A 56,063-nucleotide genomic window follows, 5' to 3' on the forward strand; every position below is an offset into this window, starting at 1 on the left:
TTTGATGACTATCTGGCCCAGGGAAATTTTCCGAAATACATGGCCCATATCATCCCCCTGATCATTTTCGAACAGCTAATACCGATCATCTTCAACGATTTTCCGGGGTGGATGAAATTTTGCCTGAAAGCTGTTGATGTGTACCTGATCGTACTGGTGGTATGGATACTCCGAAGTATTACCAAGTCGGTAAAAGGGTATCTTAAAACCAAACCATACTTTAAAGATAAACCTCTGGATTCCTACAGCCAGGTAGGTATCATTTTTCTTTGGGCTATTGGAGGCCTGGTTATTTTTTCAGAGCTTACCGATCAGGATATCCTGCAATTCTTAGCCACCTTGGGGGCTGCATCGGCTATTATCCTACTCATGTTCCGTGATACTATTTTAGGGTTTGTTGCCAGTATACAGGTATCCATAAATGATATGGTTCGTATAGGAGACTGGATCACCCTAGATAAATTCGGGGCAGATGGAGATGTGATCGAGATCAATCTCACAACAGTAAAGGTTCGAAATTTTGATAATACCATAACCACTATTCCCACCTATTCCCTTATTTCTGATTCTTTCAGAAACTGGAGAGGAATGACAGAGAGCGGTGGACGAAGAATAAAACGAGTACTTCAGATCAAGGCTTCCAGTGTTAAATTCCTTTCAGGAGAAGAAATAGAGGATTTGAAAAAAATTCAACTAATAGCCCCATATCTAGACCGCAGACAAAAGGATATAGATCGCTTTAATACTGAAAGATCGATCGATAAATCTGTAGCGGTAAACGGAAGAAACCAAACCAACCTTGGGGTGTTCAGGAAATATTGTGATGAGTATCTTGAGCATCATCCGGCTATCAACAAGGAGCTGTTAATGATGTCCAGGTTGCTGCCCCCAACCAATGAAGGGATCCCTTTGGAGATTTACGCCTTTTCCTCAGATAAGGTCTGGGAAAATTACGAAAGAATCCAGGCTGATATTATGGAACATCTGTACGCAGCCCTGCCTTATTTCCGACTGGAACTTCATGAGAAGCCAACGTCTCATGACATTTCTCGTCTAAAGAGTTGATTTTTAGCGTATTGTTAAGACAGGATTAAAGGTTGATTCACTACTTTGACAATAAAAAGTTATGAAATCAACTGCCATGGTCATGGTTATTCTCGTGACTCTATTCTTAGTTCTTTTAACCGCATTCTCTCAAATGGATATAAGACCGGATATCATTTTTTTTCTGATGATGTTGGGCCAACTATTGGTGATCTTCATGGTTTATATGGTACTCACTGATAATTATACCACTACCAAAACCTTTGAAGATTGGTATGAAGACCATCCTATTGACAAGGAATGATCAGATTTCTATAGAAAATTTTTGATATTCTTCACATTATGGAAGGCTAAATCTAAGCGTTTCGTTAATTCTTTGGTAAAATAAACTTAAGAGGACAAAAGCTGCACTAATTGCTTGATAACTTTAAGTAAACCAATAAATTACAACCGTCATGAAAACGCTCATTTACCTTTTGATCGTACTCATTTCTTCTGCCATAGGAAAGGAGTCTAGTGATAAAAAATCATCTGAATGTTCTTACAATGAGCCTGAATGTACTGGGGTAGAAAGTTGTTTCCTGCCAGTTATTGAACAAAAGAAGGTGTACACTCCATTTTCTTGTGAAGAGGGGCAACTTTCCTGATCTTCCCCTCATTGCTCAGCCTTTAATGTAAACCGTTTTTACGTTTACAAAACTACGTATGCCTTCCAGTCCTAATTCTCTGCCATATCCTGAATTCTTCACCCCTCCGAAGGGAAGTCTGGGATCAGACTTTACCAGCTCATTTACGAAAACAGCTCCCTCTTCAAATCTGGGGATATAACTTTTTATCCTCTCAATGTCTTGGGTAAAAATACTTACACCTAACCCGAAGTTGGTTTGATTAGACAGTTCTATAGCTTCCTCTATTCCATCAAAAACACAAACGCACATTAGCGGCCCGAACGTTTCTTCCTGCATGACAGCTACCGTAGGATCGTTAGTCTTCAAGACCGTTGGTTCAAAATATGCTCTCTTGCGGTCTCCCCCACACAAAATTGTTGCTCCGGCAGTAATTGACCTGTTCATCTGATCTTCCAGCTCTTCAGCAAGTTCTTCCCTGGCCAATACACCTATATAGGTTTCTTCATCCAAAGGATCGCCAGAACGAAGTTTCTTAACCTCCTCCAGAAAGCGGTCTATAAATTCATCCGCTATATGCTTATCAACCAGTAACCGCTTTGCGGCAATACAACTCTGACCGGTATTTTGATACCGGGCATTTATGACCGTATTGAGCGCTTCTTTAAGATCTGCATCTTTGAGAATGATCGTAGCATTGCTGCCTCCAAGTTCCAGAAGGGAGCTTTTTATATTTTTTCCCGCTATTGCGGCTACAGCTTTTCCTGCCGCCTCACTCCCGGTTAAACTTACCGCACGTACTTTCGGATGTTCTAACACCATCTCTACCTTATCGCTGCCAATTACAAGATTTTGAAAAGTACCTTCAGGAAAGCCACAATCGATAAAGATCTTTTGTATCTCCTCTGCGCAACCCATCACATTAGACGCGTGCTTGAGCAAACATGTATTACCGGCTAAAAGGGTCGGTACGGCAAAACGAAAAACCTGCCAAAAAGGATAATTCCACGGCATTACGGCCAAAACAACCCCCAAAGGCTCATAGGCTACATAACTCATTGCAGCATCGGTGATAACCTCTTTATCCTTCAGAAACCCGGGAGCGTTATCAGAATAATAGTCACACAGCCAGGCACATTTTTCAATCTCAGCGATGGCTTGTTTAACAGGTTTTCCCATTTCCAGGCTCATTAAACGGGCATAGGCGTCCTTTTTCTTTAAAAGATGATCTCCTACCCCTTTTATTAACTCACAACGTTCATGAACCCCGGTTTTACGCCATGCTAAAAAACTATTGCTTCCCTTTTCGATCATATGCATCACCGTGGTCTCATCATATGCCTCGTATTGCGCTATCAGCTTTCCCGTATATGGATTTATGCTTTTGATCATTTTTTCTTTTAAAGGTATGAATAACAAGAAGGATTCAGGGACAGAAATGTTTATAAGTACGTTGAAAACCTTAACAATAGGTTTAAAAAAACAAAAGTTGAAAAACCTACCTTTAGTAAAACTACTTCATTATGGCTTTAAGAAACGAGAATCTTCTCAACCTCAGACCCATCATCCCTAATGCTGTAATTTATGACTCCATGAGTAAGGATGAGCGTTTTCAGAACACCACCCTTCGGCCGGTAATAAAGTTACAGAGCGAGCTATTAGTAGAAGCTTTTAAGAACTATGCTAACAAGCATAAAGGGGTATTTTACAGTCTTTCACTGCCAAAGAAAATGGACTATATCGAAAATGTCGTTCAAAAGGATATGAAGTTCAGAAACTCCCTTAAAGGAATGATCATCGGGCAGTTTACCATTGAAGAATACCTGACCTATACCGATAATTCTTCTGCCCTGAATAAGCGGATGATGAAAATGGTGATAGAGCGGTTAAAAGATCAGCTGCAACTGTTAGAGCAAGGTCATGTGGCCTAAGGGGGGTAGCAGTTAGCAGTTAGCAGTTTGCGGTTTTCAGATTAAGTTTGCAGGTTACAGTTTGCGGTTAACAGTTTGCGGTTTACATGGTGACTTTTAACTCTTAACTCTTAACTCTTAGCTCTTAGCTCCTAGCTCTTAACTCACTCCCTTATCAGGGATACCCCATTAAGGTCGGTTGTGAGCACTTCACTCATATAATCGAACCAGGGTCTAACTGCCTTGAAACTCTTATTTACTTCCTCTGAAAAGTCGGGAGCAACTACTTGTTTATCGGTAAAATTCCGGGTAACGATGTATTGCTTTTTACGAATAAGATCAATGGCAGGGTGGTTTTTATCGAAACCTTTCGGAGCCGTTTTCAGATCCTCTCCCTTCAGTTCTTTAAAAGTCTCTGTAAAGGCTTCTGATCGAAGAATCTCTCGCATGGGTTGATCATCGAACTCAAACTCTTTCCTGATTCTAAAAAGATCATCTTTCTCAGGGTTCCAGAATCCGGCTGCCATAAAGGTGTTTCCCGGTTCAACATGAAGGTAATATCCTCCTCTATTACGCGGTTTCAGGCGATGAAAGGAAGCAGCCAGGTGATACTTGTATGGAGTTTTATTCTTTGAAAAGCGCACATCACGGTAAATTCTGAACATTTTAAAACTATCAACCTCGTCATGCGTATTGAGCTTTCTGAATAGCTGTTCAAAAAAGGATTTCATGGTTTGCTGTTCTTCTTTAAACTCAGGTTTATGCTCTTCAAACCAATCCCGGTTATTATTCGCTTTAAGTTCTTTTAAAAAATCCAAAACTGTTGGAGGAATTCTTATGATTTCCATTATATCTGGGTGCTTTTAATGAAAACCTAAAGTTAAGATAAATAGTCAACGATGCCGGGTAGAATATGTAAATTTGAATAGAAACATGGAGGCATGAGAGCAGAAGTCATCAAGAAAATTGAGCAAAACAAGATCACCCCTCACTTAAAATTACGTTTAAAAGAGAAAACCGAACAATTTACCCGTGAGTTGTTTTACACCCTGTTTGATATGGAGACCGACGTTGCCTCGCATATGGAGAGCTTACAGGACCTCTTTTCTGAACTGGTTAAAATGGCCTGTTGGGAAACGCACAAGCCCTGTTACGAGGTATGGGAGAATTACACCAATAAGCTCCCGGGAATCCTGGAACTTTTGAACCTTGATGCCAAGGCCATTTTCGAGTGTGACCCTGCTGCAAGAAGTGTTGAAGAAGTGTACCTTTCATATCCCGGATTTTATGCTATTGCCATTTATCGTTTGTCGCACGAATTACATCGGGTAGGATTCCCTCTTGTGCCCAGATTAATGACAGAGTACGCCCATAGGCAAACCGGGGTGGATATCCACCCAGGAGCCCGGATCGGGGCCTCTTTTTTTATAGACCATGCCACAGGAGTTGTTATCGGAGAAACCACAGTGATCGCCAATAATGTTCGAATTTATCAGGGGGTAACCCTGGGAGCATTATATGTGGCTAAAAACCTGGAAAACGTAAAACGTCATCCCACCATTGAAGAAGGAGTAACCATCTATGCCAACGCAACCATATTAGGAGGCGATACCGTTATTGGTGCGAACAGCGTCATAGGAGGTAACGTATGGCTAACCGCCTCTATTCCACCAAATTCCATTGTTTCTCATACGCCCGAAATTAAAATTAAGACCACTACCAATGAAAAGTAATTCAATACTTGAACAGATAGGCAATACTCCTCTCATTCGTTCAAGAGCCCTGGTTAACAAACCGGGAGTAGAACTCTGGTTTAAATTAGAAGGACATAATCCCGGAGGCAGTGTAAAAGACCGCCCTGCCTACAACATGATCAAAAGCGCCCTGGAACGCGGAGATATTAATGAAAATACCCCTCTCATAGAAGCAACAAGCGGGAATACAGGAATTGCCCTTGCCATGATCGCGGGGTTATTTAATCTGAACATGGAATTGGTCATGCCCGAGAACTCTACCGAAGAAAGGGTGTTAACCATGAGAGCCTATGGGGCTAAACTTACCCTGACGCCTGCAGATGACGGTATAGAAGGCGCAAGGGATTATGCTGAGGCCAAGGTCAAGAACGAAGGGTATAAAATGTTAAATCAGTTCGGAAACCCCGACAACTGGAAAGCTCATTATAAGACCACGGGGCCGGAGATCTGGAGAGATACCGAAGGAAAGGTTACCCATTTTGTATCATCCATGGGAACCACAGGGACCATTATGGGCACCTCTACCTATTTAAAAGAAAAGGACCACCGAATTCAGATCGTAGGGGTGCAACCCACAGACGATTCCCGCATTCCGGGCATCAGAAAATGGCCCAAAGAATACCTCCCTGCCATCTTTAATCCTGAAAAAGTAGACCGGATCATAGAGGTAAGCCAGGAGGAAGCCGCCCATATGGCAAGAAAACTGGCTTCAAAAGAGGGCGTATTTTCAGGAATGAGTAGCGGAGGAGCTGTGACTGCAGCTTTAAAACTTATAGACACCCTTGATAAGGGCGTTGTAGTAGTCATTATCTGTGATCGCGGCGATCGCTATCTTTCTTCAGACCTTTTCAGGATGACCGATTAAAGCCAGTCTTTTCTCTTAAAATAGATCAGCATGACAATAACCATTAGTGCCATAACTCCCAGTACCATAGGATAGGCATAGCGTTCATGGAGTTCCGGCATATACTGAAAATTCATGCCGTATATACCCGCTATGAAAGTAAGCGGAATGAAGATACTGGCCATGATGGTTAAAACCTTCATTACCTCGTTCATCTTGTTACTCATATTACTCATATAGATCTCCATAAGACTCACACTCATTTCCCTGTACAGGTCTATATTATCCTGGATCTCGTTGCAATGATCCAGAATGTCTCTTAAAAACGGTCTGGTATCTTCCGCAATAAGTGAATTCTCTATATGTATGAGCTGATTGACCAACTCCTTTACCGGGCGGATGTGTTTACGCAATTCCAGGACTTCCTTTTTTAGGGCCTGGATCTCATGGATCAGATCGGCATTGGGTTTTTCATATACCTTTTCTTCCAATTGCTCGATCTTGTTACCCATAAGTTCCATCACAATGAAATACTGGTCAACGATGGCATCGAGAAGGGCAAACAAAAGATAATCGGCCTTACGATTACGAATGCGGCCATATGAACTTCGGATACGCTCCCGCACCCCTTCAAATACATCCTCCTCTACTTCCTGAAACAAAAGCACAGTATCCCGGAGCAATACAATTGCGACATGTTCAATATGAAATTGATTAACATCGCCGGGATAGATCATTTTAACCACTACAAAAAGGTGGTCGTCAAGATGATCCATTTTAGGCCTTTGATCTGTGTTTACAATATCTTCAAGAGTCAGGGCACTCAACCCAAAGGATTTACCCAGGGTCTCTACTTCTTCTGTATTAGAAAGTCCTTTTATATTAAACCAATTAACACCCCGGGAGGTGGGTGATAACACAAAGGCCTCCACTTTTTCTAAGGGCTCTTCAGTGATCTCTGCCTCGTTATAATGCATGAGGGATACCCTGAATTTTTCTCCCCTTCGTTTCCCCAGGTAGATAACACTTCCCGGAGCCTTACCGATCTTGGGCTGTTTTTGAAAAGGCCTGCTAATGAGGTTATTGATGCTCCTTCTTTTAGATTTCATAAGACAAAGATTACAACTAATTTACGTAATCTTATAACAAAGAGAAGGATTTACGTTTTATGAATGCCTTTTTCGTAATACCCTGCTAATATCTTCCAGCTTAAATCCTTTGGCCTGCAATAGGATAAGGTAATGAAACAACAGGTCTGACGCCTCATTTAAAAACAATTCGTCATTGTTATCTTTTGCCTCAATAACGGTCTCTACAGCCTCCTCGCCCACTTTCTGGGCTATCTTGTTGATGCCCTTATCAAATAATGAGCTCACATAGCTGCCTTCAGGGCGTTCTTCTTTTCTTTCTTTGATCACCTCTTCAAGGGTACTTAAAAAGCCGTAGACCTCCTTATTATTTTCAGCCCAGCAGGTATCAGTACCTGTATGGCATACGGGACCAACAGGTTCTGCCTGTATCAGGAAGGTGTCATGATCACAGTCCAGTTTAAGAGACCGCAGGTGAAGGAAGTTTCCGCTTTCCTCACCTTTTACCCAAAGGCGTTGTTTGGACCTGCTGTAAAAGCATACTTTTTTGTGCTCCAGGGTATGTTCATAGGCTTCCCGGTTCATATACCCAAGCATGAGTACTTTGGCGGTATTGACATCCTGAATGATAGCCGGCAGCAGGCCATCCTTATTTTTTGAGAAATCAGGGTTCATAGTTATTTGCTGTTAAATTCTAATTGGTATTTGTTCATTTTTCAGGTAGGTCTTGAGTTCAGGAATAGGAATTTCTCCATAGTGAAAAACACTGGCTGCAAGAGCAGCATCTGCCTTACCTTCTTTAAAAGTATCTTTAAAATGCTCTTTGGTACCGGCTCCCCCTGAAGCTATAACAGGTATATGCAACATATCTGAGAGTTTTGAAAGGGCCTCATTGGCAAAGCCGTTTTTGGTACCATCATGATCCATAGAGGTAAACAAGATCTCTCCGGCACCTCGTTCCTGGACCTCAAGGGCCCATTCAAACAGATCCACCTCGGTGGCCACCTTTCCTCCTACCAGGTGAACCAGCCATTTTCCATCCACATTTTTAGCGTCAATGGCCACCACCACACATTGCGACCCAAACCTCGAAGCCAGCTCATTGATAAGTTCGGGCCGTTTAACTGCAGCAGAATTCACCGAGATCTTATCAGCTCCCGCTCTCAGCAGCATCCCCACGTCTTCCACACTGCTGATACCTCCTCCAACGGTAAAGGGAATATTAACCTTCTCTGCCACATGATATACCAGTTCTGCCAGGGTACGTCGTTTTTCCTCCGTTGCAGAAATATCCAGAAATACCAGTTCATCTGCCCCTTCCCTTGCATATCTTTCAGCAAGTTCTACCGGGTCTCCGGCATCAGCGAGGTCTTTAAAATTAATTCCTTTGACCGTTCGACCATCTTTTATATCAAGACAGGGTATAATTCTTTTTGTTAACATATTGTTTTTGTCAATACTTTCAATGCTGTTCACTAATAAAACGCTCCAGGTCCTTTAAAGAAATTTTTCCTTCATAAAAGGCTTTCCCAATGATAGCGCCTTCACACCCGATCTCTTTCAGGCGGTAAAGGTCATCCATTTGGGTAACCCCACCCGATGCGATAAGTCGGAGTTGCTCTTTAGGACATGCCTTGATGATCTCCGTGTAGAGTTCAAAAGAAGGGCCCTGCAGTAAACCGTCTTTAGATATGTCTGTACAGATCACATATTGCAGCGATTCTTCCAAATAGTTTTTTATAAAAGGAATAAGGTCTAACTCTGAGGTGCTCGTCCATCCGGAAACGGCAATTTTACCCTCCCGGGCATCGGCCCCCAGTATAATCTTTTCCACACCATAAGTTGCTACCCAATTCAGAAAAGTATCCCGTTCATGCACGGCAATACTCCCTCCTGTTATTTGTTTGGCACCACTGTTAAATGCAATATGCAGGTCTTCATCTGATCGGATCCCTCCCCCAAAATCAATTTTCAGAGAGGTTGTTGAGGCAATGCCTTCCAGCACCTTGTAGTTGATCACCTTTTTAGCTTTGGCTCCATCAAGGTCTACCAAATGAAGATGCTCTATGCCGTGGTCTTCAAACATGCGAGCCACCTCTAAAGGGTCTTCATTGTATACTTTTTTTGAATTGTAATCTCCTTGTGACAATCGAACGCATTTGCCTTCGATCAGGTCAATAGCCGGTATAATTCTCATATCAGTCTTTAAGATTTAAAAAGTTCTCCAGCACCTTTGCTCCAATTTCTCCGCTTTTTTCCGGATGAAACTGGGTTCCGTAAAAATTATTCCGGTGAAGGGCCGATGCATAGGTTTCCCCATATTTGGTAGTGGCAATACTGTGAGGGTTGTTGGCCACATAATAGCTATGAACCAGGTACATATAGCTATTCTCTTCAATACCTTTAAAAAGGGGTGACTTCAAATTTGTAATGGTATTCCACCCTATTTGCGGCACCTTTAGTTTTCTGTCAAAATGCTTTACCTCACAATCAAAAATTCCAAGGCCTCGGGTATCACCCTCCTCACTGTATGCACACATGAGCTGCATACCCAGGCAGATACCCAGAACGGGCTGCTTCAATTGAGGGATAACTTCTTCCAGACCATGCTGACGTAATTTTGCCATGGCACTCCCTGCTTCTCCTACCCCGGGAAAGATCACCCTGTCGGCCTCCGCCAGCAGCTTCGGGTGGTCTGTAACCACTGGATGTACTCCCAGGCGATTAAAAGCAAAGATCAGACTTTGTATATTTCCGGCTCCGTAATCTATAATACTTACTTTCATAACAGCTGTTCATTAAAGCATTCCCTTGGTTGATGGCAGGATCATTCTGTCCGGATCTCTTCGTACGGCCATCTTAATGGCTTTAGCAAAAGCTTTAAAAATGGCTTCGATCTTATGATGCTCATTTTCGCCTTCAGCCTTTATATTTAAATTGGCTTTTGCCCCGTCAGAAAACGATTTAAAGAAGTGCTTAAACATCTCTGTGGGCATTTTACCGATCATTTCTCTTTTAAACTCGGCATCCCACTCCAGCCATTGACGCCCCCCGAAATCTAGAGCAACACTGGCCAGGGCATCATCCATAGGCAAATAGTACCCATAGCGTTCAATACCCCGCTTATCTCCCAGGGCCCTTGCGAAGGCTTCTCCTAAAGCAATGGCAGTATCTTCTATCGTGTGGTGTTCATCTACCTCCAGGTCACCATTTACAGTGATCTCCAAGTCTATAAGGCCGTGCTTGCCAAGTTGATCAAGCATATGGTCAAAAAAAGCGATTCCGGTCTGATTCTTTGATCTTCCGGTGCCATCAAGATCCAGGGTTACACGAATATCAGTCTCTTTGGTAGTTCTTTCTATGGTGGCAGTACGCTTTCCCAGGGTTAAAAACTGATAGATCTTTTCCCAGTTTTCTGTTTCAAGAGCGATCACAGGAAGTAAAGCCTGTTTACCTTCATTGAGTTCATGGTTACCCAATGATCTTCCATTTTCGATAAAAATAGCTTTACACCCCAGGTTTTCTGCCAGTTTTACATCGGTAAGCCTGTCTCCGATCACATAAGAATTCTCAAGATCAAAATCGCCATTCATATAGGCCGTTAATGCCCCGGTATTGGGCTTTCGGTTAGGAGAGTTCTCTTCAGGGAAGGTTTTATCAATAACCACCTCCCTGAAATTGATACCCTCACTTTCCAGTGTACGCATGATAAAGTTCTGTATAGGCCAGAAGACCTCTTCAGGATAGGCTTCGGTACCCAGGCCATCCTGGTTGGTAACCATTACCAATTCATAATCGTTATCCTTGCAAAGCCTGGAAAGCCAGGTTAGTACTCCGGGAAGAAAATCGAGTTTGTCAAGGGAATCAATCTGTTCATCTTCCGGCTCTTTTATCAGGGTACCGTCTCGGTCTATAAATAATATCTTTTTCATATCTATTCGCTAAGTGTACTTAATGTTTCTGTCAATATTCTGTTTTCTTCCGGGCTACCAATGGTGATCCTCAGGGTATTTTCACACCCGTGCAGCCTGGAACGATTTCGAACCACGATACCCCGCTCTATGAGCTGCTCATATCGTTTGTTGGCATCATCTACCCTGATGAGTATGAAGTTGGCATCAGATGGATATACCTTAGCCACAAAGGGTAATTGTTCCAATTGCTGTACCAGGTAGGCACGTTCGATCTCCAATTCCATGAGCAGCCTGTTAGCCGACTCTGAATTCTTCAATGTTTCCAATGCCTTTGACTGGCTTAGCGCATTTACATTATACGGCGGTTTGATCGTGTTGAGTATGCCTACGATCTTCGGAGAGGTAAGCGCATATCCCACACGCGCCCCGGCCAAGCCAAATGCCTTGGAAAGGGTTTGTACCACGACCAGGTTAGGGTACTTCTCCAATTGTTTTGCCCAGCTGTCTTTAGAAGCAAAATCAATATAGGCCTCATCGATCACTACCAGTCCGGGAAACTCCTGAAGCAGTTGTTTCACCTTCGCGCTATTCATAAGGTTTCCGGTGGGGTTATTTGGAGAACATAAGAAGAGCATACGCGTATCTTCATCAACCGCCTTCATAATTTTATCAGGATCCGGCTGCCAGTTCTCGTCTAAGGGCACCTCTCTCACGGCTGTTTCATTAACAGCCGACAATACACCGTACATACCATAAGTAGGTGGCAATGTAACCACATTAGAACGGCCCGGAATGCAGAAAGCCCTGAATAAAAGGTCAAGTACCTCGTCACTACCGTTCCCCACAAGAATATTCTCCGGGGATACTTTTCTCAGACGAGCGATGGCTGATTTAAGATCATTTTGGTAAGGATCGGGATAACGGTTAATGCCTTCTCCGTATGGGTTTTCATTGGCATCTAAAAATACCAGGTCATCTCCGGCTGCCGAAAATTCATCACGGGCAGAACTATAGGGACTTATATTTTTAATAGAAGGTCGTACCAAACGATCAAGGTTGAATGTAATATCTACTGATGTCTTACTCATTGCTCTTGTTTTTTAAGTCTTGTAATCTGAGAGAAACCGCATTTTTATGAGCGTACAATCCTTCTGCCTCTGCCATATATTCAATAACCGACCCTAGATTTGTGATTCCTTCTTCACTGATCTTTTGATAGGTAATACTTTTTGTGAAGCTATCCAGGTTAACTCCGCTGTATTGCTTAGCATACCCATTGGTAGGCAGGGTATGATTGGTTCCTGAGGCATAGTCGCCGGCACTTTCGGGGGTGTAGTTACCTAAGAAAACCGATCCGGCATTTGTTACAGCTTCGCGAATACGATCTTCCTCTCTTGCAGAAATGATCAAGTGCTCCGGACCATAGCTGTTCATCAACCTGATCAAGGTATCTATATCATCCACTACAATGATCCTGGAATTTTCAATAGCCTTCTCCGCGATCGCCTTTCTCGGCAGATCAGCCAATTGGGTATTGATTTCATTTTCGACCTGTTCACAGAAACCGGCCGAGGTAGATAACAGGATCACCTGACTGTCTACGCCGTGTTCTGCCTGCGACAGCAGATCGGCCGCAACATAGGCCGGAACAGCTGTTTCATCGGCAACCACCATGAGCTCTGAGGGTCCTGCAGGCATATCTATAGCCACCTGGTAACGCGTAGCCCATTGTTTTGCTGCTGTGACGTATTGATTTCCGGGGCCAAAGATCTTGTATACCTTGGGAATAAAGGATGTTCCGAAGGTCATCGCAGCAATAGCCTGAATACCACCAACCTTAAAAACCCGGTCTACCCCACACAACTGTGCGGCAAATAGTATGGCAGGATTTACAGAGCCATCCTTACCCGGTGGCGTACAGATGATCACTTCCTTACAGCCGGCTACCTTAGCCGGTATCCCTAACATTAATACTGTTGAAAATAAGGGCGCTGTGCCTCCTGGTATGTAAAGACCTACCTTCTCTATGGGTTTCTTTTCCTGCCAGCAAAACACCCCGGGCATGGTTTCAACACGAATCTTTTCGGTTTTCTGGGCGATGTGAAATTTTTCAATATTTCTCGCCGCTGTGGTAATGGCCTCTTTTAACGCCACCGGAACCTTCAGTGAAGCCTCTTCAAACTCACTTCTAGAAACTTCTCTGTTCTCGGGTACAACCCCGTCAAAAAGTTCAGTGTATTTTAAAACGGCCTCCTCCCCTTTGGTCATCACTTCATCAAACACCTGTTTTACGGCGGGTTCGATCTCATTAACTCCCGCAGTAGGTCTTTGTAGGATGGCCTCTATTTTATTATTATCAGGATTAATATACTTCTTCATAGCTTTTGTTTTAGTAAACCATCTTTTCAATTGGACAAACTAAAATACCCTCGGCCCCTTTGGCTTTTAATTCATCTATGATCTCCCAGAATTTTTCCTTCTGAATAACTGTATGCAGCGAGCTCCACCCCTTCTCTGCCAACGGCAATACTGTAGGACTGCGCATTCCGGGAAGTACACTTATAATTTCCTCTACCTTGTCGTTCGGGGCATTGAGTAGTACATACCTGGCATCTCTGGCCTTAAGCACCGACTGTAACCTGAAACGCAGTTTTTCAAGAATTTCTTTCTGCTCTTCTCCGATCAGGGGAGAGGCTGCAAGTACAGCCTCACTTTTCATAATGGTGTACACCTCTTCCAAATTATTCTTGAACAATGTGTTACCGCTTGATACAATGTCAACTATGGCATCTGCCAACCCAATATTTGGGGCAATTTCGACACTGCCACTAATCATATGCAAATCAGCAGTAATACCCTCTTTATCCAATAATTTGTTCACTGTATTCGGATAGGAAGTGGCTATGCGCCTTCCTTCCAGATCTTTTAAGGTCTTAAAACCTGTATTCTTGGGTACAGCGAGAGAAACGCGACATTTGGAAAATCCCAGATATTCAAGAATTTCCAGATCATCGCCCTTTTCATAAATAAGATTTTCTCCGAGAATTCCGATATCCACTACTCCGTCTTTAAGATATTGTGGAATATCTCCATTACGCAGGTACATGATCTCTAAAGGAAAATTTCTGGCCTTTACTTTAAGTTGATCGCGACCATTGTCTACTGATATCCCACAATCTTTAAGGATCCTAAGGGAATCTTCAAATAATCTGCCGGATTTTTGAACTGCAATCTTCAGGGTTTTTGTACTCATTTTTATAGCAATTTTTGCGGAGTACTCAGGAGGGTAAAAAAAAACACCCGCCTGAATACTCAAACGGGTGTTTATGATATTTTCAATTTATACAATACCATCATAACCTCGCTTGAGAGCGTGGAGCAAAATGATGATGATGTACAAATATTGTGTTCATTGTTTGATAAATACAGAGCAAATATAAAACATAAATCAGGAAACCACCAAAACTTATTTTCTATTCGTTGACCGGACAGTATTTCACCTATGAAACTTATCCCGATGGGTGATAAAAACGATATTTAATATTTTTTCTATATTAGAAATAATAAAACCTACAATATCTGTAATTCAATTTGAGCTTCAGATGTAAATAACATACAAACTATGGTTCTTCTTTCTGTAAGTCTTAGCTCCGGACTTTTTTGGGTATTTATGCTCATCGCGTTCGGGGTTGGGTATCTCGTATCAGGTATGTTTACCAAAAATAAGTTTAGGAGCGAACTGGAAAAATGCAGGCTGGAAAAAAGCATGCTCCTTAATAATGTCAAGGAAGGTGCAGACAGCTCGCTCTCTTCCAACACCATCAAGGCAGTACAAACAAGGGGAAGAAGCGGCAGAGCCATTAAAGCAACCGAAATAAAAGTGCCTCAAAAAAGGATCATCCAGGCGAAGCTTAATTTTGAAAAGATAGGTGAAGCAGGACCCGAACAAGCGAATGACCTGAAACAAATAGATGGTATCGGGCCTTTCCTGGAAAAAAAGCTCAATGAGATCGGCATATACACCTATCGTCAATTAAGCCGCTTGGAAGCAGATGATATTAAGACCCTCACCACTGCCCTTGAATTTTTCCCGGGGCGTATAGAGCGGGACAAATGGCTGGAGCAAGCCAAAATGCTGGCAAAGAAATACCCTGCCAACAAATCTGTTTAAAATTAAAAAAGCCCTGCTTTGTCAGGCAGGGCTTTTTTAATTATTGATTTCCTAAGATAATGGGGAGTCCGTCTTTACCGCTCCCTACGACTATTATTTTAGAATTTTGTGATTGTGACAATTTTAGAGTAGCCTCTATCCCTTTGTCTTTAAGCACATTATCGGTAAGAGAGGCACTCAGTATACGGTTGGCATCTGCCTTACCTCTTGCTTCTATCCGTTGCTTCTCTGCCTCTTTTTCGGCTTTTTCCAGTCGGAATTCATATTCCAGTGATTCCTGCTCTTGTCTGAGTTTGCGCTCAATAGCCTCCTTAATAGTGGGTGGCAATGCCACATCTCTTACCAGGATCTCATTGAGCTGAATGTATTGCTTGTCTACGATCTTAGAGGTTTCCTCAAAGATCTCTTCCTGAATAGCATCTCGCTTACTGGAATACAATTGCTCAGGGGTATAGCGTCCAACCACACTACGTGCAGAAGACCTGATAGCGGGTAGAAGAATCCGGGAAACATATTCCTCGCTCTTCTCCTGATGAAGCTTCCCTAATGACTCATACTTAGGCTGAAACCAGGCTGAAGCATCGATCTTAATTTCCAATCCATTTGACGATAATACAGTCATTTTCTCATAAACCTCCTGCTGTCTCACTTCGTAGATGAAGATCTTGTTCCAGGGCCACACCAATTGAAAACCCTCTCCGAGGGGTGGTTCATCGGTAACTACTCCCCCTCCGAAAGTCTTATAAAGAACACCGGCCTCTCCGGAGCCGATGGTCACCGCCGATTTTGAGATCAATATGACCAGGGCAATAAATAATATGATAAGCGGTATGCCTATCTTGGGTAATCTATCCATAGTATCAGAATTTAAATTTAGTTTTTATTAGATATGTCCGTTATACTTTCGGGTAAACCATTCTAAAGCAAAAAACAAAACTGTAAGAAATAACAGCAATTTCCACTCCAGTAAAGGTACTACATTCTCTTTTCTCTTTTGAACCGGGATGAATTCTTTACCCTTCTGCAGGTCTTCCATGACCTCTGAGATCCGGTTCAGGGGTTGCATTCTCCCTCCGGTTTGGGCCGACAGAGCAGTCATTCGGTCAGTATCAGTATTAATGAACTGCCTTTCCACCTCGTATCCCAACACAGTAAATTCTCCTGTTCTACTCAGGTTTTGAGAAGGCACGTCAAGCCGGATCCGATAAGTGCCTGCAGGAAGACCGTTAAGGGTGGCTTCATAAGTGTTACTTCCTGCAACCATCGTAATACTCCGGGTGAATGAACCTCCCTCTATCTGAATGATCTCCAATTGCAGGAGCTCTGCAGGGTCAAATTCGTAATTCTTATCATAATACCCTGCTTTAATGGTTATTCCTGTATTGGCATAATAATAGGGCTCGTACTCAAAGTATATTCTCTCTTTACGACTTCCCGAAGAGAGGTATTGCACCAATTTATTCCAAAAAAGATCATAAGACTCAAAATCTTCCCGTAAAGCATAATGCCATACCCGCCATTTCCAAAGTCCACTCCCATCCAATACAGCTACTCTTTGGTCATTCCGCTCTGTGGTGAAAAGTAAAGGGCTTTCTGTAGGAATACCTCCAAGGTTTTTGGCAATAAGGGTCTGGAAGGCATTTATAATAATAAAATCTCCCAAATAAGAGTCGAGTGGCGGATATTCAGCAATACCCGGATCTTCAAATTGATAACTGTTAAAGCCTGAATTTACTTCTCCCAGTATCAATTCTGAAGTGTAGGTAACTTCACGATCAAAGAGATCCTGTGCTTTATTTACGAATTCCCAATCAGTATAGCCTCCTCCTATGATCCAAAAATTTATTTTCTGCTCCTTCAACATGCTGAAGATCGCGTCAAATGTTCGATCAGGCTGGTACAGGATAAACAGATCATAACCTTCAGCTTCCTTCATCGTATCAGGAGATAACAGATCAACAGTTCGCTGTCCGCTGCTTTCTATAGAGGTTTTAAGGCTCCCTATGTCCGGATGGAGGGAAGATGCAATCAGGGCGATACGATTTCGTTCATCGATAACCTCTACAGCAAATGAATTGGTATTATTGGTGGTATTCTTTTCACCCTCCGGGGCAGTAATAGACACCTTATAGGTGCTAACACCTACCCTGTCAGCTTCTAAGTCAATACGGATGGGGCTTGCTGCCCTCCCCGGCTCAAGGGTTATATTCTTACGAGCTACTACGTTGTTATTCTTAGAAATAACCAATTGAGAATTAATGGTACGATCTCCGCTATACCCTGAAAAAATTTCAACGGGAAATTTGTTGTTTAAAAATGCATAGCGGTTCACGTTGATCTTTTCAATGTATACATCTTCATATGTGGTGGTATCACCTGCAACCAAGGTATACACCGGGCCCTGTAACCCGGAAATATTAAACTGATAATCGCCCCCGTAAGTACTATTACCATCGCTGATGAGCAGGGTTGCATTCTGACCTGACGACTGAAGTTTTTTCAGGCGTTGCAGGGCTAAGGCAATATTGGTTTGAGGATCTTGAAAATCAGGTAATGAATCAAGGGTAGACATATCTGTACCGAACCTATACCATCTAATATCAAAAACATCCTGCAACTCCCTGTTCTCACGAAGATTATTCAGTGCCAGGTATAGCGAATCCGGATGCGAAAGATATTTAATAGAGGAAGAATTATCTACCAGTACATTTAGAACGGGTTTCTCGGTATAAAGGGTAAAGTTTTTAAAAACCGGGTTGATGAGTAATACTCCAAGGCTCCATAAGGCAAATCCGCGAAGAAGGATTAACATCCAAAATAAATTTCCCTTAATTCCGGTTTTCCTGTACCATAGAAAGGCAATGGAAAATGCTGCAACTGCGCAAAGAATGATAAGCAGATAGGTATTGCTGTTCATTATAGAATCATAAATTAAGGGTATACCATAAAGAACCTCCTTTACGATATACCCGAAATTACGAATTTATATTCGATTACTTGCAGGTGATTCGCTACTCTGCCGAGCCTTCTGCCTGAAAGTCTATGATTTTATACCAGGTATGCTGTAATCCTGATCAGGTAAGCATTCCGCCATCAACATTGATGACCTGTCCTGTAATATAGGCAGACATATCTGACCCGAGAAATACACAGGCGTTGGCAATATCTTCAGGACTTCCGCCTCGTTTCAGGGGGATATTATCTCTCCATCCCTGAACGGTTTTCTCATCGAGTACCGCAGTCATTTCGGTCTCGATAAAACCGGGAGCGATGACATTACTTCTAATATTACGCGATCCTAATTCAAGGGCAACAGATTTGGAAAAGCCAATGATCCCGGCCTTTGAGGCTGCATAGTTGGTTTGACCGGCATTTCCTTTTACACCCACTACAGAACTCATGTTAATGATAGAGCCTTTACGCTGCTTAAGCATGGTGCGTTGAACGGCCTTAGTCATATTAAATACCGACTTCAGGTTCACCTCAATGACTTTATCAAAGTCTTCTTCAGACATTCTCATCAAGAGGTTGTCTTTGGTTATTCCGGCGTTATTTACTAGAATATCAATAGATCCGAATTCTTTCAGCACCTGATCTGCCAGTTCCTGAGCCTCTTCATAACTCGCTGCGTTGCTTTTGTAAGCCTTGGCTTTAACACCCAGGTCGGTCAATTCTTTTTCAAGCTCTTTGGCAGGCTGTTCAGATGAACTGAAGGTAAAAGCCACCTGTGCTCCATGCTCTGCGAACACTTTGGCAATTCCTTTTCCTATACCACGACTGGCCCCGGTAATGATAGCCGTTTTTCCTTCTAATAATTTCATGTATTCTAAATTGATAGATTGATTAGTAAGCTGGTCAAATATACTAATTCCTGAACAGCCACATAGATGCCCCTTTTGGTTTTTATCGCAGTAAATGAGGTTTTATTGACGAAAAACAAAAAGCCCGCGATTCACGCGGGCTTTTTACGATTATTTAGTGGGGTCAATTATCCCAGTACTTCTGCAACTTTTTTACCGATCTCGGCAGGAGAGTTCACTACGTGAATACCACATTCACTCATGATTCTCTTCTTGGCTTCTGCAGTATCATCTGCACCACCAACAATTGCTCCGGCATGCCCCATGGTTCTTCCTTTAGGAGCAGTTTCTCCGGCGATAAACCCTACAACAGGCTTTTTATTACCGTTTTCTTTTACCCAACGTGCAGCATCTGCTTCCAGCTGACCTCCGATCTCACCGATCATTACGATACACTCGGTTTCGTCGTCATTCATCAACAATTCTACAGCCTCTTTGGTGGTTGTTCCGATGATCGGGTCACCTCCAATACCGATGGCTGTGGTAATACCCAAGCCTTGCTTTACCACCTGATCTGCTGCCTCATAGGTAAGGGTTCCTGACTTAGAAACAATACCTACATTACCTTTCTTAAAGACAAAACCGGGCATAATTCCGACTTTAGCCTCTTCCGGAGTAATTACTCCCGGACAGTTTGGTCCGATAAGACGGCAGTCTTTTCCTTTGATATAGTTCGAAGCCTTGATCATATCGGCTACCGGAATACCTTCAGTAATGGTAATGATCACTTTGATACCCGCATCAGCAGACTCCATAATGGCATCTGCAGCAAATGCCGGTGGAACAAAGATGATACTTACATCGGCTCCGGTTTCTACAACAGCATCTTGAACCGTATTGAAAACAGGCTTGTCAAGATGAGTTTGCCCACCTTTACCGGGAGTCACACCACCTACGACATTGGTACCGTATTCGATCATTTGCTCTGCATGGAATGTACCTTCACTACCGGTAAATCCCTGAACTATTATCTTAGAATCTTTATTTACTAATACACTCATTGGGTTAGTTTTTTTTTAAGCTTGACAAAAATAAATTTTTGAAGGAGAAAACAGAAATTTCTGATCAAGGATTCCTGTTAAGATTTAAATTTCTTCAGGTTCGGGCAATCTTGAGAATGACAAAATATTATCAGGATGCTCATCGGCCAGGTGACTCATCTCATATCCTTTGAACAATTTCCCATCTTTGATCTCCCAAATAGCCATAAAATGCACCAGAGGAATTTCTTCATCGGGAGCTTCAAAAGGCTCCACATAATAGGTCAATCTGAGAGCAGCCCGGTCCTGATCGGTCAGGAAGTGAGATATCTCTACCCGTATACTTTTGTATTCCTTTCTGATATCGGTGATCAGGTCGATGATCTGTGTTTTCCCGTACTTCCTAAAACCTTTTGTGCTGTTCCAATACAGCTTTACCTCGTCATGTAACACCTCCTTGATCAAGTCAAGATCAGAAGTGGCATTCCAACGGTAAAACTTCTCTACAATAGTTCTGGTTGTATTTGACATATATGAAGGTTTATCCTAGTTTTTCAATTAATGTTGGGATCTGTCTGATTCCGGCAAGTTCTTTGTACTTTTTCCTGGCTTCTTCTGCAGGGTATCCAAAATAGGTTTTCCCTCCCTCAAGAGATTTACTGATACCGGATTGCGCTAAAATAATTGCTTTGCTTCCGATGGTAATACCTGAGGTCATTCCCACCTGTCCCCAAATAGTCACTTCATCTTCAATAACCACGCATCCTGCGATACCCGTTTGTGAGGCGATCAGGCATTTTCGGCCAATTACTGTATCATGACCAATATGTACCTGGTTATCTATTTTACTACCCTTCTTTACCGTAGTATCACCTGTTACGCCCCTGTCAATGGTACAGGCGGCCCCCAGATCAACATCGTCTTCCAGGATCACCCTTCCTCCGGATATGAGTTTATCGAATCCTTCCGGACGGTTTTTGTAATAAAAAGCATCACTGCCCAGTACAGTACCGGCGTGAACGGTAACATTGTTTCCTATTTCACAGCCATCATAAATACTCACATTGGCATGGATCAGGCAATTCTTTCCGATCTTAACGTTATTCCCTATAAAACATCCGGGCTGTATGATCGTACCTTCTCCAATAGTGGCCGTTTCTGCAATGACAGCAGTGGCCTTTTCAAAAGGCTTAAAATATTTTGTCAGCTTATTGAAATCAGAAAAAGGATCTTCCGAGATCAACAAAGCCTTCCCTTCAGGGCAAGCCACCTCCTTATTGATCAATACTACGGTAGCAGCCGATTGCAACGCCTTATCGTAGTATTTCGGATGATCTACAAACACGATATCTCCGGGCTCCACCACATGGATCTCGTTCATTCCCAACACAGGAAAGTCCGGGTCTCCGACATAAGTACACCCTAGTAGGGTTGCGATTTGTTCAAGAGTATGTTTTTGAGGAAATTTCATCTACCTCTTTTACTCTTTAACGCGTTCCATATAACTTCCCTTCTCGGTCTCTACCTTGATCTTATCGCCTTCATTGATGAAAAGAGGTACATTCACCGATGCTCCGGTTTCTACAGTAGCAGGCTTGGTTGCATTGGTAGCTGTATTACCTTTAACCCCCGGTTCAGTATGGGTAACCTCCAGAATAACATGGGCAGGCATCTCTACAGAAAGCGGCATGTTGTCTTCGGTATTGAACAGAATAGTAACCACTTCCCCTTCCTTCATAAGGTCAGGAGAATCAAGAGCATCCTTTTCTAGGGTGATCTGGTTATAATCGTCGGTATTCATGAAGTGATAGGTATTTCCTTCGGCATACAAGAACTGGTATGAACGGGTCTCAACCCTTACATCTTCGATCTTGTGACCTGCAGAAAAGGTGTTATCGATCACCTTACCTGTAGTAACACTTTTCAACTTTGTTCTTACAAAAGCAGGTCCCTTTCCGGGCTTAACATGCAAGAATTCAATAATTTTATAAATATCGTGATTGAAGCGAATGCACAATCCTTTTCGAATATCTGAAGTACTAGCCATTACTGTTTCTCTTAATTAAATTTTACTAAAATAACCTTTCATGATTCCGCGTTGGGAATCCTTGATAAATTGTAATATCTCATCGCGCTCAGGAGTAGCTTCCATTTCTGCTTCAATGATCTCTACAGCCTGAGAATTGTTGTAATTCATTTGATATAAGATTCGATAGATATGCTGGATCTCTCTGATCTTTTCTGTAGAATACCCCCTTCTTCTAAGCCCAACAGAATTGATACCTACATACGAAAGCGGCTCCCTGGCAGCTTTGGTAAAAGGTGGCACATCTTTACGTACCAAAGACCCTCCGGTTACAAAGGCATGGTTCCCAATAGAACAAAATTGATGAACGGCAGTCATTCCGGCCAAAACAACGTAGTCGCCTACGGTAATATGCCCGGCAAGGGTTGAGTTGTTGGAGAATATACAGTTATTACCTACAATACAGTCATGAGCCACGTGACTATAAGCCATGATCAGGCAATTCTTCCCGATCACTGTTTTCATACGGTCTGTAGTACCCTTATTAATGGTTACGCACTCACGTATGGTGGTATTATCGCCTATCTCAGCGATGGTATCCTCATCATTATATTTCAGATCCTGAGGTACTGCAGAGATAACCGCTCCCGGAAAAATATTACAATTCTTTCCTATTCGTGCACCTTCCATGATGGTGACATTGCTTCCGATCCAGGTACCTTCACCGATTACCACATTATTATGAATGGTAGCGAAAGGTTCTATCACCACATTTTTGGCGATCTTTGCTCCCGGATGCACATATGCTAAGGGTTGATTCATCTTTAGTTATGATTGTTCTTTATCTTTTACTTTTACGATCTGTGCCATTAACTCAGCCTCGGTGGCCAGCTTCCCGTTAGCATAGGCATAGGCCTGCATATGGCAGATACCTCTTCTTATAGGGGTCAACAGTTCCATTTTGAAAACCAGGGTATCTCCCGGATGTACCTGTTGTTTGAATTTCACATTATCGATCTTCATGAAATAGGTCAGGTAGTTCTCAGGATCGGGTACCGTATTAAGAACCAGGATACCTCCGGTCTGCGCCATGGCTTCTACCTGGAGAACACCCGGCATAACGGGAGCTCCGGGAAAATGCCCTACAAAGAAGGGCTCATTCATGGTTACATTTTTCATACCAACCACATGAGTATCTGATAACTCAAGGATCTTATCTACCAACAAGAACGGCGGACGGTGAGGCAGCATGTTCATGATCTGGGTAACATCCATCAATGGTGGTTTGTTCAGATCAAATTTTGGAACATTATTTCGTTTTTCGATCTTGATGATCTTTGCCAATTTCTTAGCAAATTGTGTGTTTACGTAATGTCCGGGTTTATTGGCAATGACCTTTCCGCGTATTCTGGTTCCTGCAAGCGCAAGATCTCCGATAACGTCAAGAAGTTTATGTCTGGCGGCCTCATTAGGATGGTGAAGGGTAAGGTTGTCAAGAATTCCATTAGGTTTCACCGCAATGCTGTCTTTCTTAAACGCCACTTTAAGCTTTTCCATGGTTTCATTAGACAATTCTTTGTCAACGTAAACAATGGCATTATTAAGATCTCCTCCTTTGATCAACCCGTGTTCAAGAAGTGTTTCCAATTCGTGAAGAAAAGAGAATGTTCTGGAATCTGCGATCTCCGTTCTGAAGTCTGAAAGGTGCTTCATGGTGGCGTTCTGGGTACCTAATACCTTGGTTCCGAAATCAACCATGGTGGTTACCTGGTACTCATCAGCAGGAATAACAGTGATCTCACTGCCTGATTCCTCATCCACATAAGAGATCACATCAGTGACCACAAACTCTTCTCTTATAGCTTCCTGTTCAACCGTACCGGCTTCTTCAATAGCTTCAACAAAATACTTGGAAGACCCATCCATAATAGGAGGTTCAGAAGCATCAAGCTCGATCAGGACATTATCAACATCCATACCTACCAGTGCGGCTAACACATGTTCTGAAGTCTGGATCTTAACGCCCATCTTCTCAAGGTTGGTACCCCGTTGTGTATTTACCACATAGTTGGCATCTGCTTCAATAACAGGATGCCCCTCGAGGTCGATCCTTTTAAAAGCATATCCATGATTTACGGCAGCGGGCTTAAAGGTCATTGTTACCTCCTGCCCGGTGTGCAACCCTACTCCTTTCAGGGTTATGTCTTTAGCTATGGTTCGCTGTTTTACAGCCTGCTCACTCATTGTTGCTGTTTTTTTCTAATTGATGAACCCTGTTCACCAGGGAATTCAGATTTTTAAAATGTACGTAAGCTTTGTTGTAAGCACTGTATGCTAATGCAGGTGAACCCTGAAGGGTTTCCCCGTCTTTTACATTTCTGCCTATACCACTCTGGGCCTGTATTCTAACCCCATCTCCAATAGTGATGTGGCCTACAATCCCAACCTGCCCTCCTATCATACAGCCTTTCCCGATCTTGGTAGAACCGGCCACCCCGGTCTGGGCTGCGATCACGGTATTTTCACCGATCTCTACGTTGTGGGCTATCTGGATCTGATTGTCGAGTTTAACTCCGCGCCTGATAATAGTAGACCCAAGGGTTGCCCGGTCTATGGTTGATCCGGCTCCAACATCTACATGATCTTCCAGGATCACATTCCCGGTCTGAGGTACTTTTTGCAGTTCCCCATTTTCATTAGGCGCATAACCAAAACCATCAGCTCCGATAATACAGCCGCTGTTAACCACACAATGATTGCCGATAACCGTTTCTGAATAAATCTTAGCACCTGCAAAAATAACGGTATTGTCACCTATGGTTACATTATCGCCCACATATACATTTGGGTAGATCTTGACATTATTGCCAACCTTCACGTTCTCTCCAAGGTAGGAAAAGGCTCCGAGATAAATATTTTCTCCGAAGGATGCCGATTCAGCTATAAAAGCAGGTTGTTCTATACCTGTTTTATTCATCTTTACCTGGTTGTAGTAATTGAGTAGTTTAGAAAACGACTTATAGGCATCATCAACCTTAATAAGGGTGGTCGTTATAGGCTTTTCGGCCTCGAAATCCTTATTCACAATGGTGATGCTGGCCTTGGTGGTATATATAAAATTAGTGTATTTCGGATTCGCAAGAAAGGTCAGGGTCCCGTCCTCTCCTTCTTCTATCTTTGAAAGTCTGGAAACTTCTACATCAGGATTCCCAACGATCTCTCCTTCCAGGATCCCTGCTATTTGTAAGGCTGTAAATTTCATTAAGGGCAAAAGTATAAAAAAACTCCTATTTCTATTTAGGATGGCAAAGGTAATATTTCGTAACCGGCTTGGAAAGGGCTCTGAGGTTAAATTGATCAGAGGCCTTGGCCACATCTTTAATTTTACCGGATTTCATCAAAATATTGATGTTTTGCCGGTCTATGCTATACGCCTGATTCTCAATAACACCATCAAAAACCAGAAAACGGGCTTCTTCTTCAGTCCATCCCTGACACTCCATAAACTCTTTAACAAGTTCTTCTTTTCTCTCCTGTTTAAAAGGCTTTTTCTTCACCTTGATCTTCAGAAGCTTCCGGTCAAGCAACATTCTGCACAAAGCAGATAAAAGGGCGTCGTCATGGTATTGCCAGTCTTTCATGGCAGCCTGGATATCTACATCATCAAGGCGGGAGAAATGCTCAGTGACCTCCTCATCAAAATCATCCGGGCCAATTTTACGATCCAGAAAGAATTTCAAAGCCCCGGTACAGGGTAGTTCCCGACCTTCAGATACCAGGTATTTGGCACGCTGCAGCATTCTGATGAGCAATTGTTCTGCCACCAACCCTGTTTTATGCAGGTATACCTGCCAGTACATCAGCCTTCTTGCTACCAGGAATTTTTCTATGGAGTAGATCCCCTTTTCTTCAACCACCAATTCATCATCAACCACATTAAGCATGGTAATGATGCGTTCACTATTAATATTTCCTTCCGAAACCCCGGTATAGAAGCTGTCTCTTTTCAAATAATCTGCCCGATCCATATCAAGCTGCCCTGAGATAAGCTGATACATGAACTTACGGTGATACTCACCCTTAAAGATCCTGATAGCCAGGTCAAGGGCTCCGTCAAACTCCTTATTCAGCAATTCCATAAAACGAAGCGATATACGCTCATGAGAAACCCCGTTCACAATAGAGTGCTCCATGGCATGAGAGAAGGGTCCGTGCCCTATATCATGAAGAAGTATCGCCGCCTGCAGCGCCTGTTCTTCGGCATCTGAAATGGATACCTGCTTAAATCGCAGGGCACGCACTGCCCGGGTCATCAGATGCATACACCCTATGGCATGATGAAACCGGGTATGATGGGCTCCGGGATAGACCAGATAAGACAACCCCATTTGAGAGATACGCCGGAGACGCTGAAAGTAGCGGTGTTCGATGAGGTCGAAAATAAGTGGATTGGGAATAGTAATAAAACCGTAAATTGGATCGTTAAATATTTTTAACTTGTTTGTTGTGTTCAAACCCGGCATTTAAAATTTACCTACAAATATACAGCATATAGAATGAATGAAATAAAGATACTTTGGGTAGACGACGAGATCGACCTTTTAAAACCACATATCCTTTTCCTTGAAAAAAAGAATTATAAGGTAGATACCTGTCAAAGCGGAGTTGATGCTGTAGAAAAAGTAAAATCTGAATTCTATGATATTGTGTTCCTTGACGAGAACATGCCCGGGATAAGCGGACTGGAAACGCTGAGCGAGATCAAAGCTCTGCGGCCTTCTGTACCCGTGGTTATGATCACCAAGAGCGAAGAAGAGTATATTATGGAGGAGGCTATCGGGAGCAAGATCGCAGATTACCTTATCAAACCTGTAAACCCTAACCAGATCTTATTGAGCCTGAAAAAGACCCTGGAACACTCCCGCCTAGTTTCAGAAAAAACCACCTCAAGTTATCAGCAGGAATTCAGAAAGATCGCCATGGATCTTGTTATGACCAATTCTTATGAAGAATGGATCGAACTTTACAAGAAATTACTGTATTGGGAAATGGAGCTGGAAAACATTGAGGATGCAGGAATGATCGAGATACTGGAGTCTCAAAAGGTAGAAGCCAACAGTATGTTCGGAAAATTTGTCGAAAAAAATTATCGGAAGTGGTTTGACAACGAAGACCACCCGGTAATGTCGCATACCTTATTTAAAGAATTGGTGGTACCGGAACTTAGCGAAGACACTCCTACCCTGCTCGTTGTAATAGACAACCTCAGATATGACCAATGGAAAAGTATTGAAGGGGTTATCAATACGCATTTCAAAAAAACCAGAGAGCAGGCCTATTTCAGTATTTTACCCACCGCCACCCAATACGCAAGAAACGCTATATTCTCAGGGCTCATGCCTTCTGAAATGGAGCGCCTTTACCCGAAATTATGGAAAAATGATACTGATGAAGGTGGTAAAAACCTCTATGAAAAAGAGTTCCTGGAGGCACAGATCAGACGCATGGGACTGAATATTACCTGGGATTACCATAAGATATCAAGTTTGCGATCAGGCAAACAACTGGCACAAAACTTCAGCTCCCAGAAAAATAATGACCTCACGGTTTTGGTCTATAATTTTGTAGACATGCTCTCTCATTCTAAAACAGAGATGGAGGTGGTTAAAGAACTTGCTTCGAACGACAAGGCATACCGTTCTCTCACTCAGAGCTGGTTCAAGAACTCCCCCCTGCTCGACATTATCCAGCAGGCTCAGCGTCTTGGCTTTAAATTGATCATTACCACCGATCACGGTACGATCAATGCAAAAAACCCTTCTAAAGTTATCGGAGATCGGGAAACAAGCCTGAACCTACGTTATAAAACAGGCAGAAGCCTTACTTACGAAGAAAAGGATGTGTTTGCGATTAAAGACCCTAAGTCGGTCTTCCTGCCGGCTATCAATATGAGCAGCTCATTTATTTTTGCCAAAGGCGACCTGTTCTTTGCTTACCCCAACAACTACAACCACTATGTAAGCTATTACAAGAACACCTATCAGCACGGTGGAATCTCGCTTGAAGAAATGATCATCCCCTTTGCCGTTTTAAAGGCCCGCTAAAAATAAATATCAGTCTTTAAATCGTAATTTTTTCCCGAAAACGAGTTTCAGGTAATCTTCCACTACATAGACCATAGGGGTATGTATGTACTGGTCAGATTCCTTGACATTATCAGGCATGGATTCATAAAGTGCGATCACCGGAATGGGTTCCAGCTGATCAAATGGCAAAAATCCTTCTTCTCCCTGAAACCAAAGATCATTTTCTTCGTCGATATAAAAAGCGAGATAACCGGACTCATGATACTCCTGTAAGGTCAGTAAAAACAGGAGTTTTCGGCCATTGAAGTTCTCAATGTCTAGTGGTAGTATTGGCATAAGTTGGTTGGGTTTTTAACATTTATTAAGATTTGGCACCACAAGTATATCGAATTTTTTCTATTTTTGAAAAAAACATTAGATAAAAATAACATGGCAAAAGCAATTGACAGAATCTTTACCATAATTAAATCCCTCGGCATGAGTGCCAGGCAGTTTGACATGTCAATCGGTGCATCTAACGGATATACCCTTCGAATGAAAAAGAACAACGCCTCCGTAGGGAGTGATATTCTGGAAAGAATTGTAGAGAAGTACCCCTTTGTAAACATTAACTGGATCATTACCGGGCGTGGCAATATGTTCGGCATTGAATCAGAAGAAAAGTCTGCCCGCGAATTGAGCTTCGACGAGGTGGAAGCCATTATCGAGGCCAAGATCAAGGCCAATGAGAAAGATGATCTGGAAGCTTTAATTGAGAAGATAAGATCGGAGATCGATAAAACAGAAAATAACAATTAAATTAAAAACCGGGTCCAGCCCGGTTTTTTTTATTTTAGTACTCCTGTTCTTTTAATTCTTCCAATCGCCCCTTGATGGCTTTTAAGCGCCTGAGATACTCTTCCGGAGGATATTTCTTATGCTCCTTGATCAATTCGGTGAGTTCTTTTTTAAGATCGGAACGTTCATCACCCTTATCCATAGATAAGGATAATATTGATTTATTTATTTTTTGTTCCATTTTATAATAGAACTCTAAAAGCATAACATATCTCCTAACCCGACCTGTCAAAAACACCATTATCCCAGTTATTAAAACTACCAAGGGAAATATTACATAGATTTCTTCACCATCCATTTTGGAAGAATCTTTGAACATTTCAATTAATTGGAAAACACTAATAGAGAAAGGTATTAGCAGAAAATACTTCCACCAATACCTACTAGTGAAAAACCACAAGGTCACAGGGATTATCATTAAAAGTTTTGAATTTATAACCCAGAGCAAAGTCTGCAAATCCCGAAATCCAAATGATGATATCGTAATACCGTACAAATTGATATTGTCAATACCTGGTGAAATAATTTTATAAATATTGAAAAATAAAGGTGTAAGTAGCAGGAGTATAAAAAATAAAATCTCGAATAGCGTTTTAAATCCTGAAATCAAATCAAAGTTTGATTTGTTTGAAATAAATTCCTGATTTAATTGGCCAAGCAGGTTATATTCTTTATAAATTAGATTCAATTGAGTCCTATTCAAATTTTCTTCATCTAAGATATCTTTAACCAACTTTATTCTTCTATGTTCCTTTGTAGTTCGAGGTAATTGATAAAAATTATCTGAGTCAATATTATAATTATGCACCAAATTCTTTTTGTAGTACTTCAAGGATAAATTAAAGCCCAATAAAACCAACAAAAGCATAATTAAATAGGGCAGGGAATATAAGTTTACAGAGGACTCATGCATGCCTAATTCTATGAAAATTTGAGTTATTAGCTGGTATGATAAATATATAATCGGACTCAATAGAGAAAATTTCCACCATCTGGTCTCGGTAATGTACCACGTTGAGAATAGAAATATGGGAGATAATTTCAATAAAACTATGTATATAAAAGTCTGCACTGACCCCGCTACCTTAGGTTCCAAAACAAAAAATTCTGTAATCCATATAGGTCTATCCGGAAAAAGATGATGAATATATATTGTGAATGAAGATCCTAGAATCAAAAAAATAAAAAGGTAATCTATAAAAAACAGTTTTAAAACCTTTTCATTTTTGGAACCGTTGGTTTTCTTTAACATAAATTAGGCTAATGGTTAGATTTAGTAACCAAATCTATAACATCTGTGATTACTTTTGACAAAATTTTCAATAAAACTAACACAAACGAATATGAGGGTTTATTCATATGCCTTAAATAATGTAAAAGAAGCAATTGACTTTATATTAAAGGAAAGTCCGAATAGGATTATATTATTCAAGGGAGAAATGGGTTCGGGAAAAACCACCCTGATCAAATCGTTGGTAAAGGGTTTAGGCAGTGACGATGTGGTGTCGTCACCCACTTTTTCACTGGTCAATGAATACCGAAATGAGGAGGGCCCTATCTATCATTTTGATCTTTACCGCTTAGAAGATGAAGAGGAGGCCTATGCCATTGGTATGGAGGAATATTTAGACAGTGGAGCCTGGTGTTTTGTTGAATGGCCTGATAAAGCACGTAGTATTTTACCTAAAAACGCTACTTTAATCGAGATAAAAGTGCTTTTAAACGGGAAAAGAGAGCTACACCTCTCCTGATTTGATAGCTTTAATCCTACATTTTCTTGCCTCAAATCGTTGTATGTTAAAAATTTATCTAATGTACGACAAAGAAATTTATTATCCGTGCTGAATTTTTAGATAGGTTTGGACTACAATTTTAACCAAAAAGTAGTACAATGACTACAAGAAAATTCAAACCTATGTACGGAATCTCATATCGTAGTTTAACCTGCTTCGTTATTGTAAATACAAGTTCTTTTTAGCGCCTTTTCAGCATAAAAGATAAACTTGTAACACAACTGAAAACAACCAACAACTACGCAATGAGAACTTCCTGCCATTTCTTAAGACCTTTTATGTGTTTTATGATACCGCATCAATCAAAACGGTTGTATGGGGCTTCTCCTGCACGAATAAATTAAATAACTGAATAATAAGAAATTATTACACAAACCTTTAAATTAATTACAATGAAAACGATCTACAAATTTTTATCCTTCACCTTTGCTCTGGCCATTCTTTCTTTAAGCGTGGTGTCTTGTTCAAAATCTTCAATTGCTGATGAAGATGCCTTATATGATATTAAAGAAGGTATTGACAGAACAAAAATTTGGGTGCCTACTAACGGATAAATCAAAAGCATACTATTTAAAACTTACATTATGAAAACCTTGAAATCTACTTTAACCTTTCTATTTGCCATCGCAATGCTTTCTATAACTGTGATCTCTTGCTCTAAAGCCTCTGTCGCTGATGAAGATGCCTTATATGACATTAAAGAAGGTATTGACAGAACGAAAATTTGGGTACCAACTAACGGATAAATCAAAAGCTTTCTATTTAAAACTTACATTATGAAAACCTTGAAATCTACTTTAACCTTCCTATTTGCCATCGCAATTCTTTCTATAACTGTGATCTCTTGCTCTAAAGCATCTGTCGCTGATGAAGATGCCTTATATGACATTAAAAAAGGTATTGACAGAACGAAAATTTGGGTACCAACTAACGGATAAATCAAAAGCTTTCTATTTAAAACTTACATTATGAAAACCTTGAAATCTACTTTAACCTTTCTATTTGCCATCGCAATGCTTTCTATAACTGTGATCTCTTGCTCTAAAGCCTCTGTCGCTGATGAAGATGCCTTATATGACATTAAAGAAGGTATTGACAGAACGAAAATTTGGGTACCAACTAACGGATAAATCAAAAGCTTTCTATTTAAAACTTACATTATGAAAACCTTGAAATCTACTTTAACCTTCCTATTTGCCATCGCAATTCTTTCTATAACTGTGATCTCTTGCTCTAAAGCATCTGTCGCTGATGAAGATGCCTTATATGATATTAAAGAAGGTATTGACAGAACAAAAATTTGGGTACCAACTAACGGATAAATCAAAAGTATTCTATTTAAAACTTACATTATGAAAACCTTGAAATCTACTTTAACCTTCCTATTTGCCATCGCAATTCTTTCTATAACTGTGATCTCATGCTCTAAAGCCTCTGTCGCTGATGAAGATGCCTTATATGATATTAAAGAAGGTATTGACAGAACAAAAATTTGGGTACCAACTAACGGATAAATCAAAAGCTTTCTATTTAAAACTTACATTATGAAAACCTTGAAATCTACTTTAACCTTCCTATTTGCCATCACAATTCTTTCTATAACTGTGATCTCTTGCTCTAAAGCCTCTGTCGCTGATGAAGATGCCTTATATGACATTAAAGAAGGTATTGACAGAACGAAAATTTGGGTACCAACTAACGGATAGTCCTTATATTGAATAATCATTATTCGATATAAAAAACCATGGCCTTATTTCGAATCAGAACATGGAAAATAAAGCCTTTTAGGTATCACTAATCCTATTAAGATGCTTTAAACTCAACACTATAACCTACAGATTAATAGGTGCTACAGACAACACTTATTACATTTCTTACAACTTTTACTAAATAATTTATAGGAATTGTAAATACATTCTTATAATATTTATATATTTTTGGTTTAATCATGAAATACCTACTTAACATGATACCTAAAATCAAAAATAAAGAATTAAAGGGTAGCCCATTAATTATTGGGTCACTTGTTGCCTTACTAATAGCAATTTCCCCTTACATATTTTATCTTTACGAAAGCTTCCCAAAAGCCAATACATGGCAAACAGATTTTTTCTACTTCACAAGCGAATATGAACTTTACACTTCGGCTTGGTTATTCTTAGGAAAGTTTGTACCTCTTTATCTTTTTATAATTTGGTTTATTACCTGTAAACATTGGTGGTATCATGTTATACTCATACCTATAAGCATGTTTGTGTTTCAACTCATCAGTGTTATGAATGACCTAAAATATCTTGATGAAGTAGAAATATATTTTATAATTCCAGTAATGATGATCGTCATCCCCCTGGTATACCTGGTTCGCCTGAAATTATTTGACAAGGTGGTTCATGGTATCGACCTGCGGAAGATCGATGAGGAGCTGGAGCGATACGATGCCCTGGAGAAAGAACTGGAGCGGGAGTCACACCTCTACCAATCTTAAAAAGATTACTTAACTTTAGGGAATACAATTAACCGGCCATGTCCTATCCAAGTTCGCCCTTTAGCAAACAGGAGCTTATCCCTCAGGAAGAAACCCTGGAGGTCCTTAAGAAAAAGGGAGAGTTATTTATCGGTATACCCAAAGAAAGTTCCTACCAGGAACGCAGGGTTTGTCTAACTCCTGACGCGATCAATGCCCTGACCGCCCATGGTCATCGCGTCATCATTGAATCAAAGGCCGGTGAAGGCGCTAATTACAGCGACCGCGAATTCAGTGAAGCAGGTGCCGAGATCACCTCCGACACCCAAAAAGTGTTTTCCTGCCCCATCATCCTGAAAGTAGAACCCCCTTCTCTGGAAGAGCTTAAAATGATCAATCCGCAAGCGATCATCATTTCTGCCCTTCAAATAAAGACCCAAAGCAAAAAATATTTTGAAACTCTTGCCAAAAAGAGAGTTACTGCCCTGGCATTTGAATTTATCAAAGATGAGGTAGGCAATTACCCGGCTGTAAGAGCCCTGAGTGAGATCGCCGGAACTGCTTCGGTACTTATTGCTGCCGAACTGATGACTAATATGAATGAGGGTAACGGACTCATGTTCGGGAATATTACCGGGGTACCTCCGGTAAACGTGGTCATACTCGGAGCCGGTACCGTAGGCGAATTCGCTGCGCGTTCGGCCATTGGCCTGGGAGCCACGGTAAAGGTTTTTGACAACTCTATTACCCGGCTGAGAAGCTTACAGAACAACCTGAACAGGATCTTATACACCTCTACCCTGCAGCCGAAAAACCTGCTTAAGGCTTTAAAGCGCTGCGACGTGCTGATAGGTGCAGTAAGAGGAGTAGACAGAGCCCCTGTTGTAGTTACCGAAACCATGGTAGAGCAAATGAAAAATGGTGCTGTGCTTATTGATGTGAGCATTGATATGGGAGGCTGCATAGAAAGTTCTGAAGTAACCACCCACGACAAGCCCACCTTTGTAAAGCACGGGGTTACCCATTACTGTGTACCTAATATTCCATCAAGATATGCACGTACGGCTTCGGTTTCTATCAGTAATATCTTCACGCCCTACCTGTTAAAGATAGGAGAAGACGGCGGTCTTGAACAATCGCTGAGATTTGACAAGGGTTTGCGAAATGGTTTGTATTTTTACCACGGAATTTTAACCAGTAAGGCTGTAGCCGATTGGTTTGATCTTTCCTATCGTGATATAAACCTTTTGATCTTTTAACACCTCCATGTCGCTACTTAAAAAAATTGGATTCTACCTCATAGGCTTCTCTATAGGCCTTATCTTTTTAACCTTTTTCCTGAAAGGCAAGAACACAGAGATCTGTTATTTTCCGAATTGCAGGGTTTTGAAAGATATCCGTTCCAAAGATCTTACCTACAGTGATCAGATACAGACCCTGATAAACAATAAGACCCTAACCCCCGAACAGATCCAGACCGTACTCCGGGACGGGGATATTAACTTTAAGGAAAGTGAAACGGAAGGTGCTCCTTGTAAAACCTACCTCATTGAGGGTGATATTAATGAAAAAACCATCGAGCTCAGGGTAAAGAACTGCGATGGTTATGCTGAAGTTATTGCCATAGAAGAGTTGGCAGATTAATTCAATTTTCGCCTTCTTCTTTCCTGGCTGAGCAGGCTTAATTCTCTTGTGGTCTGTCCAGCTACCGAAGTGTTTTCTTCTGCCCTTCTTATCAGGTAGGGCATTACATCTTTTACCGGACCAAACGGCAGGTATTTTGCCACATTAAATCTATATTCTGCCAGGTTATAACTAATGTGATCACTCATACCGTATAACTGTCCGAACCATATTCTGGGATCATTTTCAGAGATCCCCTTTTGCTGCATCAATTCCATGAGTAAATAAGAGCTCTCTTCATTATGTGTGCCAAGGAAGATCTCCATTTCATCAATATGCTCCATCATATATTGAACGGCGGCATTAAAGTTGTCATCAGTATCTTTCTTTGAAGCACAGATCGGGGTAGGATAACCTTTTTCTTTGGCACGTGCATTTTCCTTCTCCATATAAGCTCCCCTTACCAGTTTCATACCTATGATGAACTTCTCTTCTCTGGCTTTCTCATGCAGGGCCTTCAGGTATTCCAACCGATCCCAGCGATACATCTGAAGGGTATTGAATACAACAGCTCTTTCCTTATTGTATTTCTTCATCATGATCTCACAAAGTTCGTCTGCCGCATCCTGCATCCAGCTTTCTTCGGCATCTATAAGTAATGAGATCTCTAATTCGTAAGCTTTTTTACAGATCACCTCAAAGCGCTTCCTGATGCGGTCCCACTCCTTGAGTTCTTCCTGGTTCAACTCATCGCCACGGCTTACCTTTTTATAAAGATCAAATCGGCCTACTGCAGTTGGCTTAAAAACTGCGAAGGGAATGGCGTTCTTCTCTTTTACAAAATCAAGGATCTTCAGGGTTCTTGCAACAACATCATCAAACTGCTTATCAGACTCCTTTCCTTCTACTGAATAATCGAGAACAGCGCTTACCCCTACCTCGTACATCTTATCTACCACCGGCATGCAGTCGAGCTCGCTGACACCGCCACAGAAATGATCAAAAACCGTAGCCCTGATCAGTCCTTCAACAGGAAGATGCGCTTTTATAGCAAAGTTTGTCATTGCGGTGCCTATTCGCACCAGGGGTTCGTTGGCAATCATACGAAAAAGGAAGTATGCCCGCTCTAACTCAGCGTCTCCTTTTAGCTGAAAAGCAACCTGCGTATTGTTAAATATCTTATTCATAAGCCACTTTCAATTCAACGCAAATATAGGAAGTCACTTTTGTATTTATTCCATCAAAATCTTCTTATTTTGCCAAAGCTTATTAACAAAATAAACTGACCAACAATCATTATGACAAATCAGCAGGCACCGGTGCATTTTGATACTCCCTACCATCACCTTGACACCTATATTAAAGAGTCCGGCCCTTCGGGTATTTTTATTTTGGTAGACGAGAACACCCACCAATATTGCCTTCCGCCATTTCTGTCAAAAACCCTGGAACTTTATGATGCGGAAGTGATTGAGGTGCCTGCAGGAGAAGCACACAAACAGATCGAGACTTGCTCGGGGGTATGGAACGCCCTTTCTGAATTAGGATGCGACCGCAATGCCCTGCTTATTAACTTGGGTGGTGGAGTGGTTACCGATATGGGTGGATTTATAGCCGGAACCTTCATGAGGGGTATCTCTTTTATTAACATCCCCACTACCCTGCTCTCTATGGTAGATGCTTCTGTGGGAGGAAAAACTGGGGTCGACCTGGGAGCACTTAAAAATCAGGTAGGACTCATCATTGAACCGGAGATGGTTCTGATAGACAGCGATTATTTAAAAACCCTTCCCGCCAGGGAACTCAGAAGCGGGCTGGCAGAAATGCTCAAGCACGGATTAATTAAAGATAAAGACTACTGGGATAAACTCAGAAAGATGGCCGATCTGACCCTCGAAGATCTTGAGGATCTCATCAGGCATTCAGTGAAAATAAAAAGTGAGGTGGTAAGTCTTGACCCCAGGGAAGGGGGACTTCGAAAAATTCTGAATTTTGGCCACACCCTGGGTCACGCCATTGAAACCCACTTTCTTAAGCATGAACAGCTGGAACCCCTCCTTCACGGTGAGGCCATTGCCATTGGAATGATCATGGAGGCTTATCTCTCGACGGTGGTATGTGAACTGCCTTTAATAAAAGCACAGGAGATCAAGGATACCTTCCTGAATTATTTTGACAAAACGGAAATTTCCATTGACACCATGAGTGAAATTATTTCTTTGCTTAAATACGATAAAAAAAATGCATCAGGAGTCGTGAAATTCGTCTTGCTTGCTGAAATAGGAAAGGCCGTTCGAGATCAAGAGATTAATAATGATATGATTTTCAGGTCTTTGGAATTTTACAATAGTTAATATTTTTGTTTGCTGATATCTTAAAAATAATTAATCTTGCAGGTATATGATCAAAACTTACAGAGAACCAAAACAACGCTTTTTGTCATTCTAATCACACACCTGGACGCTTTATACAATAGATATAACGTCTGCATCCGGCCAATGAGATTACCCTGCTCTCTCCTACTTAATTATAATAATCACAACAGTGACTGCCTGAGGGCAGCACACTGTTTCAAAAATTAAATTAATTTCTAATCAACGCTATTATAACTCGAATAACTGCGCATGAAAACCAAATACATTGATCTTATCGATCAGACCTACTATTTCCCTCAGGAAGAATTCACCCTGGAGGATCACAATCTTTATTTTCACAATATTGATCTGATGCAATTGGTAAAGGAGTATGGCGCTCCATTTAAATTTACCTACCTGCCCAAGATCTCTCACAATATAAACAGGGCTAAATACTGGTTCCAAAATGCTATAAAAAAGCATGACTACCCCGGTAACTACCATTATTGTTATTGCACCAAGAGTTCACATTTCGAGCATGTACTTACCGAGGCGCTGAAGAATGATATTCATATTGAAACATCTTCAGCATTTGACATTGATATTGTGAAAAACCTGATCAAAAAAGGGAGCATATCCAAAAAGCAATATGTGATCTGTAATGGTTTTAAGCGCGATCAATACATTCAGAATATCGCTGAATTGATAAATAGTAAGCATAAGAATTGTATCCCCGTCATTGATAATTATGAAGAATTAAAATTACTCGATGAAGTTATCAACGAACCCTACCAGGTAGGAATTCGGATCGCCTCAGAGGAGGAGCCAAAATTTGAATTCTACACCAGCAGGTTGGGCATCGGATATAAGAATATTGTTCCTTTTTACAACCGGGAGATCAAAAACAATGACAAGGTTTCCTTGAAAATGCTGCATTTCTTTATCAATACCGGGATCAGAGACACAGCATACTACTGGAACGAGCTTTTAAAATGCCTTAAGGTGTATACTGAATTGAAAAAGGTATGCCCTACACTTGATTCCCTGAATATTGGAGGAGGGTTTCCTATCAAGAATTCACTCGCCTTTGAATACGACTATGAATACATGATCGATGAGATCATTTACCAGATCAAGGTAACCTGTGAAGAAGCCGGAGTTGATATGCCACATATATTTACAGAGTTCGGGAGTTTTACCGTGGGTGAAAGCGGAGGTGCTGTTTACGAGGTATTGTACCAGAAGCAACAGAATGACCGGGAAAAATGGAATATGATCAATTCATCGTTCATCACCACCCTACCCGACAGCTGGGCGATCAGCAAACGCTTTTTAATGCTGGCCATTAACCGATGGAATGATGAGTACGAAAGGGTTTTACTGGGCGGGTTAACCTGCGACAGCGATGATTATTACAATTCTGAGCAGAATATGAATGCGATCTACCTGCCAAAATTCAGTAAAAGCAAGCCGCTGTATATCGGTTTTTTCAATACCGGTGCCTACCAGGAGACCATTGGTGGCTTTGGGGGGTTACAGCACTGCCTGATTCCTTCGCCAAAACACATCCTGATAGACCGGGATGAAGAAGGAAACTTAAAAACGAGATTATTTTCAGAACAACAATCAGCAACCGATTTTTTAAAAATACTTGGCTATGATGAGTAAAAAAACCTATGCAGGAATTCCCGACAAATACGCCCGGCTTGAAGATGCCAGGGTGGTATTGATCCCGGTACCCTACGACGGTACCTCTACCTGGCGAAAAGGAGCTGACAAGGGGCCCGAGGCCTTTCTGCACGCTTCAGAGAACATGGAACTTTTTGATATTGAAACCCGGTCTGAACCCTACAGGAAAGGGGTGTACCTGGCTCCACCCGTAAGTGAGAACAATTCTCCTGAAAAAATGGTAGAGGCCGTTCATAAGATCACCAAAAATTATATCAAACAGGATAAGTTTGTCACCCTGTTCGGAGGCGAACACTCCATCTCCATAGGATCTATCAGAGCTTTTAATGAAAGTTTTTCCGATCTGACGGTGTTACAGATCGATGCCCATGCCGATCTGCGTCCTTCTTATGAAGGCAGCACCTGTAATCATGCCTGCGCCGTTTATGAGGCCAGCAAGAACACCAAGCTTATACAGGTAGGTATTCGCAGTATGGACATCAGTGAATTGGAGCATATGACCGAAGACCAGGTCTATTTTGCCCATAAAATGGTATCGGATGAGGACTGGATGGATGACTCCATTAATCAGATGACCGAAAATGTGTTTATAACCATAGACCTCGATGCTTTTGACCCATCTGTATTACCTTCTACCGGTACTCCGGAACCCGGAGGAATGCTCTGGTACGAAATGACGGAATATCTTAAAGAAGTTTTTAAAAAGAAGAACGTAGTAGGCTTTGACATCGTAGAACTTTGTCCGAACCCTGCTGAGCCTTCTTCTGATTTCCTCGCGGCCAAGCTTTACTACAAAATGCTGGCTTATAAATTCAAATACACTGATCAAAATAATCAAGAAGACGATGAAGAATAATAAAGGACCGATTTCAGCTTTTATCAATAAGTACTTTCTGCACTTTAACGCCGCCGCTCTGGTTGATGCCGCAGAGGCTTATGAGGCACAGCTTCAGAACGGAGCCAATATGATGGTTACCCTGGCAGGAGCCATGAGTACTGCCGAACTGGGTAAGATCTTTGCCGAAATGATTCGAAAAGACAAAGTACATATTATCTCCTGTACCGGTGCTAACCTGGAAGAAGACCTGATGAACCTGGTGGCGCACAGCCATTACAAGAGAGTACCCAATTACAGGGATCTAACCCCCAAAGAAGAATGGGAACTGCTTGAGAAAGGCCTTAACCGGGTTACAGACACTTGTATTCCTGAAGAAGAGGCCTTTAGAAGACTGCAAAAACATATCTATAAGATCTGGAAGGATGCAGACGAGAAAGGAGAGCGATATTTTCCGCATGAGTATATGTACAAGCTATTGCTGAGCGGAGTACTTGAAGAATACTATGAAATTGACCTGAAAGACTCCTGGATGTATGCAGCCGCAGAAAAAAACCTCCCTATTGTTGTTCCCGGATGGGAAGACAGCACCATGGGGAACATTTTTGCCTCATATGTAATGAAAGGAGAGCTAAAAGCTTCTACGGTAAAAAGCGGAATAGAATATATGACCTATTTGGCCGAATGGTATACCAAGAACTCTGAAAACGGGGTTGGTTTCTTTCAGATCGGAGGGGGTATTGCAGGTGATTTTCCTATTTGTGTAGTGCCTATGTTATACCAGGACATGGAAATGGAAGAGATTCCGTTTTGGAGTTATTTCTGCCAGATCTCTGATTCGACTACCAGTTACGGATCTTATTCGGGAGCCGTACCTAATGAGAAAATTACGTGGGGGAAGCTTGATATCGACACTCCCAAATTTATCATCGAATCTGATGCCACCATCGTGGCTCCCCTGATCTTTGCATATTTGTTAGATATGTAATTTATCTAAAAAAAGATTTGGGAATGAATTTTTTTTTCTTTTACATTTAATCAATCCTAACAGTCACGCTATGAGAAGAGTTATTGTTGATTTTAAAAAACTTACCAACGAGATCCTGTCAATGTTGGTGGAAAAATATCCTGACGGATATGGCGACGATGATATCATCAGTTTCCGTAATGCCAACAATGAGATGGTGGAAGCGGTAGAAGTTCGAACCGAAGACACTACTTACCTTGTCAAGGTTAGTACCAAATTGGCAAACACTATGGAGAACTTTGATGATGATGATGATGATGTTGATGATTTTGATGCTGATGGAACAGAATTGGAATCGGATAACCTTCAGATCCCGGATGAGGATGACGACAAATAATGAATTCTAAATACACTAAAAAGGCCCCTAAACGGGGCCTTTTTAATTGCGAAGGTATCTTTCCCTTAATATATTTTCATGATGCTTTTGATGGCCACATATCATAAACCCCAATGCTCTTACACTGACTTTTTCCCCACTGGCCGTACCCAACCTTAGCAGGGCTTCTTGAGGGAAGTTTTCAAAAAGTGATATACCTGCACTGCGCACCTGACCAAATTCTATCTGTAAGGACGATAAGGTACGCTCAGAAGCATTGCAGTTGGGCACAAAAATATCTTGATCATACCCCGGAAGATCAGTTGTGTCTCCGCGACCAATGCGCAGTGCACGATACTGAAAAACCCGCTCAGCATCGATAATATGAAGAATTAATTCTGCAATGGTCCATTTACCCTGTGCATAGCTGTAATGAAGGTCCTTTTCATTCAGTCTTTCAAAAAGGCTGTTAAAGGCATCGGTTCGCGCCTTGAATTCAGACATGAGATCAACGTCTCCAAGCACCTTGATATATCCCTCATAGAATTTGCCATATTCGTTTGACTGAAGTTCCTTTATGTTCATAGAGTTTTTATTTTATTGATGGGAGTTACCTGAAAGAGTCCCGTTATTGTAACAAAATTTTGTATAATATTGTAGGAAGGTAAAGGTAGGATGCAGCCCCCGAACTGCAATGGCTTTACCACAAAGAATTTAATTTTCGGGGCCTCTAATTCCCTATGCATTGAGAGCAGCTTCTATGTTTTTACGCTTGTTTTTTTTTCTCATCCTGGTGAAGCTTTCTGCTCAAAACAGTCACCGTCTCAATGTACAGCTGTTAAATGAAACAAAGTCCCTGCAGATTCAGCAGGAAATGATCTTTTTTAATCATTCACAAGATACCCTGAATGAGATCTGGATCTACGACTGGAATCACGCCTATTCCAACAAGAACACCCCCCTGGCAAAACGCTTTGATGAAGATTTTAAAAAGGAATTCCATCTCGCAAAATCCATTCAACGCGGCCGCACCAATATTTTAAACATAGCAGACAGGAATTACGACTTCCTGAATTGGGAACGTCAGCCGGCAGATGACCTGATCAGGGTTCAATTACAATTTCCGGTATACCCCGGCAAATATTACCTACTCCGACTCAATTATACCATCGATATCCCGAGCAATCAGTTTACGGGATACGGGTACGGTGAATCGCTCTATAACCTCAGGCACTGGTACCTTACCCCTGCCCTTTACAGGAACGGGTGGAAGAAATACAGCAATAAGGATCTAAATGATATGAGCCAATGGCACGAAAGCTTCGAGCTTGAGATCACCTACCCCGGCAATTTCATCCTGCTAACCGACCTGGATGTTATTGAAAAAGACCGCAGCCGATTATATCACACCGACATGCTGTACGGCGAACATCGGGGCGATGTTAAATTATTTTTCAGGAAAAAAAATGATTTTGAGATCTTCCAGAACGATCAATTGTCATTGTTAACCAACATTAAAGGCAATGATCTGTCTATTATAACCAGGGTTAACGCAGCTAATCGGGTCATGAACTTTATTCAGGAAATGCTGGGAGAATATCCCCATGACAAGCTCATGGTTACCGAAGAAGAGTACCAGGCTAATCCGCTGTATGGCATCAACCAGCTCCCTTCATTCTTAAGACCATTCCCCGAGGAGTTCCAGTATGAAATGAAACTATTAAAAACGGCTGCCTATAATTATTTACAAAACAGCCTGTTTACAGACCAACGGGAGGAACGATGGGTCATAGATGCGCTACAGATCTGGCTCATGATGGAATATAAAAACGTTTATTATCCTGAAATGAAATTCCTGGGGAAACTATCTAACAGTTTCTTTCTGCGCCGTCTAAAATTGGCTCAGATGGATTATAACGAACAGTACCCTTTCTTTCAAATGTTCATGGCCAGAAGAAATCAGGATCAGGGTCTTAGAACACCAACAGATTCCCTGATCAAGTTCAATGAAAAGATCTCCAATAAATACAAGGCAGGTGTTGGCCTTTCCTATTTGGAAAGTTATATGGGCAGTACCTTCATGAGAAAAAGTATAAAGCAATACTACAAAGCTTTCAACCAGCGATACTCGACAGCCAACGACCTGGAAAGCATCCTTAAAGAAAATGCCGACAGAGATATTGATTGGTACCTTGAAGAGTTTGTGAGAGGGGATAAACGCATTGATTTCACTATAAAGGATTTCCAAAAAACAGAAGACAGTGTTCTGGTAACAGTAAAAAATAAAACCGGCGCCAAAGTACCTGTGACCTTATTCGGTATTGACAAAGATGAAAATGTGCTGTTTAAAACCTGGCTGAAAGAATTTGAAGGCACTACCACCATCCGGGCGCCACGTGAAGGAGTTAACAAACTGGTGCTTAATTATGATCATGTAATACCTGAATTCAACGAACGTGATAACTGGAAGTCACTGGGAGGCTTTTTTTCAACAAATCGAAAACTGAAGTTTCAGTTCTTCAAAGATGCAGAAGACCCCAATTACAATCAGATCTTCTGGGTCCCGGTTTTCAATTTTAATATCTATGACGGGTTTAGCCCCGGTCTTCGCCTTCACAACAAAACCCTCAGAGAAAGACCCTTCATATTTGATGTGGCTCCGGGCTACGCTTTAAAGGAAAAGTCACTGGTAGGCAGCGGTTCCGTAGCTTATCGAAAATACATCAGAGAAGGTAGTTTATATGTAGTGAATGCCGCCCTATCGGGAGCCACCTTTCACTATGCAGAAAATCTCCGATATACCACTATAACCCCTTATCTCACCTTCGGTTTCAGAGATAGTGACCTCCGCAGCAATGAGCGTCAATTTTTGCGAACCCGGTTTGTCAATGTCTTGCGTCAAAACTCACCCCTTATCGATACAGATCCTGATTACAGCGTATTCAATTCACGTTATGCATACAGTAATAACGGGATCATCAAGTATAAATCCTGGTTTATAGACCTGCAAATAGCAGCAGAATTCTCAAAGGTTTCGTTTAACTGGGAATGGAGACGGTTATTTCAAAACAACCGTCAGCTGAACCTGAGATTTTTTGCCGGGAAATTCATTTACAACGAAACTAATTCTGACTTTTTCAGCTATGCCCTTGATCGTCCAACCGATTACCTTTTTGATTACAACTACCTGGGCCGGTCTGAAGAAAGCGGATTTGCCAGCCAACAGGTTATTATTGCAGAGGGCGGCTTTAAATCAAAGCTTCCTGACCCTTTTGCAGACGATTGGATAACCACCTTTAACGCCTCCATGAATATTTGGCGTTATGTGGAAGCCTATGGCGATATTGGGTTTATACACAACAAGGATGAGGAGACCAGGTTTGTTTACGATTCCGGGATTCGCCTGAACCTGGTTACAGATTTCTTTGAGCTATATTTCCCGGTGTATTCTAACAACGGCTGGGAAATCGCACAAGACAGGTATGACCAAAAAATTCGCTTTGTTGTAACCCTTTCCCCACGAATTTTAAGTGGTTTATTTTCCCGTAAGTGGCTGTAAATCAATTTTTAAACAATTCTAAAGCCTCATTTTCAAGATGTTAACCAAGCGGGTCTCAAATTGAGGATTTCTTAAAAATGTCGAATATTTTTAATTAATTATCTAATTTATGCTAAAAATATGAGGATATATTAAGAATTTGTTATTATTATTAAAGCATCTAGATTGCTTTTAACGTTCGTTTTAGCTACTTTTGCAAGAGTCTCATAATTTACATATGGAAATTAAAACAGAATCACACAAAGACATTTCATTCGAGAATTTTAAAAGCCAGGTGCTCAATGATTATCGTATAGCGGTAACCAGCAGAGAATGCAGTTTGCTGGGGCGAAGAGAGGTACTTACCGGGAAGGCAAAATTCGGGATTTTTGGTGACGGAAAGGAAGTTCCTCAGCTTGCTATGGCAAGAGCTTTCAAAAACGGCGATTTCCGTAGCGGCTATTACAGGGATCAAACCTTTATGATGGCTATTGGAGAGCTGAAGATCAAGCACTTCTTTGCCGGGTTATATGCACACACTGATGCTGAAAAAGAACCTATGAGTGCCGGAAGGCAAATGGGAGGTCATTTTCAGACACCCTTTATAAATCCTGACGGAAGCTGGAGAGATCTTACCAAGCAGAAGAACAGTAGTTCAGATATCTCCCCCACTGCCGGGCAAATGCCCCGTTTACTGGGTCTGGCCCAGGCATCAAAGATCTACAGAAACGTTGAAGGTACCCAAAAAGAAGGTTTTTCCAACGATGGAAATGAGGTCGCATGGGGTACCATTGGTAATGCCAGTACCAGCGAAGGCCTGTTTTTCGAAGCCTTCAATGCAGCCGGAGTGATGCAGGTTCCCATGGTGATCAGTATTTGGGACGACGAATACGGAATATCTGTTCACGCCAAACACCAAACCACAAAAGAGAATATTTCAGAGATCCTGAAAGGGTTTCAGAGAGATAAAGACAATAATGGCTTTGAGATCATAAAAGTAAACGGCTGGGACTACCCGGCATTGATCGAAGCCTATGAAAAAGCCGGTAAAATTGCCAGAGAAGAGCATGTTCCGGTAATGATACACGTAGTAGAACTTACCCAGCCTCAGGGTCACTCGACCTCAGGTTCTCACGAACGCTATAAGAGCAAAGAGCGCCTGGAATGGGAAAAAGAACACGACTGTAATCTCAAGATGCGTCAGTGGATGATCGAGAACAATCTCGCTACTGAAGAAGAGCTCAGCAACCTGGAAAAAGACATCAAGAAGGAAGTTAGAACCGCTAAGAAAGAAGCGTGGACCGAGTTTCTTCAACCCATGAAGGATGACAAGGTGCAGGTGGTAGCCCTTTTGGATGATCTGGCCGCATCAAGTACGAACAAGGTATTCATTAACAAGATCAAGAATGACCTTATTGCTGTTGATGAGCCTATTAAACGTCATGTTATTACTGCGGCCCGTAAGGCTTTAAAATATGTTGTTGGTGAAGAGAGTCGCGAAAAGTCAGCCCTGAAACAATGGATCGACAATTTCTATCAGCGCACCCAACCCGACTACAGTTCGCATCTTTACAATGAAACCAGAACGAACGCAACCAACATCGCCGAAGTTCAGGCTACCTACGATGATGATGCACAGCAGGTAGACGGAAGAATCGTATTACGTGAAAACTTCGACAAACTCTTTGCGAACAATCCTAATGCCTTGATCTTTGGTGAAGATTCCGGAAATATAGGGGATGTTAACCAAGGCCTTGAAGGGCTTCAGGATAAATACGGAGAATTAAGAATATCGGATGCAGGAATTCGCGAGGCCACTATTATTGGCCAAGGTATCGGTATGGCCATGCGAGGCTTACGCCCTATCGCAGAGATCCAGTATCTTGACTATATTCACTATGCACTCAATGTGTTAAGTGATGATCTTTCAACCCTGTTGTACCGAAGTGCCGGTAAGCAAAAAGCTCCGCTTATTGTGCGTACACGTGGTCACAGACTGGAAGGTATCTGGCATGCAGGATCACCCATGGGTGGGCTTATTCACCTGCTGCGTGGTATGTATATTTTAACACCACGTAACATGACCAAGGCTGCAGGATTCTATAATACCCTGATGGAGTCTGATGAACCTGCACTGGTTGTTGAATGTCTGAACGGATACCGCCTGAAAGAGAAATTACCAAATAACCTTGGTGAACTTCGCACACCGATCGGGGTGGTTGAAACCCTAAAAGAAGGAAAAGACATAACGATTGTCTCTTACGGCTCTACCCTAAGGATCGTTGAGCAGGTAGCCAAAGAGTTATTGGAAGTAGATATCGATGTGGAAGTGATCGATGCGCAGACCCTGCTCCCTTTTGATATTGATCACAATACCGTGAAGAGTCTTAAAAAGACCAACAGGTTATTGGTGGTTGATGAAGATGTACCGGGAGGTGCTTCGGCCTATCTGATGCAGGAGATCCTGGAAAACCAGGGAGGATACAAATACCTCGATAGTGCTCCTCAGACTATTACAGCCAAAGAACACAGACCGGCCTATGCAAGTGACGGAGATTATTTCTCTAAGCCAAATGCCGAAGATATTTTTGAAAAAGTGTATAACATCATGCATGAAGCCAACCCGGGCAAGTACCCGGCGCTTTAAGCAGATCGAAATATCAATAATTAAAAAGATCCCGTTTTAAAGCGGGATCTTTTTTTTAATACATGATCTTAACCATTAGTTCTTTATAAAGGTCTCCGGGGGGCAACTGATATACCCCCATCCCTTTAGACTTTGCATCAATATCGCGAAGGACATTAATAATGGAGCTTACTTTTTTCATCGGGTAATTTCGGGCAGCCATACCTATATCCTTCAACGGATAGGTTCCTCTTACACCAATAGCCCGGGCTACAGCTTGTTTATCATGATGAGACGGCAGGCCGTGATAGGCCAAAACCTGGGAAAAGAAATTATGCAATAATGCCACGGTAAGCAATACAGGATGTTCTCCGGGATTTTGAGAAAAATACTTAATGATCTTCCCTGCTTTCATAACGTCCCGCTCGGCTATTGCGCTTTTCAGCTCAAAATTATTGAAGTCCTTGCTGATACCTATATTCGCCTCGATGTGCTCAGGCGTAATAACCTGGGTGTTCGGTATGATACCCTTTAACTTATCCAATTCATTAGAGATACGCCCGAGGTCATTCCCTAAAAATTCCACCAGCATTTCTGAAGCCTTAGGGTCTATGGTATACCCGCTGCCTTTAAGTACTCTCCGAATCCAATCAGGTACCTGGTTGTCATATAATTTTTTTGTGTCGAGAATCAAACCGTTCTTCTGCAACATCTTATACACCTTTTTACGCTTATCAAGGGTTTTGCCCTTATAGGCAAAAACGAGCACCGTAGAAGGCTGCGGATTTTCGGCATAAGGCAACAACTTATCAATGGAACGCACAAGGTGCTGGGCCTCTCTAACAATAACCACCTGGCGCTCGGCCATCATTGGGTAACGCTTTGCCTGAGATATCACCTCCTCGATCTCGACGTCCTTGCCGTAAAGTACCATTTGATTAAACCCCTTTTCTTCCTCTTGCAGAATATTATTCTCAATGAATTTGGTGAGGCTGTCTATATAGTAAGACTCCTCTCCCATTAGAAAATAAATAGGATGAATATTACCTTTTTTAATATCAGAAACGATGTTTTTGATCTCGTTCATGTTTCAATAGATTTCTGGGCGTGTTAAAGGCCGTATCAACGACTTTGACAAGTAGGTCAAAATTAGCATATTTGCCCTATGCAAAAACTCAATTTTCCGGACTATACCTTTCGATTCAAAAGTAAAGAAAATAAGATCCAGATCTTTGATCCGGTCAGGAAAAAATTCTTTATTCTTCAACCGGAAGAGTGGGTACGTCAGCACGTCATGCAATACCTCATACGCGAGAAAAAATGCCCTGTATCTTTGGTAAATGCTGAAAAAGAACTCAAAATAAACGGTCTCAGCAAGCGCTACGACGTAGTGGTATACCGTCCTGACGGGCGTATTTTTCTCATGGTGGAATGCAAAGCTCCAAAGGTACCGATCACCCAGGAAACCTTTAACCAGATTGCCCGTTACAATATGGCCTTAAAGGCCGAGTATCTGATGGTTACCAATGGAATGAACCATTATTATTGCAAGCCTGATTATCAATTGGAAAAATACCATTTTATTGAGGAAATTCCGACCTATATCCTTTAATTTGCACAAGGTCTGAAACCCCTAAAAAATAACCTACTACCGGACATGCAGATAGCCATTGTAATCTTGAACTGGAACGGAAGAAAACTGTTGGAGCAATTTCTTCCAACTGTGCTTGCCTGCAGTGAGGGCGGCCATGTTTATGTTGCCGATAATGCATCTGATGACGATTCTGTATCTTATCTGAGAGCACACTTTCCGGAGGTCACCATTATTCAGAATGACGTAAACGGGGGCTTTGCACGTGGTTATAACGAGGCCCTTCACCATGTAAAAGAAGAGCTTTGGTGCTTACTAAACTCTGATGTGGAGGTAACACCGGGGTGGTTAGCGCCCGTTAAAAAGCTGTTCACGGAAATGCCTGATACGGCCATTGCACAACCCAAAATACTGGACTACAAGAAAAAAAGTCATTTTGAATACGCAGGGGCTGCCGGAGGCTTTATAGACCGCCTGGGCTACCCCTTCTGCAGAGGAAGAATATTTCAGTCTCTGGAAGAAGATAAACAGCAATATAATGATGTTCGCGAGATCTTCTGGGCCACAGGCGCCTGCTTGTTCATAAAGGCCTCAGTGTATCGTGAACTGAAAGGATTTGATGAAGATTACTTTGCCCACCAGGAAGAAATAGATCTATGCTGGCGGGCTCATAACAAGGGCTATAAGATCAGATATACAGGCCATAGTTCGGTGTATCATGTAGGGGGTGCCACCCTTGATAGTATGAACCCCAAAAAAACGTTCTTTAATTTCAGGAATTCACTATATTCAATCACTAAAAATTTACCGAAGCGTAAGGTATTTCCTTTGTTAATTGCAAGGTTAATATTAGATGGAGTGGCAGGATTACATTTCTTATTTCAGGGAAAACCCAAGCACTTTATCGCCATAATACGCTCACATTTAAGTTATTACAAAAATTTCATAAGAATATTCTCTAAAAGAGACGAAATTAATAAGGACTTTAAATACTTTAACTGCACATCCATAGTGTGGAGTTATTTCGTATATAAAAAGAAGCTGTTTAACCAAATTACAGATGATGAGAAGGCTGGTATTTGAGCGGGGTATTTAATAAAATATTAACGAATTCGTACAATGCTACTACCTCATTTTCTATATTTTTGCGCTAAACTGAAACTGTTAACACTTAAAATTCAAGTAAATTACTCATTATGAAAAAAATTCTTTTACTCGGTGCTGTAGGAGCCCTATTTCTTTCTTCTTGCGTTTCTTCAAAGAAATACTCAGAACTGGAAGCTAAACAAAAAGAAACTCAAGATCTCTTAGATTCAGCGACTGTAAAATTAAACAGTTGTCTTGAAGAAAACGCCACGGCAGATGCTGAGCTTGCCTCTCTGAGAGAGCAAAACGCCATGTTGAGAGCCAACAACCAGGAGCTTATCAACAATATGGGCAATCTAACAACTCTAACAACCAAAGGAGCTGAAAATCTCGAGAAGTCTCTGGAAAGCCTTGCAGAGAAAGATCTTACCATCCGCAAACTTCAGGATGCAGTTACCAGAAGAGACTCTATCAACCTGGCCTTAGTTCAAAGCCTTAAAGGAGTTCTTGGTAACCTTGATGATGAAGACATCAACATTAGTGTAGACAAAGGGGTGGTTTATGTAAACATTTCAGACAAACTATTATTCGCTTCAGGAAGTGCCACTGTAACCAGAAAGGCTAAAGAAGTACTTGGTAAAGTTGCCACAGTAGTTAAGAACAAGCCTGACTTTGAATTCATGGTAGAAGGACACACTGACAGTGATAAAGTTAAATCTACTGCACCTTTCAAAGACAACTGGGATCTAAGTGTACTTAGAGCAACTGCTGTTGTAAGAACACTTCAGAATGATTTCGGAGTAGCACCTGCAAGAATGACTGCTGCCGGTCGTGCAGAGTACGTGCCGATCGCTGACAACGAAACCAGCGAAGGAAAAGCTAAGAACAGAAGAACCAGAATCGTTGTTCTTCCAAAGATCGATCAGTTCTACAGTATGATCGAAGAAGGTCTTAAAGATCCTTCAATCAACTAAACTGTTTCAGTTATATAAAGAAAGCGACCTTATGGGTCGCTTTTTTTTTGCAGTTGATTTATTTCTTCCTAATTATCGATGATGGAAGGATCTCCTTTACCCTCCCTGAGAATTTCGGGTATATCTCCTGAAAGGTCTATTACAGTGGTCGGAATGTTATCACCATAGCCCCCATCGATCACTATATCAACCAGTTTATCCCATTTTTCCCTGATCAGTTCCGGGTCGGTAGTATATTCGATCACCTCATCTTCATCATAGATAGAGGTTGACACAATAGGGTTTCCCAATTGTTCTACCAGCAGCCGAGAAATGTTGTTATCGGGAACCCTGATACCCACGGTTTTCTTTTTTTTAAAAACCTTGGGCAGGTTGTTATTGCCGGGCAGTATAAAGGTATAAGGCCCGGGAAGGGCTCGCTTTAAGATCTTAAATGTAGGGGTATTTATCTGGCGTACATAATCAGAGAGGTTACTGAGGTCGGCACAAATAAAGGAAAAGTTTGCTTTCTCCAGTTTTACTCCCCTTATACGGGCGATCTGCTCCAGGGCCCTGGTGTTGGTAATATCGCAGCCCAGGCCGTATACAGAATCTGTCGGATAGATCACAAGACCTCCATCCCTTAGAGTATCAACCACTTTTTTAATACTCCGCGGGTCCGGATTTTCTTCATAGATCCTTATTAACTGTGCCATCTTCAGAAATTACCTCATGTACGCAAAAAACGTCCTATAAAGATAATCGATTCTTAATGAACTATTTACTCAAGGATGGTCAATTTTGCAAAACGCAGTAAAAGTTTCTTGATACCCCCGGTGTCAAATTTTATTTCTGCCTTCTTGTCGTTACCAAACCCTTCGATGGCCACGATCTCTCCTTTACCGAACCGGGTATGTTCTACTTTAACACCTACTTCCAGTTCATTGAGGGCCTGATTATCGGTCATATTTGATTTTGGCACCCCAAGATCGGGCCTGAGTTTTCTAAGCTTTTTCAGCTTCTCGGGAGAAGGACTGTGATGTGAAGGTGGGGTTCCCTGTTTGGGCTTGGTGGTTCTGAACTTACTCTTGTCTACCGGCCCAAAAATATCATCATCCATCATAGGCTTATACCGGTAGCCTGAGCTTACAGGTGGTGTAAGATGTTCCAGGAAATGATCTTCAATTTCCTCAATAAAACGACTTGGCTCGGCGTCGATGAGTTTCCCCCATCGATACCTGCTCTGCGTATAGGTGAGATAGGCTTGTTTCTCTGCTCTGGTCAGGGCTACATAGAACAGTCGGCGTTCTTCTTCCAGCTCACTGCGGGTATTCATACTCATGGCAGATGGAAAAAGGTCTTCTTCCATTCCTACAATATAAACATAAGGAAATTCAAGTCCTTTGGCCAGGTGAATGGTCATCAGGGCCACCCTGTCATCATCACCCGTATCCTGGTCCAGGTCTGTGGCCAGGGCTACATCTTCCAGAAATTCACTAAGACTGCCTTCGGCATCAGCCAGCTCTTTTTGTCCTTCAACAAAGTCCTGGATACCGTTAAGCAGTTCTTCCACATTTTCCATCCGGGCAATCCCTTCCGGCGTACCATCTTTCTTAAACTCCTGAAGAATACCGGTTTGTTTAGCCACCTGCTCGGCAAGCTGAAAAGCATCGGCATTTTGATTGGTCACCTGAAAACTGCGTATCATGGTTACAAAATCTTCCAGTTTTCTGCGTGTTCCTCCATGGATCTTGAGATCGATCTTATCCAGGTTTGACATTACCTCAAAAATGGAACGTCTATAATGGTTGGCTGCTACGGTGAGTTTTTCAACCGTGGTCTGCCCAATACCCCTGGCCGGGAAATTGATAACCCTTTTAAGAGCCTCCTCATCTTTAGGATTAATGATCAATCGCAAATAAGACAAGACATCCTTGATCTCCTTGCGTTGGTAAAAGGAAAGGCCACCATAAATACGATAAGGAATATCCTTTCTCCTCAGGGCATCTTCTATGGCCCGTGACTGGGAGTTGGTTCTGTACAACACCGCAAAATCTCCATGATTCATCTGGTGCTGCATAGAATTCTCAAAAATGGACGACGCCACAAAACGGCCTTCTTCTGCATCTGTCTCAGATCGGTGTACCTTGATCAGGTTCCCGTCGTCATTGGCGGTCCAAACCACCTTATCAAGCCTGCTCTTATTTTTCTCAATGACCGAATTGGCCGCCTTAACAATGTTTCCGGTAGACCGGTAATTTTGTTCCAGCCTGTACATGGTCACATTATCATAATCTTTTTGAAAGTTCAGGATATTATTAATGTTTGCCCCGCGAAAAGCATAAATACTCTGGGCGTCATCACCTACTACACATATATTCTGATACCTGTCACTCAATGCCTTTACGATCAGGTACTGAGAATGGTTGGTATCCTGGTACTCATCTACCAGGATATACCTGAAACGATCCTGGTACTTGGCCAAAACCTCAGGAAAACGGGTAAGCAACTCATTGGTTTTTAACAACAGGTCGTCAAAATCCATGGCACCTGCCTTAAAGCACCGTTCACAATACTCATTATAGATCTCCCCCATTCTTGGTCGCTTGGCCATGGCATCGGCCTCCATCAGGTCCGGATTATTGAAATATGCTTTGACGGTGATCAGGCTGTTTTTAAAAGAAGATATTCTGTTCTGAACCTGTTTGTACTTGTAAACATCTTTATCCAGGCCCATTTCCTTGATGATAGAACTGATCAGTCTTTGAGAATCCTGGGTGTCGTAGATAGTAAAATTACTGGGATAACCCAGCTTATCAGATTCTATCCTAAGAATTTTAGCAAAAACAGAATGAAAAGTACCCATCCACAGGTTTTTTGCCTCGCTCCCCCCTACAATAGAGGCGATACGGCTTTTCATTTCCCGGGCTGCTTTGTTGGTAAAGGTAAGCGCAAGGATATTGAATGGGTCAATACCCTGGTACATCAGGTAAGCAATACGATAGGTAAGCACCCTGGTTTTACCGGAACCGGCTCCGGCGATAACCATTAATGCCCCGTCTTTGTGTAATACCGGCGCTCGTTGCGCATCATTTAATTCTGCAATATAATTCTCCAAGACCTGTTCTTTTAAGCTTTCAGTACTGATTATAAAGTTAGAAACAGCAGGGGGTTCACCCCCTTTCTTAAATCGCGACAATTTAACCATAACCTGCCGAAAAGAGGTCTTGCAAATTGAAAATTTATAAACATCATCAGGATTATTCTATATTTAGGGAAAATTCAACATAACATGAACAAAAACCTACTGCTCTTCTCTTTTTTATTTACCTGTTTCATCACACATTCATTCGCCCAGCTACAAACCAGTAAAGGCCCTCTTTTTAAAGACTATGGTCCGGTGTACCCGGTGCCCGATGCAAGTTTTCGCATGGATAAGGCTACCGACATGAAGGCCGTTTTTGATGTGAGCAGAAAACTTAAAGATTCCTCACGGGTAAACCCCAGTATTGAGACAGCAGCACGGTATATGAACCTGCACTTGCAGAACGAATACAAGAAAGAACACCTTAAGGTAGCCATGGTGATCCATGGAAGTGCAGTAAAAGATATGTTGTCGTCTGAGTTCTATAATAAAGAATTTGGGGTAGACAACCCAAATACCGAGTTGATCCAAGCCCTGCTTGATGAAGGGGTCGAACTGGTTTTGTGCGGGCAGTCGTCGGCCTATCATGGGGTAAACCTGGAAAAATCAATTCCCGGGGTACAAATGGCACTATCGGCCATGACAGCTTTAGTGCACCTGCAAAACGAAGGCTACCGACTTATTCATTTTAAATGATGTCAGTAAAGAAAGTTTACTTTTCTATGATAGCGTTATAAACATCAATAATTGGAAACAACACCAAAGCAACCATTTATAAAAACAATACTCAGCTTAAACACTTTATAACTATGAAAACTACCCTACCAACCCTTGCATTCATCCTGCTTTCAGGCTTTACAGTTGTACAGGCTCAAAGCAGTATCGATGCTGATATTGCTGCGATAGAAGAAAAAGTAATTGCCTGGAGGCATCATTTTCACCAGAACCCGGAATTATCAAACAGAGAATACAATACGGCAGCAAAGATCGCTGAGCACCTGGAATCGCTTGGCCTGGAAGTTCAAACGGGCATTGCAAAAACAGGCGTTGTAGGCATTCTGAAAGGCAAGACTCCCGGAAAAACGATCGCCCTGAGGGCCGATATTGATGCCCTCCCTGTTACCGAGCGTACAGATGTACCCTTTAAATCGACAGTAACCACCACCTTTTTAGGCAAAGAAACGGGTGTGATGCACGCCTGTGGTCATGACACCCATATTGCCATTCTTATGGGTGTTGCTGAGGTTCTATCTAAAAACAATGATTTTGCCGGCACAATTAAATTTATTTTTCAGCCGGCGGAAGAAGGAGCACCTCCGGGAGAAGAAGGTGGTGCCAAGGTAATGGTACAAGAAGGGGTTCTCAAAAATCCAGACGTAGAAGCTATTTTCGGCTTACATATTTCTTCTGATACTCCTGTTGGCCACATTGGTTATAAGCCGGGAGGTACCATGGCAGCTTCACAACGATTCGTTGTGAATGTAAAAGGGAAACAAACCCATGGATCTGCTCCCTGGAACGGAGTAGACCCCATTGTGGTTTCTGCTCAGATCATTAACGGTTTACAGACGCTGATAAGTAGAGAAATGGAGCTCACCAAAGAAGCAGCAGTGGTCTCGGTCGGTAAGATCACCGGAGGAGTAAGAAGCAACATCATTCCGGAAAGTGTTGAAATGATCGGAACCATCAGAACCCTCGATTACGATATGCAGGCCAAGATCAACCGCCGAATGAAAGAAATGGTGCCCGCTATTGCAAAAGCGTATAATGCCGAAGCTACTATTGAAATAGACGCGGGATATCCAATAACCTACAATGACCCTGAGCTCACCCAAAAAACATTGCCCTCACTCATCAAGGTTGCGGGAGAAGATAAGGTACAC

The 56,063-nt window shown here is 41.9% G+C and carries 61 protein-coding genes (2 of these 61 only partly in view); 32 read left to right on the plus strand and 29 right to left on the minus strand.

All coding sequences use genetic code 11. From position 1 onward, the window contains the following. The 3 genes from E7Z59_RS09695 to E7Z59_RS09705 form a co-directional block, all read left to right on the plus strand. On the plus strand, positions 1–1,065 hold the 3' portion of the coding sequence (locus E7Z59_RS09695; RefSeq protein ID WP_136336118.1) for a mechanosensitive ion channel family protein. The gene continues 207 nt to the left of window position 1, outside the view; only the last 1,065 of its 1,272 coding nucleotides appear in the window; its start codon lies off the left edge, out of view; the stop codon is at positions 1,063–1,065. Positions 1,066–1,126: 61 nt separating this feature from the next. Further along, positions 1,127–1,348 (plus strand): hypothetical protein, encoded by a 222-nt coding sequence (locus tag E7Z59_RS09700; protein ID WP_168731276.1) that lies wholly within the window; start codon positions 1,127–1,129, stop codon positions 1,346–1,348. 151 nt (positions 1,349–1,499) lie between these two features. Beyond that, positions 1,500–1,691 carry a hypothetical protein gene (locus E7Z59_RS09705; RefSeq protein ID WP_136336119.1) on the plus strand — a complete coding sequence of 64 codons (192 nt, stop codon included), beginning with the start codon at positions 1,500–1,502 and terminating at the stop codon, positions 1,689–1,691. 15 nt (positions 1,692–1,706) lie between these two features. Here the strand turns inward: E7Z59_RS09705 and E7Z59_RS09710 are convergent, their stop codons facing one another. Continuing rightward, the gene (locus E7Z59_RS09710) at positions 1,707–3,062 is read right to left on the minus strand and encodes an NAD-dependent succinate-semialdehyde dehydrogenase (protein ID WP_136336120.1); all 1,356 of its coding nucleotides are present in this window, start codon (positions 3,060–3,062) and stop codon (positions 1,707–1,709) included. A gap of 131 nt (positions 3,063–3,193) precedes the next feature. Between E7Z59_RS09710 and E7Z59_RS09715 the strand changes: the two genes are divergently transcribed. Then, positions 3,194–3,601 (plus strand): glyoxalase, encoded by a 408-nt coding sequence (locus tag E7Z59_RS09715; protein ID WP_136336121.1) that lies wholly within the window; start codon positions 3,194–3,196, stop codon positions 3,599–3,601. Positions 3,602–3,744: 143 nt separating this feature from the next. Here the strand turns inward: E7Z59_RS09715 and E7Z59_RS09720 are convergent, their stop codons facing one another. After that, complete coding sequence (locus tag E7Z59_RS09720; RefSeq protein ID WP_136336122.1) at positions 3,745–4,428, minus strand: DUF2461 domain-containing protein; 684 nt, start codon at positions 4,426–4,428, stop codon at positions 3,745–3,747. Between the two features lie 93 nt (positions 4,429–4,521). Here E7Z59_RS09720 and epsC point away from each other — a divergent pair, with 93 nt between their 5' ends. Together epsC and cysM are read left to right on the plus strand one after the other, a co-directional pair. Continuing rightward, on the plus strand, positions 4,522–5,313 hold the full coding sequence (gene epsC / locus E7Z59_RS09725) for a serine O-acetyltransferase EpsC (RefSeq protein WP_136336123.1): 792 nt from the start codon (positions 4,522–4,524) through the stop codon (positions 5,311–5,313). Further along, entirely contained in the window at positions 5,303–6,199 is an 897-nt protein-coding gene (gene cysM / locus E7Z59_RS09730; protein ID WP_136336124.1) for a cysteine synthase CysM, read from the plus strand. The genes epsC and cysM overlap by 11 nt, the downstream gene beginning before the upstream one ends. On the opposite strand, the gene corA is transcribed toward cysM, so the two are convergent. The 9 genes from corA to hisG are packed head-to-tail and all read right to left on the minus strand — an operon-like array spanning position 6,196 to position 14,433. Then, positions 6,196–7,287, minus strand: coding sequence for a magnesium/cobalt transporter CorA (gene corA, locus E7Z59_RS09735; protein WP_136336125.1), 1,092 nt, complete (start codon positions 7,285–7,287; stop codon positions 6,196–6,198). The genes cysM and corA overlap by 4 nt on opposite strands. Positions 7,288–7,344: 57 nt before the next feature. Next, complete coding sequence (gene hisIE, locus E7Z59_RS09740; protein ID WP_136336126.1) at positions 7,345–7,941, minus strand: bifunctional phosphoribosyl-AMP cyclohydrolase/phosphoribosyl-ATP diphosphatase HisIE; 597 nt, start codon at positions 7,939–7,941, stop codon at positions 7,345–7,347. Positions 7,942–7,953: 12 nt separating this feature from the next. Then, a complete protein-coding gene (gene hisF, locus E7Z59_RS09745) occupies positions 7,954–8,709 on the minus strand; it encodes an imidazole glycerol phosphate synthase subunit HisF (RefSeq protein ID WP_136336127.1) in 756 nt (251 codons plus the stop codon). Positions 8,710–8,728: 19 nt separating this feature from the next. Beyond that, a complete protein-coding gene (gene hisA / locus E7Z59_RS09750; protein ID WP_136336128.1) occupies positions 8,729–9,463 on the minus strand; it encodes a 1-(5-phosphoribosyl)-5-[(5-phosphoribosylamino)methylideneamino]imidazole-4-carboxamide isomerase in 735 nt (244 codons plus the stop codon). A gap of 1 nt (position 9,464) precedes the next feature. Further along, positions 9,465–10,052, minus strand: a complete 588-nt coding sequence (gene hisH / locus E7Z59_RS09755) for an imidazole glycerol phosphate synthase subunit HisH (RefSeq protein WP_136336129.1) — start codon at positions 10,050–10,052, stop codon at positions 9,465–9,467. A gap of 12 nt (positions 10,053–10,064) precedes the next feature. Next, a complete protein-coding gene (gene hisB, locus E7Z59_RS09760) occupies positions 10,065–11,198 on the minus strand; it encodes a bifunctional histidinol-phosphatase/imidazoleglycerol-phosphate dehydratase HisB (RefSeq protein ID WP_136336130.1) in 1,134 nt (377 codons plus the stop codon). 2 nt (positions 11,199–11,200) lie between these two features. Beyond that, the gene (hisC, locus tag E7Z59_RS09765; RefSeq protein WP_136336131.1) at positions 11,201–12,268 is read right to left on the minus strand and encodes a histidinol-phosphate transaminase; all 1,068 of its coding nucleotides are present in this window, start codon (positions 12,266–12,268) and stop codon (positions 11,201–11,203) included. Then, complete coding sequence (gene hisD, locus E7Z59_RS09770; RefSeq protein WP_136336132.1) at positions 12,261–13,559, minus strand: histidinol dehydrogenase; 1,299 nt, start codon at positions 13,557–13,559, stop codon at positions 12,261–12,263. Before hisD ends, hisC begins: the two co-directional genes overlap by 8 nt. Before the next feature lie 10 nt (positions 13,560–13,569). Next, on the minus strand, positions 13,570–14,433 hold the full coding sequence (hisG, locus tag E7Z59_RS09775; RefSeq protein ID WP_136336133.1) for an ATP phosphoribosyltransferase: 864 nt from the start codon (positions 14,431–14,433) through the stop codon (positions 13,570–13,572). A 369-nt stretch (positions 14,434–14,802) separates the two neighbouring features. On the opposite strand from hisG, the gene E7Z59_RS09780 reads away from it, so the two are divergent. Further along, positions 14,803–15,351 (plus strand): hypothetical protein, encoded by a 549-nt coding sequence (locus tag E7Z59_RS09780; RefSeq protein ID WP_136336134.1) that lies wholly within the window; start codon positions 14,803–14,805, stop codon positions 15,349–15,351. Between the two features lie 40 nt (positions 15,352–15,391). Here the strand turns inward: E7Z59_RS09780 and E7Z59_RS09785 are convergent, their stop codons facing one another. The 11 genes from E7Z59_RS09785 to E7Z59_RS09835 all read right to left on the minus strand — a co-directional run bounded on the left by E7Z59_RS09785 (position 15,392) and on the right by E7Z59_RS09835 (position 26,731). Then, positions 15,392–16,207, minus strand: coding sequence for a prohibitin family protein (locus E7Z59_RS09785; RefSeq protein ID WP_136336135.1), 816 nt, complete (start codon positions 16,205–16,207; stop codon positions 15,392–15,394). 27 nt (positions 16,208–16,234) lie between these two features. Then, positions 16,235–18,268, minus strand: coding sequence for a hypothetical protein (locus E7Z59_RS09790; RefSeq protein WP_211089737.1), 2,034 nt, complete (start codon positions 18,266–18,268; stop codon positions 16,235–16,237). 157 nt (positions 18,269–18,425) lie between these two features. After that, positions 18,426–19,172: a 3-oxoacyl-[acyl-carrier-protein] reductase gene (gene fabG / locus E7Z59_RS09795; protein ID WP_136336137.1), complete on the minus strand. Its 747-nt coding sequence runs from the start codon at positions 19,170–19,172 to the stop codon at positions 18,426–18,428. A 167-nt stretch (positions 19,173–19,339) separates the two neighbouring features. Further along, the gene (sucD, locus tag E7Z59_RS09800; RefSeq protein WP_136336138.1) at positions 19,340–20,212 is read right to left on the minus strand and encodes a succinate--CoA ligase subunit alpha; all 873 of its coding nucleotides are present in this window, start codon (positions 20,210–20,212) and stop codon (positions 19,340–19,342) included. A gap of 84 nt (positions 20,213–20,296) precedes the next feature. Then, complete coding sequence (locus E7Z59_RS09805) at positions 20,297–20,722, minus strand: nuclear transport factor 2 family protein (RefSeq protein WP_136336139.1); 426 nt, start codon at positions 20,720–20,722, stop codon at positions 20,297–20,299. A gap of 10 nt (positions 20,723–20,732) precedes the next feature. Continuing rightward, positions 20,733–21,662, minus strand: a complete 930-nt coding sequence (locus E7Z59_RS09810) for a UDP-3-O-(3-hydroxymyristoyl)glucosamine N-acyltransferase (RefSeq protein ID WP_136336140.1) — start codon at positions 21,660–21,662, stop codon at positions 20,733–20,735. A gap of 9 nt (positions 21,663–21,671) precedes the next feature. Continuing rightward, positions 21,672–22,238, minus strand: a complete 567-nt coding sequence (gene efp, locus E7Z59_RS09815) for an elongation factor P (protein ID WP_136336141.1) — start codon at positions 22,236–22,238, stop codon at positions 21,672–21,674. Between the two features lie 15 nt (positions 22,239–22,253). After that, positions 22,254–23,039 (minus strand): acyl-ACP--UDP-N-acetylglucosamine O-acyltransferase, encoded by a 786-nt coding sequence (lpxA, locus tag E7Z59_RS09820; protein WP_136336142.1) that lies wholly within the window; start codon positions 23,037–23,039, stop codon positions 22,254–22,256. Between the two features lie 6 nt (positions 23,040–23,045). Continuing rightward, entirely contained in the window at positions 23,046–24,461 is a 1,416-nt protein-coding gene (locus tag E7Z59_RS09825) for a bifunctional UDP-3-O-[3-hydroxymyristoyl] N-acetylglucosamine deacetylase/3-hydroxyacyl-ACP dehydratase (RefSeq protein WP_136336143.1), read from the minus strand. Further along, positions 24,454–25,479, minus strand: a complete 1,026-nt coding sequence (lpxD, locus tag E7Z59_RS09830; protein ID WP_136336144.1) for a UDP-3-O-(3-hydroxymyristoyl)glucosamine N-acyltransferase — start codon at positions 25,477–25,479, stop codon at positions 24,454–24,456. Before lpxD ends, E7Z59_RS09825 begins: the two co-directional genes overlap by 8 nt. A gap of 31 nt (positions 25,480–25,510) precedes the next feature. Beyond that, positions 25,511–26,731 (minus strand): HD domain-containing protein, encoded by a 1,221-nt coding sequence (locus E7Z59_RS09835; RefSeq protein WP_136336145.1) that lies wholly within the window; start codon positions 26,729–26,731, stop codon positions 25,511–25,513. A gap of 42 nt (positions 26,732–26,773) precedes the next feature. Between E7Z59_RS09835 and porX the strand changes: the two genes are divergently transcribed. After that, the gene (gene porX, locus E7Z59_RS09840; protein ID WP_136336146.1) at positions 26,774–28,321 is read left to right on the plus strand and encodes a T9SS response regulator signal transducer PorX; all 1,548 of its coding nucleotides are present in this window, start codon (positions 26,774–26,776) and stop codon (positions 28,319–28,321) included. A 9-nt stretch (positions 28,322–28,330) separates the two neighbouring features. Here porX and E7Z59_RS09845 read toward each other — a convergent pair whose 3' ends face one another. Next, positions 28,331–28,639, minus strand: a complete 309-nt coding sequence (locus E7Z59_RS09845) for a hypothetical protein (protein ID WP_136336147.1) — start codon at positions 28,637–28,639, stop codon at positions 28,331–28,333. Positions 28,640–28,732: 93 nt separating this feature from the next. Here E7Z59_RS09845 and E7Z59_RS09850 point away from each other — a divergent pair, with 93 nt between their 5' ends. Beyond that, on the plus strand, positions 28,733–29,101 hold the full coding sequence (locus E7Z59_RS09850; RefSeq protein WP_136336148.1) for a hypothetical protein: 369 nt from the start codon (positions 28,733–28,735) through the stop codon (positions 29,099–29,101). A 34-nt stretch (positions 29,102–29,135) separates the two neighbouring features. Here E7Z59_RS09850 and E7Z59_RS09855 read toward each other — a convergent pair whose 3' ends face one another. Then, complete coding sequence (locus E7Z59_RS09855; protein ID WP_211089738.1) at positions 29,136–29,972, minus strand: hypothetical protein; 837 nt, start codon at positions 29,970–29,972, stop codon at positions 29,136–29,138. Between the two features lie 511 nt (positions 29,973–30,483). On the opposite strand from E7Z59_RS09855, the gene tsaE reads away from it, so the two are divergent. The 11 genes from tsaE (at position 30,484) to E7Z59_RS09875 (ending at position 35,041) form a co-directional block, all read left to right on the plus strand. Next, positions 30,484–30,891 (plus strand): tRNA (adenosine(37)-N6)-threonylcarbamoyltransferase complex ATPase subunit type 1 TsaE, encoded by a 408-nt coding sequence (gene tsaE, locus E7Z59_RS09860; RefSeq protein WP_136336150.1) that lies wholly within the window; start codon positions 30,484–30,486, stop codon positions 30,889–30,891. Between the two features lie 434 nt (positions 30,892–31,325). After that, on the plus strand, positions 31,326–31,487 hold the full coding sequence (locus tag E7Z59_RS15270) for a hypothetical protein (protein ID WP_168731278.1): 162 nt from the start codon (positions 31,326–31,328) through the stop codon (positions 31,485–31,487). A gap of 30 nt (positions 31,488–31,517) precedes the next feature. After that, the gene (locus E7Z59_RS15275; RefSeq protein ID WP_168731279.1) at positions 31,518–31,679 is read left to right on the plus strand and encodes a hypothetical protein; all 162 of its coding nucleotides are present in this window, start codon (positions 31,518–31,520) and stop codon (positions 31,677–31,679) included. 30 nt (positions 31,680–31,709) lie between these two features. Continuing rightward, positions 31,710–31,871, plus strand: a complete 162-nt coding sequence (locus E7Z59_RS15280) for a hypothetical protein (protein WP_168731280.1) — start codon at positions 31,710–31,712, stop codon at positions 31,869–31,871. Positions 31,872–31,901: 30 nt separating this feature from the next. Then, complete coding sequence (locus E7Z59_RS15285) at positions 31,902–32,063, plus strand: hypothetical protein (RefSeq protein ID WP_168731279.1); 162 nt, start codon at positions 31,902–31,904, stop codon at positions 32,061–32,063. Between the two features lie 30 nt (positions 32,064–32,093). After that, positions 32,094–32,255: a hypothetical protein gene (locus tag E7Z59_RS15290; protein WP_168731281.1), complete on the plus strand. Its 162-nt coding sequence runs from the start codon at positions 32,094–32,096 to the stop codon at positions 32,253–32,255. A gap of 30 nt (positions 32,256–32,285) precedes the next feature. Continuing rightward, positions 32,286–32,447 (plus strand): hypothetical protein, encoded by a 162-nt coding sequence (locus tag E7Z59_RS15295; RefSeq protein ID WP_168731281.1) that lies wholly within the window; start codon positions 32,286–32,288, stop codon positions 32,445–32,447. Between the two features lie 30 nt (positions 32,448–32,477). Beyond that, positions 32,478–32,639, plus strand: a complete 162-nt coding sequence (locus tag E7Z59_RS15300; RefSeq protein ID WP_168731282.1) for a hypothetical protein — start codon at positions 32,478–32,480, stop codon at positions 32,637–32,639. Positions 32,640–33,208: 569 nt separating this feature from the next. Then, a complete protein-coding gene (locus E7Z59_RS15425) occupies positions 33,209–33,418 on the plus strand; it encodes a hypothetical protein (RefSeq protein ID WP_244932697.1) in 210 nt (69 codons plus the stop codon). Positions 33,419–33,456: 38 nt separating this feature from the next. Beyond that, the gene (locus tag E7Z59_RS09870) at positions 33,457–34,656 is read left to right on the plus strand and encodes an alanine dehydrogenase (RefSeq protein ID WP_136336152.1); all 1,200 of its coding nucleotides are present in this window, start codon (positions 33,457–33,459) and stop codon (positions 34,654–34,656) included. 7 nt (positions 34,657–34,663) lie between these two features. Beyond that, positions 34,664–35,041 carry a DUF4258 domain-containing protein gene (locus E7Z59_RS09875; protein WP_136336153.1) on the plus strand — a complete coding sequence of 126 codons (378 nt, stop codon included), beginning with the start codon at positions 34,664–34,666 and terminating at the stop codon, positions 35,039–35,041. Here the strand turns inward: E7Z59_RS09875 and E7Z59_RS09880 are convergent. Then, positions 35,038–36,207, minus strand: coding sequence for a proline dehydrogenase family protein (locus E7Z59_RS09880; protein WP_136336154.1), 1,170 nt, complete (start codon positions 36,205–36,207; stop codon positions 35,038–35,040). The genes E7Z59_RS09875 and E7Z59_RS09880 overlap by 4 nt on opposite strands. Positions 36,208–36,318: 111 nt before the next feature. Between E7Z59_RS09880 and aroB the strand changes: the two genes are divergently transcribed. From aroB to E7Z59_RS09905, 5 genes are all read left to right on the plus strand, one after another. Continuing rightward, the gene (gene aroB, locus E7Z59_RS09885) at positions 36,319–37,374 is read left to right on the plus strand and encodes a 3-dehydroquinate synthase (RefSeq protein WP_136336155.1); all 1,056 of its coding nucleotides are present in this window, start codon (positions 36,319–36,321) and stop codon (positions 37,372–37,374) included. Between the two features lie 270 nt (positions 37,375–37,644). Next, positions 37,645–39,042, plus strand: a complete 1,398-nt coding sequence (locus tag E7Z59_RS09890; protein ID WP_136336156.1) for an arginine decarboxylase — start codon at positions 37,645–37,647, stop codon at positions 39,040–39,042. Further along, a complete protein-coding gene (speB, locus tag E7Z59_RS09895) occupies positions 39,035–39,919 on the plus strand; it encodes an agmatinase (RefSeq protein ID WP_136336327.1) in 885 nt (294 codons plus the stop codon). Before E7Z59_RS09890 ends, speB begins: the two co-directional genes overlap by 8 nt. Continuing rightward, on the plus strand, positions 39,909–40,886 hold the full coding sequence (locus tag E7Z59_RS09900) for a deoxyhypusine synthase family protein (RefSeq protein ID WP_136336157.1): 978 nt from the start codon (positions 39,909–39,911) through the stop codon (positions 40,884–40,886). The genes speB and E7Z59_RS09900 overlap by 11 nt, the downstream gene beginning before the upstream one ends. 70 nt (positions 40,887–40,956) lie before the next feature. Beyond that, positions 40,957–41,262 carry a hypothetical protein gene (locus E7Z59_RS09905; RefSeq protein ID WP_136336158.1) on the plus strand — a complete coding sequence of 102 codons (306 nt, stop codon included), beginning with the start codon at positions 40,957–40,959 and terminating at the stop codon, positions 41,260–41,262. Between the two features lie 42 nt (positions 41,263–41,304). Here E7Z59_RS09905 and E7Z59_RS09910 read toward each other — a convergent pair whose 3' ends face one another. After that, a complete protein-coding gene (locus E7Z59_RS09910; protein WP_136336159.1) occupies positions 41,305–41,826 on the minus strand; it encodes a DinB family protein in 522 nt (173 codons plus the stop codon). Positions 41,827–41,986: 160 nt separating this feature from the next. Between E7Z59_RS09910 and E7Z59_RS09915 the strand changes: the two genes are divergently transcribed. Next, entirely contained in the window at positions 41,987–44,800 is a 2,814-nt protein-coding gene (locus E7Z59_RS09915) for a gluzincin family metallopeptidase (RefSeq protein WP_242015686.1), read from the plus strand. A gap of 217 nt (positions 44,801–45,017) precedes the next feature. Next, on the plus strand, positions 45,018–47,426 hold the full coding sequence (locus E7Z59_RS09920; protein ID WP_136336160.1) for an alpha-ketoacid dehydrogenase subunit alpha/beta: 2,409 nt from the start codon (positions 45,018–45,020) through the stop codon (positions 47,424–47,426). A 55-nt stretch (positions 47,427–47,481) separates the two neighbouring features. Here E7Z59_RS09920 and holA read toward each other — a convergent pair whose 3' ends face one another. Continuing rightward, a complete protein-coding gene (gene holA / locus E7Z59_RS09925) occupies positions 47,482–48,492 on the minus strand; it encodes a DNA polymerase III subunit delta (protein WP_136336161.1) in 1,011 nt (336 codons plus the stop codon). Positions 48,493–48,570: 78 nt separating this feature from the next. On the opposite strand from holA, the gene E7Z59_RS09930 reads away from it, so the two are divergent. The 3 genes from E7Z59_RS09930 to E7Z59_RS09940 all read left to right on the plus strand — a co-directional run bounded on the left by E7Z59_RS09930 (position 48,571) and on the right by E7Z59_RS09940 (position 51,056). Beyond that, positions 48,571–49,017, plus strand: coding sequence for a type I restriction enzyme HsdR N-terminal domain-containing protein (locus E7Z59_RS09930; RefSeq protein WP_136336162.1), 447 nt, complete (start codon positions 48,571–48,573; stop codon positions 49,015–49,017). A gap of 45 nt (positions 49,018–49,062) precedes the next feature. Next, a complete protein-coding gene (locus tag E7Z59_RS09935) occupies positions 49,063–50,079 on the plus strand; it encodes a glycosyltransferase family 2 protein (protein WP_136336163.1) in 1,017 nt (338 codons plus the stop codon). Between the two features lie 113 nt (positions 50,080–50,192). Beyond that, positions 50,193–51,056 carry an OmpA/MotB family protein gene (locus E7Z59_RS09940; RefSeq protein ID WP_136336164.1) on the plus strand — a complete coding sequence of 288 codons (864 nt, stop codon included), beginning with the start codon at positions 50,193–50,195 and terminating at the stop codon, positions 51,054–51,056. A gap of 68 nt (positions 51,057–51,124) precedes the next feature. On the opposite strand, the gene E7Z59_RS09945 is transcribed toward E7Z59_RS09940, so the two are convergent. Then, on the minus strand, positions 51,125–51,751 hold the full coding sequence (locus E7Z59_RS09945; RefSeq protein ID WP_136336165.1) for an L-threonylcarbamoyladenylate synthase: 627 nt from the start codon (positions 51,749–51,751) through the stop codon (positions 51,125–51,127). A 65-nt stretch (positions 51,752–51,816) separates the two neighbouring features. Further along, on the minus strand, positions 51,817–54,153 hold the full coding sequence (locus E7Z59_RS09950) for an ATP-dependent helicase (RefSeq protein ID WP_136336166.1): 2,337 nt from the start codon (positions 54,151–54,153) through the stop codon (positions 51,817–51,819). 174 nt (positions 54,154–54,327) lie between these two features. Between E7Z59_RS09950 and E7Z59_RS09955 the strand changes: the two genes are divergently transcribed. Both E7Z59_RS09955 and E7Z59_RS09960 read left to right on the plus strand, forming a co-directional pair. Further along, a complete protein-coding gene (locus E7Z59_RS09955; RefSeq protein ID WP_136336167.1) occupies positions 54,328–54,876 on the plus strand; it encodes a DsrE family protein in 549 nt (182 codons plus the stop codon). 113 nt (positions 54,877–54,989) lie between these two features. Continuing rightward, positions 54,990–56,063, plus strand: partial view of an amidohydrolase gene (locus E7Z59_RS09960; RefSeq protein ID WP_136336168.1) — the 5' portion only. Its footprint extends 222 nt past the window's final position; 1,074 of the gene's 1,296 nt are visible here — the first part of the coding sequence; it begins with the start codon at positions 54,990–54,992; its stop codon lies off the right edge, out of view.

Origin of the sequence: Robertkochia marina, from assembly GCF_004799345.1 — a bacterium.
Classification (GTDB): Bacteria; Bacteroidota; Bacteroidia; order Flavobacteriales; family Flavobacteriaceae; genus Robertkochia; species Robertkochia marina.

What these genes read in the sequence shown, in the direction of transcription:
- E7Z59_RS15300 (WP_168731282.1), top strand. Translation starts at nt 32,478, where the DNA reads ATGAAAACCTTGAAATCTACTTTAACCTTCCTATTTGCCATCACAATT.
- E7Z59_RS09935 (WP_136336163.1), top strand. Translation starts at nt 49,063, where the DNA reads ATGCAGATAGCCATTGTAATCTTGAACTGGAACGGAAGAAAACTGTTG.
- hisH (WP_136336129.1), bottom strand. Translation starts at nt 10,052, where the DNA reads ATGAAAGTAAGTATTATAGATTACGGAGCCGGAAATATACAAAGTCTG.
- E7Z59_RS09720 (WP_136336122.1), bottom strand. Translation starts at nt 4,428, where the DNA reads ATGGAAATCATAAGAATTCCTCCAACAGTTTTGGATTTTTTAAAAGAA.
- hisC (WP_136336131.1), bottom strand. Translation starts at nt 12,268, where the DNA reads ATGAGTAAGACATCAGTAGATATTACATTCAACCTTGATCGTTTGGTA.
- efp (WP_136336141.1), bottom strand. Translation starts at nt 22,238, where the DNA reads ATGGCTAGTACTTCAGATATTCGAAAAGGATTGTGCATTCGCTTCAAT.
- E7Z59_RS09920 (WP_136336160.1), top strand. Translation starts at nt 45,018, where the DNA reads ATGGAAATTAAAACAGAATCACACAAAGACATTTCATTCGAGAATTTT.
- E7Z59_RS15275 (WP_168731279.1), top strand. Translation starts at nt 31,518, where the DNA reads ATGAAAACCTTGAAATCTACTTTAACCTTTCTATTTGCCATCGCAATG.
- E7Z59_RS15425 (WP_244932697.1), top strand. Translation starts at nt 33,209, where the DNA reads ATGAATGACCTAAAATATCTTGATGAAGTAGAAATATATTTTATAATT.
- hisB (WP_136336130.1), bottom strand. Translation starts at nt 11,198, where the DNA reads ATGAAAAAGATATTATTTATAGACCGAGACGGTACCCTGATAAAAGAG.
- hisD (WP_136336132.1), bottom strand. Translation starts at nt 13,559, where the DNA reads ATGAAGAAGTATATTAATCCTGATAATAATAAAATAGAGGCCATCCTA.
- sucD (WP_136336138.1), bottom strand. Translation starts at nt 20,212, where the DNA reads ATGAGTGTATTAGTAAATAAAGATTCTAAGATAATAGTTCAGGGATTT.
- E7Z59_RS09930 (WP_136336162.1), top strand. Translation starts at nt 48,571, where the DNA reads ATGCAAAAACTCAATTTTCCGGACTATACCTTTCGATTCAAAAGTAAA.
- tsaE (WP_136336150.1), top strand. Translation starts at nt 30,484, where the DNA reads ATGAGGGTTTATTCATATGCCTTAAATAATGTAAAAGAAGCAATTGAC.
- porX (WP_136336146.1), top strand. Translation starts at nt 26,774, where the DNA reads ATGAATGAAATAAAGATACTTTGGGTAGACGACGAGATCGACCTTTTA.
- E7Z59_RS09790 (WP_211089737.1), bottom strand. Translation starts at nt 18,268, where the DNA reads ATGAACAGCAATACCTATCTGCTTATCATTCTTTGCGCAGTTGCAGCA.
- corA (WP_136336125.1), bottom strand. Translation starts at nt 7,287, where the DNA reads ATGAAATCTAAAAGAAGGAGCATCAATAACCTCATTAGCAGGCCTTTT.
- hisA (WP_136336128.1), bottom strand. Translation starts at nt 9,463, where the DNA reads ATGAGAATTATACCGGCTATTGACCTGATCGAAGGCAAATGCGTTCGA.
- E7Z59_RS15295 (WP_168731281.1), top strand. Translation starts at nt 32,286, where the DNA reads ATGAAAACCTTGAAATCTACTTTAACCTTCCTATTTGCCATCGCAATT.
- E7Z59_RS09785 (WP_136336135.1), bottom strand. Translation starts at nt 16,207, where the DNA reads ATGGATAGATTACCCAAGATAGGCATACCGCTTATCATATTATTTATT.
- E7Z59_RS09940 (WP_136336164.1), top strand. Translation starts at nt 50,193, where the DNA reads ATGAAAAAAATTCTTTTACTCGGTGCTGTAGGAGCCCTATTTCTTTCT.
- E7Z59_RS09890 (WP_136336156.1), top strand. Translation starts at nt 37,645, where the DNA reads ATGAAAACCAAATACATTGATCTTATCGATCAGACCTACTATTTCCCT.
- epsC (WP_136336123.1), top strand. Translation starts at nt 4,522, where the DNA reads ATGAGAGCAGAAGTCATCAAGAAAATTGAGCAAAACAAGATCACCCCT.
- E7Z59_RS09705 (WP_136336119.1), top strand. Translation starts at nt 1,500, where the DNA reads ATGAAAACGCTCATTTACCTTTTGATCGTACTCATTTCTTCTGCCATA.
- E7Z59_RS09825 (WP_136336143.1), bottom strand. Translation starts at nt 24,461, where the DNA reads ATGAGTGAGCAGGCTGTAAAACAGCGAACCATAGCTAAAGACATAACC.
- E7Z59_RS09810 (WP_136336140.1), bottom strand. Translation starts at nt 21,662, where the DNA reads ATGAAATTTCCTCAAAAACATACTCTTGAACAAATCGCAACCCTACTA.
- E7Z59_RS09905 (WP_136336158.1), top strand. Translation starts at nt 40,957, where the DNA reads ATGAGAAGAGTTATTGTTGATTTTAAAAAACTTACCAACGAGATCCTG.
- E7Z59_RS15290 (WP_168731281.1), top strand. Translation starts at nt 32,094, where the DNA reads ATGAAAACCTTGAAATCTACTTTAACCTTCCTATTTGCCATCGCAATT.
- holA (WP_136336161.1), bottom strand. Translation starts at nt 48,492, where the DNA reads ATGAACGAGATCAAAAACATCGTTTCTGATATTAAAAAAGGTAATATT.
- E7Z59_RS09870 (WP_136336152.1), top strand. Translation starts at nt 33,457, where the DNA reads ATGTCCTATCCAAGTTCGCCCTTTAGCAAACAGGAGCTTATCCCTCAG.
- E7Z59_RS15270 (WP_168731278.1), top strand. Translation starts at nt 31,326, where the DNA reads ATGAAAACGATCTACAAATTTTTATCCTTCACCTTTGCTCTGGCCATT.
- hisF (WP_136336127.1), bottom strand. Translation starts at nt 8,709, where the DNA reads ATGTTAACAAAAAGAATTATACCCTGTCTTGATATAAAAGATGGTCGA.
- E7Z59_RS09910 (WP_136336159.1), bottom strand. Translation starts at nt 41,826, where the DNA reads ATGAACATAAAGGAACTTCAGTCAAACGAATATGGCAAATTCTATGAG.
- E7Z59_RS09700 (WP_168731276.1), top strand. Translation starts at nt 1,127, where the DNA reads ATGAAATCAACTGCCATGGTCATGGTTATTCTCGTGACTCTATTCTTA.
- aroB (WP_136336155.1), top strand. Translation starts at nt 36,319, where the DNA reads ATGACAAATCAGCAGGCACCGGTGCATTTTGATACTCCCTACCATCAC.
- fabG (WP_136336137.1), bottom strand. Translation starts at nt 19,172, where the DNA reads ATGAAATTATTAGAAGGAAAAACGGCTATCATTACCGGGGCCAGTCGT.
- E7Z59_RS09780 (WP_136336134.1), top strand. Translation starts at nt 14,803, where the DNA reads ATGGTTCTTCTTTCTGTAAGTCTTAGCTCCGGACTTTTTTGGGTATTT.
- E7Z59_RS09945 (WP_136336165.1), bottom strand. Translation starts at nt 51,751, where the DNA reads ATGGCACAGTTAATAAGGATCTATGAAGAAAATCCGGACCCGCGGAGT.
- hisG (WP_136336133.1), bottom strand. Translation starts at nt 14,433, where the DNA reads ATGAGTACAAAAACCCTGAAGATTGCAGTTCAAAAATCCGGCAGATTA.
- E7Z59_RS09850 (WP_136336148.1), top strand. Translation starts at nt 28,733, where the DNA reads ATGGCAAAAGCAATTGACAGAATCTTTACCATAATTAAATCCCTCGGC.
- E7Z59_RS09880 (WP_136336154.1), bottom strand. Translation starts at nt 36,207, where the DNA reads ATGAATAAGATATTTAACAATACGCAGGTTGCTTTTCAGCTAAAAGGA.
- E7Z59_RS09715 (WP_136336121.1), top strand. Translation starts at nt 3,194, where the DNA reads ATGGCTTTAAGAAACGAGAATCTTCTCAACCTCAGACCCATCATCCCT.
- hisIE (WP_136336126.1), bottom strand. Translation starts at nt 7,941, where the DNA reads ATGAACCCTGATTTCTCAAAAAATAAGGATGGCCTGCTGCCGGCTATC.
- E7Z59_RS09710 (WP_136336120.1), bottom strand. Translation starts at nt 3,062, where the DNA reads ATGATCAAAAGCATAAATCCATATACGGGAAAGCTGATAGCGCAATAC.
- E7Z59_RS09845 (WP_136336147.1), bottom strand. Translation starts at nt 28,639, where the DNA reads ATGCCAATACTACCACTAGACATTGAGAACTTCAATGGCCGAAAACTC.
- E7Z59_RS15280 (WP_168731280.1), top strand. Translation starts at nt 31,710, where the DNA reads ATGAAAACCTTGAAATCTACTTTAACCTTCCTATTTGCCATCGCAATT.
- E7Z59_RS09955 (WP_136336167.1), top strand. Translation starts at nt 54,328, where the DNA reads ATGAACAAAAACCTACTGCTCTTCTCTTTTTTATTTACCTGTTTCATC.
- E7Z59_RS15285 (WP_168731279.1), top strand. Translation starts at nt 31,902, where the DNA reads ATGAAAACCTTGAAATCTACTTTAACCTTTCTATTTGCCATCGCAATG.
- E7Z59_RS09805 (WP_136336139.1), bottom strand. Translation starts at nt 20,722, where the DNA reads ATGTCAAATACAACCAGAACTATTGTAGAGAAGTTTTACCGTTGGAAT.
- lpxD (WP_136336144.1), bottom strand. Translation starts at nt 25,479, where the DNA reads ATGAAATTTACAGCCTTACAAATAGCAGGGATCCTGGAAGGAGAGATC.
- lpxA (WP_136336142.1), bottom strand. Translation starts at nt 23,039, where the DNA reads ATGAATCAACCCTTAGCATATGTGCATCCGGGAGCAAAGATCGCCAAA.
- E7Z59_RS09900 (WP_136336157.1), top strand. Translation starts at nt 39,909, where the DNA reads ATGAAGAATAATAAAGGACCGATTTCAGCTTTTATCAATAAGTACTTT.
- speB (WP_136336327.1), top strand. Translation starts at nt 39,035, where the DNA reads ATGAGTAAAAAAACCTATGCAGGAATTCCCGACAAATACGCCCGGCTT.
- E7Z59_RS09875 (WP_136336153.1), top strand. Translation starts at nt 34,664, where the DNA reads ATGTCGCTACTTAAAAAAATTGGATTCTACCTCATAGGCTTCTCTATA.
- cysM (WP_136336124.1), top strand. Translation starts at nt 5,303, where the DNA reads ATGAAAAGTAATTCAATACTTGAACAGATAGGCAATACTCCTCTCATT.